General features: G+C 44.0%; 39 protein-coding genes (2 of these 39 only partly in view). 14 read left to right on the forward strand and 25 right to left on the reverse strand.

Annotated elements, in window-relative coordinates; all coding sequences use genetic code 11:
- Both putA and J5X94_RS06270 read right to left on the reverse strand, forming a co-directional pair.
- Nucleotides 1-1,931, reverse strand: partial view of a bifunctional proline dehydrogenase/L-glutamate gamma-semialdehyde dehydrogenase PutA gene (gene putA / locus J5X94_RS06265; RefSeq protein ID WP_210540825.1) — the 5' portion only. It extends 1,345 nt beyond the left edge of the window; only the first 1,931 of its 3,276 coding nucleotides appear in the window; it begins with the start codon at nt 1,929-1,931; the stop codon falls past the left edge of the window.
- Nucleotides 1,932-2,673: 742 nt separating this feature from the next.
- Nucleotides 2,674-3,969, reverse strand: a complete 1,296-nt coding sequence (locus tag J5X94_RS06270; RefSeq protein ID WP_010201193.1) for an NCS2 family permease — start codon at nt 3,967-3,969, stop codon at nt 2,674-2,676.
- A 610-nt stretch (nt 3,970-4,579) separates the two neighbouring features.
- On the opposite strand from J5X94_RS06270, the gene tolQ reads away from it, so the two are divergent.
- From tolQ to J5X94_RS06290, 4 genes are all read left to right on the forward strand, one after another.
- A complete protein-coding gene (gene tolQ / locus J5X94_RS06275; protein WP_189584860.1) occupies nt 4,580-5,308 on the forward strand; it encodes a protein TolQ in 729 nt (242 codons plus the stop codon).
- The gene (tolR, locus tag J5X94_RS06280; protein WP_210540644.1) at nt 5,305-5,763 is read left to right on the forward strand and encodes a protein TolR; all 459 of its coding nucleotides are present in this window, start codon (nt 5,305-5,307) and stop codon (nt 5,761-5,763) included. Before tolQ ends, tolR begins: the two co-directional genes overlap by 4 nt.
- Before the next feature lie 75 nt (nt 5,764-5,838).
- On the forward strand, nt 5,839-6,867 hold the full coding sequence (locus J5X94_RS06285; RefSeq protein WP_228293181.1) for a cell envelope integrity protein TolA: 1,029 nt from the start codon (nt 5,839-5,841) through the stop codon (nt 6,865-6,867).
- Nucleotides 6,868-7,004: 137 nt separating this feature from the next.
- Entirely contained in the window at nt 7,005-8,297 is a 1,293-nt protein-coding gene (locus J5X94_RS06290; protein WP_210540645.1) for a PD40 domain-containing protein, read from the forward strand.
- A 162-nt stretch (nt 8,298-8,459) separates the two neighbouring features.
- Here the strand turns inward: J5X94_RS06290 and J5X94_RS06295 are convergent, their stop codons facing one another.
- The 6 genes from J5X94_RS06295 to J5X94_RS06320 form a co-directional block, all read right to left on the reverse strand.
- On the reverse strand, nt 8,460-9,092 hold the full coding sequence (locus J5X94_RS06295; protein WP_210540827.1) for a c-type cytochrome: 633 nt from the start codon (nt 9,090-9,092) through the stop codon (nt 8,460-8,462).
- 89 nt (nt 9,093-9,181) lie between these two features.
- Nucleotides 9,182-10,783 carry a flavin monoamine oxidase family protein gene (locus J5X94_RS06300; protein WP_210540646.1) on the reverse strand — a complete coding sequence of 534 codons (1,602 nt, stop codon included), beginning with the start codon at nt 10,781-10,783 and terminating at the stop codon, nt 9,182-9,184.
- A 206-nt stretch (nt 10,784-10,989) separates the two neighbouring features.
- Entirely contained in the window at nt 10,990-12,459 is a 1,470-nt protein-coding gene (locus tag J5X94_RS06305) for a cytochrome c (protein ID WP_210540647.1), read from the reverse strand.
- A gap of 985 nt (nt 12,460-13,444) precedes the next feature.
- The gene (locus tag J5X94_RS06310; RefSeq protein ID WP_194619890.1) at nt 13,445-14,062 is read right to left on the reverse strand and encodes a flavodoxin family protein; all 618 of its coding nucleotides are present in this window, start codon (nt 14,060-14,062) and stop codon (nt 13,445-13,447) included.
- 83 nt (nt 14,063-14,145) lie between these two features.
- Nucleotides 14,146-15,138, reverse strand: a complete 993-nt coding sequence (locus J5X94_RS06315) for a polyphenol oxidase family protein (RefSeq protein WP_210540648.1) — start codon at nt 15,136-15,138, stop codon at nt 14,146-14,148.
- A 102-nt stretch (nt 15,139-15,240) separates the two neighbouring features.
- Nucleotides 15,241-16,320: an RluA family pseudouridine synthase gene (locus J5X94_RS06320; RefSeq protein WP_416346172.1), complete on the reverse strand. Its 1,080-nt coding sequence runs from the start codon at nt 16,318-16,320 to the stop codon at nt 15,241-15,243.
- 1,048 nt (nt 16,321-17,368) lie between these two features.
- Between J5X94_RS06320 and J5X94_RS06325 the strand changes: the two genes are divergently transcribed.
- Nucleotides 17,369-18,583 (forward strand): outer membrane protein assembly factor BamD, encoded by a 1,215-nt coding sequence (locus J5X94_RS06325; protein WP_210540650.1) that lies wholly within the window; start codon nt 17,369-17,371, stop codon nt 18,581-18,583.
- A 507-nt stretch (nt 18,584-19,090) separates the two neighbouring features.
- On the opposite strand, the gene J5X94_RS06330 is transcribed toward J5X94_RS06325, so the two are convergent.
- A complete protein-coding gene (locus tag J5X94_RS06330) occupies nt 19,091-20,719 on the reverse strand; it encodes an alkaline phosphatase (protein WP_210540651.1) in 1,629 nt (542 codons plus the stop codon).
- Between the two features lie 423 nt (nt 20,720-21,142).
- Between J5X94_RS06330 and J5X94_RS06335 the strand changes: the two genes are divergently transcribed.
- Both J5X94_RS06335 and rpoD read left to right on the forward strand, forming a co-directional pair.
- Nucleotides 21,143-23,332 (forward strand): DNA primase, encoded by a 2,190-nt coding sequence (locus J5X94_RS06335; protein WP_210540652.1) that lies wholly within the window; start codon nt 21,143-21,145, stop codon nt 23,330-23,332.
- A 475-nt stretch (nt 23,333-23,807) separates the two neighbouring features.
- The gene (rpoD, locus tag J5X94_RS06340; protein ID WP_189584832.1) at nt 23,808-25,727 is read left to right on the forward strand and encodes an RNA polymerase sigma factor RpoD; all 1,920 of its coding nucleotides are present in this window, start codon (nt 23,808-23,810) and stop codon (nt 25,725-25,727) included.
- 358 nt (nt 25,728-26,085) lie between these two features.
- On the opposite strand, the gene J5X94_RS06345 is transcribed toward rpoD, so the two are convergent.
- Nucleotides 26,086-27,360 (reverse strand): saccharopine dehydrogenase family protein, encoded by a 1,275-nt coding sequence (locus J5X94_RS06345; RefSeq protein WP_210540653.1) that lies wholly within the window; start codon nt 27,358-27,360, stop codon nt 26,086-26,088.
- Nucleotides 27,361-27,595: 235 nt separating this feature from the next.
- Complete coding sequence (locus J5X94_RS06350; protein ID WP_210540654.1) at nt 27,596-28,834, reverse strand: carboxynorspermidine decarboxylase; 1,239 nt, start codon at nt 28,832-28,834, stop codon at nt 27,596-27,598.
- 159 nt (nt 28,835-28,993) lie between these two features.
- On the opposite strand from J5X94_RS06350, the gene J5X94_RS06355 reads away from it, so the two are divergent.
- Nucleotides 28,994-29,659 carry a DUF924 family protein gene (locus tag J5X94_RS06355; RefSeq protein ID WP_228293182.1) on the forward strand — a complete coding sequence of 222 codons (666 nt, stop codon included), beginning with the start codon at nt 28,994-28,996 and terminating at the stop codon, nt 29,657-29,659.
- 118 nt (nt 29,660-29,777) lie between these two features.
- Here J5X94_RS06355 and J5X94_RS06360 read toward each other — a convergent pair whose 3' ends face one another.
- The 3 genes from J5X94_RS06360 to lpxB form a co-directional block, all read right to left on the reverse strand.
- On the reverse strand, nt 29,778-31,019 hold the full coding sequence (locus J5X94_RS06360) for a CAP domain-containing protein (protein WP_210540655.1): 1,242 nt from the start codon (nt 31,017-31,019) through the stop codon (nt 29,778-29,780).
- 250 nt (nt 31,020-31,269) lie between these two features.
- Nucleotides 31,270-32,118, reverse strand: a complete 849-nt coding sequence (locus tag J5X94_RS06365) for a ribonuclease HII (protein WP_210540656.1) — start codon at nt 32,116-32,118, stop codon at nt 31,270-31,272.
- Nucleotides 32,119-32,331: 213 nt separating this feature from the next.
- Nucleotides 32,332-33,651, reverse strand: coding sequence for a lipid-A-disaccharide synthase (lpxB, locus tag J5X94_RS06370; RefSeq protein WP_210540657.1), 1,320 nt, complete (start codon nt 33,649-33,651; stop codon nt 32,332-32,334).
- A 687-nt stretch (nt 33,652-34,338) separates the two neighbouring features.
- Between lpxB and J5X94_RS06375 the strand changes: the two genes are divergently transcribed.
- Nucleotides 34,339-35,421: a 3-deoxy-7-phosphoheptulonate synthase gene (locus tag J5X94_RS06375; protein WP_010201135.1), complete on the forward strand. Its 1,083-nt coding sequence runs from the start codon at nt 34,339-34,341 to the stop codon at nt 35,419-35,421.
- Between the two features lie 174 nt (nt 35,422-35,595).
- Here J5X94_RS06375 and pepN read toward each other — a convergent pair whose 3' ends face one another.
- On the reverse strand, nt 35,596-38,196 hold the full coding sequence (pepN, locus tag J5X94_RS06380; protein WP_210540829.1) for an aminopeptidase N: 2,601 nt from the start codon (nt 38,194-38,196) through the stop codon (nt 35,596-35,598).
- A 480-nt stretch (nt 38,197-38,676) separates the two neighbouring features.
- On the opposite strand from pepN, the gene J5X94_RS06385 reads away from it, so the two are divergent.
- The 3 genes from J5X94_RS06385 (at nt 38,677) to J5X94_RS06395 (ending at nt 40,977) form a co-directional block, all read left to right on the forward strand.
- Nucleotides 38,677-39,321 carry a DUF6231 family protein gene (locus J5X94_RS06385; RefSeq protein WP_210540658.1) on the forward strand — a complete coding sequence of 215 codons (645 nt, stop codon included), beginning with the start codon at nt 38,677-38,679 and terminating at the stop codon, nt 39,319-39,321.
- A 170-nt stretch (nt 39,322-39,491) separates the two neighbouring features.
- Nucleotides 39,492-40,010 carry a peptidoglycan-associated lipoprotein Pal gene (gene pal, locus J5X94_RS06390; protein ID WP_194619911.1) on the forward strand — a complete coding sequence of 173 codons (519 nt, stop codon included), beginning with the start codon at nt 39,492-39,494 and terminating at the stop codon, nt 40,008-40,010.
- A 172-nt stretch (nt 40,011-40,182) separates the two neighbouring features.
- The gene (locus J5X94_RS06395; protein WP_210540659.1) at nt 40,183-40,977 is read left to right on the forward strand and encodes a 4'-phosphopantetheinyl transferase family protein; all 795 of its coding nucleotides are present in this window, start codon (nt 40,183-40,185) and stop codon (nt 40,975-40,977) included.
- A 120-nt stretch (nt 40,978-41,097) separates the two neighbouring features.
- Here the strand turns inward: J5X94_RS06395 and J5X94_RS06400 are convergent, their stop codons facing one another.
- Nucleotides 41,098-41,970, reverse strand: coding sequence for a hypothetical protein (locus J5X94_RS06400; protein ID WP_194619913.1), 873 nt, complete (start codon nt 41,968-41,970; stop codon nt 41,098-41,100).
- A 590-nt stretch (nt 41,971-42,560) separates the two neighbouring features.
- Here J5X94_RS06400 and J5X94_RS06405 point away from each other — a divergent pair.
- Nucleotides 42,561-43,319, forward strand: a complete 759-nt coding sequence (locus J5X94_RS06405) for an IclR family transcriptional regulator (RefSeq protein ID WP_194619914.1) — start codon at nt 42,561-42,563, stop codon at nt 43,317-43,319.
- Nucleotides 43,320-43,409: 90 nt separating this feature from the next.
- Here J5X94_RS06405 and mmsB read toward each other — a convergent pair whose 3' ends face one another.
- From mmsB to J5X94_RS06450, 9 genes are all read right to left on the reverse strand, one after another.
- Nucleotides 43,410-44,345 carry a 3-hydroxyisobutyrate dehydrogenase gene (gene mmsB, locus J5X94_RS06410; protein ID WP_210540660.1) on the reverse strand — a complete coding sequence of 312 codons (936 nt, stop codon included), beginning with the start codon at nt 44,343-44,345 and terminating at the stop codon, nt 43,410-43,412.
- 140 nt (nt 44,346-44,485) lie between these two features.
- Nucleotides 44,486-45,718 carry an enoyl-CoA hydratase/isomerase family protein gene (locus J5X94_RS06415; protein ID WP_210540661.1) on the reverse strand — a complete coding sequence of 411 codons (1,233 nt, stop codon included), beginning with the start codon at nt 45,716-45,718 and terminating at the stop codon, nt 44,486-44,488.
- A gap of 57 nt (nt 45,719-45,775) precedes the next feature.
- A complete protein-coding gene (locus tag J5X94_RS06420; protein WP_210540662.1) occupies nt 45,776-46,558 on the reverse strand; it encodes an enoyl-CoA hydratase in 783 nt (260 codons plus the stop codon).
- Nucleotides 46,559-46,663: 105 nt separating this feature from the next.
- Entirely contained in the window at nt 46,664-47,824 is a 1,161-nt protein-coding gene (locus tag J5X94_RS06425; protein ID WP_210540663.1) for an acyl-CoA dehydrogenase family protein, read from the reverse strand.
- A 176-nt stretch (nt 47,825-48,000) separates the two neighbouring features.
- The gene (locus J5X94_RS06430) at nt 48,001-49,485 is read right to left on the reverse strand and encodes a CoA-acylating methylmalonate-semialdehyde dehydrogenase (protein WP_210540664.1); all 1,485 of its coding nucleotides are present in this window, start codon (nt 49,483-49,485) and stop codon (nt 48,001-48,003) included.
- A gap of 639 nt (nt 49,486-50,124) precedes the next feature.
- Complete coding sequence (locus tag J5X94_RS06435; protein ID WP_210540665.1) at nt 50,125-51,513, reverse strand: GntP family permease; 1,389 nt, start codon at nt 51,511-51,513, stop codon at nt 50,125-50,127.
- A 161-nt stretch (nt 51,514-51,674) separates the two neighbouring features.
- Nucleotides 51,675-53,720, reverse strand: a complete 2,046-nt coding sequence (locus J5X94_RS06440) for a propionate--CoA ligase (RefSeq protein ID WP_210540666.1) — start codon at nt 53,718-53,720, stop codon at nt 51,675-51,677.
- 245 nt (nt 53,721-53,965) lie between these two features.
- A complete protein-coding gene (locus J5X94_RS06445; RefSeq protein WP_210540667.1) occupies nt 53,966-55,636 on the reverse strand; it encodes a fatty acid--CoA ligase in 1,671 nt (556 codons plus the stop codon).
- A 209-nt stretch (nt 55,637-55,845) separates the two neighbouring features.
- Nucleotides 55,846-56,979 (reverse strand): MFS transporter, encoded by a 1,134-nt coding sequence (locus J5X94_RS06450; protein WP_210540830.1) that lies wholly within the window; start codon nt 56,977-56,979, stop codon nt 55,846-55,848.
- A gap of 601 nt (nt 56,980-57,580) precedes the next feature.
- Between J5X94_RS06450 and J5X94_RS06455 the strand changes: the two genes are divergently transcribed.
- A protein-coding gene (locus J5X94_RS06455; protein WP_210540668.1) for a dienelactone hydrolase family protein crosses the window boundary here: on the forward strand, nt 57,581-57,671 show its start. The gene runs 851 nt beyond the window's last position; only the first 91 of its 942 coding nucleotides appear in the window; it begins with the start codon at nt 57,581-57,583; the stop codon falls past the right edge of the window.

Consider the following 57,671-nt stretch of genomic DNA (forward strand, 5'->3'; position numbering starts at 1 on the left):
AATATTTCCGCACGTTTCGCCGCTGGCACTGTCTGCCACGCGCTTTGTCCGGCTACTGCGGCATCAATGGCTTGACGCGCCAAGTCTGCATTGGCGTATTGTACGTCGCCTGCGATAACTTCATGATTCCACGGCGCACGCACTGTATGACTATCAAGCTTTTGAGCTTTACCATCCACTGAAGAGTCATGAATTGCTTGCCCATTGATGATAGGCGACGCTGACCATGTCTTTGTTAAATGACTGTCAATCGCGGCTTTGAATAATAGCCACTGCGACTCTACAAATATATTGGGACCAAAGCTGGCACGGCGATCGCCATAAATCTCTAAAGGCAACGGAATCTCTGGATTGTTTAACGTATCATTCGCTACTAGCTTGTCATACGGATGCACCGTCAGCTTATCAATCGGATAAGACTTATCTAACAACTGATGCACAAATGAGCTATTCGCACCATTTTCGAGTAAACGACGTACTAGATATGGCAGTAAGTCTTTGTGCGCACCAACTGGGGCATAAATACGAACAGGGATCTTGTATGTTTGTAAGATATGGTCATAAAGCGCATCACCCATGCCATGCAAACGCTGAAATTCAAAATCTCTATGCGCACTCATGGTCATCACTGATGCCAAAGTATGAGCATTATGGGTCGCAAATTGTGGCCAAATAAGTCCGCGCAGATGCTCAGACAACAAAAAGCGCGCACAGGCTAAATAAGCGGTGTCCGTGCCTTCTTTACGCGTCCAAACGGGATATCCTGACAAGCCTTTTTGTTGAGCAAGTTTAATCTCTGTATCCCAATAAGCGCCCTTAACCAAGCGTAACGGGATACGATCGCCAACTTCTTTTGCCAAGCGTGCAAGCCAAGCAAAAATAGCAATGGCGCGCTTAGAGTAACCTTGCACCACTATGCCCAATCCATCCCAACCAGCGGTTAGCGAATCACGATAGAGCGACTCAAACAGCTTTAGAGATATCTCAAGGCGATCGGCTTCTTCGGCATCGATGCTCAAATCCACATCCACTTCGCGTGCTGCTTCGATCAGCAATAAGCAACGCTGACGCAATAATCCCAACACCTGAGCTTCTTGCGTGGCTTCATAGCGTGGATGCAGTGCAGACAGCTTGATAGAAACAGACGGCTTTGGCATACCCTCTTGAACTTTGACATTGGCAGTCGCTTTGATCGCATGCAAATAGTCATTAAAGTATTTTTCAGCGTCTCTATGGGTAATCGCCGCTTCACCCAGCATATCGAACGAATAGGTATAGCCTTTATTACGATACGGCTGACTGTTTTTGTTGGCGTCTTCAATCGTCTCACCAAGGACAAACTGATGCCCCATAATACGCATGGCTTTTTGCATCGCCGCCCGAATCATTGGCTCGCCCATTCTTTTGGTCATTCGATCCAAAAACCCTGAGGCAGTCGTGCCGTTGTCGATACTGACGACACGGCCGGTCATCATCATGCCCCACGTCGAGGCATTGACCATAAAACCATTATCATCTTTTAAATGCTTTTTCCAATCTGCCACACTCATTTTGTCACGAATTAGCGCATCAGCTGTATAGTTGTCTGGCACCCGAATCAAGGCTTCAGCCAGACTCATCAGCAAAATGCCTTCTTGCGTATCAAGGCTGTATTCAAGTAATAATGAATCGACCATTTTGATCGCTTTGCCATCATTACGCACATACTCAACCAGCTGGCGCGTCTGGTCACTCGCAGCTTCACGCTCTTCGTCACTCGGTTTGGCAAGTGGCAATAAGTCAGACAACCAGCGCTGCTCATCAACACTATATAACGGTGAGATGCGTGCATACAGCTCATCTGCAGACAGGTCAATATAGTCTGGCGATAGCATATCGACAGGATTAAATAAAATCGGCTCTTTCGGGGTAAACTGCTCTACTGGGTTCATACCAACTCCATCACTATCGTCTAAAAACCATGATAAATGGTCCATGAGGAAAACTGAGCGCTCTGGTTCACTGTCTATAACCCTACCATATTTAATAGGAATTATTGACTGTAACTCACAGCAATAATCAAAAGACCAAACGGCGCCATCGTAAAACGAGCAAATCCAGCATAAGCTGGAAACGTTTAAGTAGGTCGTTCGAGTGTTAAACGGGCTACGTTAACAATATAAAGGCAACAACGAACAGTTAAGCGGCATTAGTGCCTTCTTCTTGTTAGTAGTGAAAGGAGTTCGATTAATGGTTCAAGGCTGAATATCATTAGGACAATAATCTATCGATTATCATGCTAATAAGCCAAAATTTACCATCTTATATGACGCTAATTCACTGTAAGAAAAACCTCTACGGCGTTGATTGAGGTGATGCGCTTAACCTGGCTATGGTATCATGAAAAAAAATTTCAAACTAACGATATTTAGGATTTAAGACAATAAATATCTACTTTAAAAACAATTAGTTATAACCATCATAACGGCAATGACGCTTTAGTTATAATTTTTTGTTTACTATTGGTCATTAATTGTTTTGTAGAGCATAGAATTTCGGTTAGTTATCGCAAGGCACTTTATTTGAAACACAAAAAAAACCCTCCTTATTAATCCATAATAAAGAGGGTCAGAATATACGTAATGCTAGTATAGTTAGCTACATGATATAAACTATCCACATCACGTTAGCGACTTATAAAAGTACCAGCTTTGCCAATAAAATGGCTGTCAAAATCCACACTGGAATCGTAATTTCAGAGAACTTGCCTGTCATCAACTTCACCGCTGTAAAGGTAATAAATCCAAGCGCAATACCATCAGCGATAGAATACGTGAGCGGTGTTAGTAATAATACCACTGCTACTGGTGCTGCTTCCGTCAAGTCTTCCCAATTAATGTCTTTGAGGGTGAACAGCATCAATACCGACACATAGAATATCGCCCCTGCGGTCGCATAAGCGGGAATCATACCCGCTAATGGCGCAAAGAAAATACTGAGCAAGAATAGCACACCAACCGTCACAGCCATCAGACCAGTTCGACCACCTGACGCAACTCCTGACGCACTTTCAATATAACTGGTCGTTGACGAAGTACCTAGCATGGCACCGGCAACCGTAGCCGTTGAATCAGCCAATAGCGCTTTGTCCATATTAGGGATATTGCCATCTTTATCAATCAGGCCTGCTTTATTGGCAATACCAACCAAGCTGCCTGCTGTATCAAACAGATCAACGAATAAGAAAGCAAAAATAACACTAATCATGCCAATATCAAACGCGCCTGCGATATCAAGCTGCATGAGTGTTGGCGCAATCGATGGCGGTGCCGACATAATGCCCGTAAACTGCGTGTTACCAGTAACCAAACTGATCAAGGTAATCAGCAAAATACCAATGGTTACCGCACCTGGGACTTTTTTATACACCAAGCCGATGATAATAAAGAAACCGAGAGCAGCCATCATAGGGGCAAATGCAGTCATATCACCAAGCATGACCAAGGTCGCATCACGACCTACGATGATGCCAGAGCTTTGCAGGGCAATAAATGCCAAAAACGCACCGATACCAGCAACGATACCTTGCTTAAGGCTCGTTGGAATGGCATTAATAATCCATTCGCGAATCTTGAATAAGCTTAAAAGGATAAACAAACAACCAGATAGAAATACTGCTCCTAACGCTGTCTGCCATGCATAGCCCATACCCAGCACCACACCGTAGGTAAAGAAGGCGTTTAAGCCCATACCTGGCGCTAATGCCACTGGCAATCTGGCATAAATACCCATAATAAAGCAGCCTATTGCCGCTGCCAAACAAGTAGCAACGAACACCGCTCCTTTGTCCATACCCGCTTCTGCTAATACATTGGGGTTCACAAAGATGATGTAAGCCATCGTCAAAAAGGTAGTAATACCGGCAAGAATTTCCGTTTTGACCGTGGTGTTTTCACCGTTGATCCCAAAATAGCGTTCAATTGCATTCATAAGTGTCGCGCCCAGCTTGCTAGTGAAAGAACAAATTTATTGGTGCCTAAAATAAAGATGACGTCAACAAGCAGGTTGCGACGTCATAATCAAAAGGCAGCGGTAACAAAGAGCAACATTTTAGAGAAAATGAGATACAAATTCAATCATTACCCGTGCCTTGCTGGTTTAAAACGGAAATAAGGCTGTCTTGGCGTTTAAATACTGGATAATAGTTGTATTACTGCCCAACCCTGCCTTTAAACCCACCTTATATCGACGAAAATTACACCTCTATCAATAAAATGCAGTTTTTTTCGCTTTAACCTTTTAAAAAAATGACCTTTTCTTCATTTAGCAGTACACTAGTCGGTTGATATAAGTGTGCATAATGCATTGACGCTTCATAGTATGATCGTTTTATCGATTCTGCACGCTGTACTATATGAAAAATATTATTCGTGCATAATATAAGTGCATTTTGTTGAATACCTTCTATTATTACCAGCTTGTGTTACTAGCTATTACCAGCTTAGTTTCGATGCCCTATATTCTATAGTTGTTAGAGGTCTTATCCGGTCTACGTATGGCGCGTATACCAGTTATTGTTAATTACCCGTGAGTCCAATACATGCCTGAATCATTAAATATTATCGACCTTATCACCCAAGCCAGTCTATTGGTACAGATTGTGATGGCGCTCTTATTGCTAGCGTCTTTGCTCAGCTGGGTCATTATTTTTCGTATGAGTGCACGGCTTGGTACGGCTAAGAACTTTGATCAACAGTTCGAGACTTGGTTTTGGTCGGGTGAAGATTTGGCAAAGTTGTACCAAGGCGTGCAAGGCTCCCCTGAGCGCCAAGGACTTGAGCAGATATTTTATGTGGGCTTTTCTGAATATCTCAGGATGCACAAAAAACGTCAGCCGAAAGATGACATTATCGATGGGGTTGAGCGTAAGCTTCGGGTCGGCTTAGGACGTCAGCAGCAGTTATTAGAATCTGGGCTCACTACCTTAGCCAGCATCGGCTCAGTTGCACCTTATGTCGGCTTATTTGGCACCGTATGGGGCATTATGAATGCCTTTTTGGGACTATCCCAAACTGAGCAGGCGACCCTAGCCTCTGTCGCGCCAGGCATCGCTGAAGCACTAATCGCCACGGCCATGGGTTTGTTTGCGGCTATTCCTGCTGTGCTCGCGTACAACCACTTTACGGCCAAATCAAGCCGTTTGTATGATTCACGTGCACTATTCTGCGATGAGATGACAGGTATGCTCCAACGTGAGACAAGCGTCCAAAGCGTGGTAGATAGAGACAGCGCACTTAATGGTCATGCAGGTCAGGTGACAGGGCTATGAAACCAAACCCCTATCGCCGAGAGAAAAAAGCGCTGAATGCGGAGATGAACGTCGTTCCTTATATCGACGTGATGCTGGTGCTACTGGTGATATTTATGGTAACTGCGCCGATGCTGATCACCGGCGTCGATGTCGAGCTACCAAAAGAGCAAACCAATACCATGAGTCAAAGCCAGTTACCCGTGATTGTCTCCTTAACCGATAGTGGCGAGATTTTTATCAGTTATGAAGACAATGTTGACCTGCCGATTAGTGAGTCAGAGCTGATTAATACCTTGTCTAATCTGCAGGCGCAAAGCAGCGATGCGGGCGCGCAGCCTTTACAGGTCATGATCAATGCCGATCAAAACAATCAATATGGCGCTATCATGACCTTGATGGCAAGCTTGCAGCAAGCAGGTATCCAAAAGGTGGGATTATTAACGGGCGCACCCTTGCCTACACCCTCATCATAATGAATCCTATTGTTAGCACCGCTTGTTATAATAAAGTAGATAATCTGATGAACCTCATCCTTCAATATCATGTCCATGAGTATCACTGCCATGAATAATGCGCCTGCTGTTTATGTGCCGACCCAACCTGAAGGCAATGGGCTGACACTGCCTACGCTCCTCAGCTTGCTTGCACATGGTCTGGTGATTGGCATACTTATTTATACCTATCAAAATACAGAAGTTGAAACGGTAGGTAGCTTAGAGACCGTCATGGTCTCCCCTGAACAGCTGGCTGAGATGCAAGGGCAAATCCTTGCCAATCGTGCCGCTGCTGCCAGTGCTATGCAAGCTGATAGTGGTACGAGCAGCTCATTCAGTGATATGCCAGAGAACACGGCTGACGGTAGCGCTAGCATTCAAAACCCTAACCAACCAAACTCGCAGCGCGTGCCTGTCTTTACGCGCTCTGACGATCCTGCCAGTCAACCAATGCTGATGAGTGAAGAGCAGCATCAACGCTTACTTGAGCAAAACCAAGAATATGAACGCAATATGGCTGAATGGGCAGCACAGCTAGATGAGTCGGTAGTAGAAGAACACAATCAAGTTGAACAAGATAAAAGACAACAGCTCATCGAAGAACAAAAACAGCTTAGGGATTACCGTAATAAACAAAACAACCCGCCTAGAATTACACGCCCTACTGCTACTGATAAAAATTTAAAAATTGACACTGGCAGCTCTGGCAGTGCCAATAAAAACTTTAGCTTATCAGAAGATGGTGAGTCGACTGTATCTGGCGATTCTTCTACCTCTAGTATGGCAAAAGGCAGCAGTCGCTCTGCCTCAAGCGGCAGTCGCGGTGCCAGCAATGGTGAAATCATCAATTTAATCAAACGCAATTATAGCCCGCCAACCGCTGCCAAAGGCTCGACTCAGCGCGCCACCTTAACCATCACTGTCAATGCGAGCGGCAATGTGGTCAACGTCTCCGCTTCAGGACCTGATAGCGCGGTCAATGAAGCAGCCAAACAAGCAGTTTTGAATACTGGCAGCTTACCGATTGATGCTGATGATCCTAAGTACCCTACTTTTACCATACAGTTTAAAGGTAGCAATTAATCAGTTACCCAGTCCCTATATTATTGATAACGTTACCTTAAACTGCTTGCACTGTGTGTAATATTGCCATACCGTAACGGTAAACTTAGCCCCTATAAAAAATAACGATTAGACTATTTCAGGAGTTCAATTCGGTCATGCGTACTCATCAGAAGTTATGCCTTTCTTTACTTGCCAGCACCTCAACCTTGCTTATTTCTTCCAACTTGTTGGCGGCGCCTGTCGTCTTAGAATTGGATTATGATATTCCAGTCCAACAAAACCAAGTGGCTTTTGTGCCGTTTGCAGGTGATTCTGTGCTATCGCCGATTATTCTCAATGATTTGAGCAAAACTGAATTAAAGGTGACCAGTAAAGATTTGCCACAACAGCCGCGCAGTATTAGCGAGCTGTCAGGCACATTACCGGTTTGGCAAAGTATGGGAATTCCTTACCTAGTGGTCGGTAGTACTCGCAGCAACCGCGGTAAAGTAGTCACCGATTACGAAGTAATTGATATCAAATCTGGCCGAGTGATTGAAGGCAAGCAAAGCTTAACGGCTGACAATAATAAAGAAAGCATGCGCTATGCTGGTCACGTCATCGCTGACAAAGTTTATGAGCTGATTACTGGTATTCCAGGTGATTTCTCCGGACGTATTGCTTACATCGAAGAAGTTGGTACTGGTAAAGAAAAAGTATCGCGCTTAAAAGTCATGGATGCTGATGGCGAAAACGCTAAGACCATTACTGAAGTTGCTGGTTCTATATTCTCCCCATCGTGGTCACCAGATGGTAATCGCATCGCCTATTCTGTGCAGCGCGATAAATCATATCCTGTTATTTATGTACAAAACGTGAGCGGCGGTAGTGCAAGTGCTTTGACGCCATTTTCTGGTAGCAATTTAAGCCCATCATTCTCACCAGATGGCAGCAAGATACTGTTTTCTAGCAGCTTTGAAGGCAGTGCTGATATTTATGAGATAAGTGCCAGCGGCGGTAAACCTAGACGAATCACCAATTGGCCAAGCAGCGAGGTACAGCCAAGCTATGCACCAGATGGCAAATCTTTTGTATTCGTCAGTGACCGATCAGGATTTAATAAACCACAGATTTACCGTTATGAGTTTGGATCAGGAAATACGACCAAAGTATCAAATAGCGGTTATGCCACTAGCCCGCAGTTTAGTAGCGATGGCTCACAAATTGCCTTTTTAAGTGGTCGCTCAGCGGCGATCATGAATAGCGGCGGTGCTATCACTACGAATTTGGGCAATACGGGTATCGATGAAGCACCGAGCTTTTCACCTAACGGTAAGCGTGTGGTCTATGCTTCTACTCAAGGCGGCAAAGGCATATTAACCATCAAATCACTGAACGGTGGCGAGTCATTCGGTAAGTCTGGTCAAGGCACTATTCGCTCACCAGTCTGGTCATCCAGCCCTAAATAAACCCTCTCTCTCATTATCTTTCTTAATCCATAAAGCCTTGCCTATAAAAAAGCGCCTAATAAATAATTAGGCGCTTTTTTATGTTGTGGAGAATGGTTAAGACACTTTTGTACGAACCATTTTCGCTTAAAAAACTATTAGCTAAGAATTTAAATAATAGTGTTACTCATCACTCGGATCACCCGCTGATGGATTGGGATGCCGCAGTTTTGCCACATCTTCAGCGGTAACGGTATCGGTAAAACCATTTAGGTCACTGAGCACATATTGAGTAACCGCAGCCATCTGCGCATCGTTCATCATCCCATGGAATGACGGCATACCACGAAAGCCATTAATCAAGATATCAATGATGTAATACTTTGATTGCATCTTACTGTTATTCGCCAGTGGTGGATAATAGCCTGCGCCATCAGCACCCTCGCCTTTGTGCATATGACACGCCGCGCAAGAGTCGTGATACAGCTTTTTGCCATCTGTCGTCACAAACCCATTTGTACCTTCAAACTTTGCGTTCCACTTAGTAATATTTGGGTCATCTTCCATATTGGGCAATGAGCTGTCGTCGACAATATTGATAGGAGGTGCATTAAGCTCCTCACGGCTCATATAAACACCGCCCCACGCACCCGTATTTCGGCTTTCTTGATATTCATTGGTTGTTAGGGAATCCTGATCTTGCACACTGGAAACCGTTACTTCATCATCTGACTGTTGACTACAGCCCAACAGTGCTGCACTGCTTATCCCACTCAGCAGCATCACCGTCAGCAGTTTGAGTGTCATGTCTTTCATGACTTTTTTCTTCAAGATTGCCTTTTTCACGATTGCATTGTCCATAATAGCCTCTGAATTTTGTAGTTATTCATATTAACCAAGCGTTATTAAACAAGCATTTTTGCTTTTTTATGTAGGCGCTTCGCGGCATCCATACCAGATAAAATAGCACCTTCTTGCCATGCCGGAATATGTGAGCAATGCTCGCCCGCCAGCACAATACGATTATCAATACTGCACAAGGTGTCGTAATGCTGACGACGGGTCGACTCATTCCAAATCCCATAACAGCCAAGCGTCCATGGGATACGGTGCCAGACAACTGATGTCCCTGTGCGGAATTCTTTTGGATACTGAGGATGGATATATTTACCATAAGCAAGCGCGACATTAATACGTTCTTGTGGCGTTAAGGTATTAAACTTATAAGACGTAGGACCATAACCATACGCGCCGAGTAACACGCCCGTACCGTCTTTGAACATATTTTGTGAAGGATAGGCAATTTGCGCAATGGGCATATCGGTATAAGTCAGACCACCAAATATCCACTCATCTTCTTCCCAAAAGCGACGGTTGAACTCTAAGCCAACTTTATAAGAGGTCTCATAAGGCACAGCGGCCATTGCCTGTTTCATTGGTTTTGAGACATTGATATCAATCTGCGTCAGCACCGTTAGCGGAATATTGCAAACGCACCAATCTGCACGAATGGTCTTGGTAGCACCATCTGGACTGTTGCTGTCGACATAATCGACGGTGACGCCACTGTCATCTTGATGAATTTTAGTGACCTTTGCATTAAACTCAATCATATCGCGGCATTCACGGGTGAACGCATCACCAATTTTCCCCATGCCGCCTACTGGCTGAAACATGGTTGGTTGATGAGCATAAGTCATATGATTGCCATAAATATCTGCCCACATCCCCGAATCCAATATCTCACTGATCGGCAAAGGTTTTGATGGTGTCGCATCGGGCATTAAGCCACCGCCGGGAAAGACACTAAAGCCACGATGTTTACTGGTCTCATTACTGGCGCGATAACGATAATCTTTATCGAGCACACCCCAACCTTTTAAACCTTCTAATAGCTTTTCTTTGTCCTCAGTATTGACCGAGCGATCAAGACCACCGACGTTGACTGACTTTGATAGCAGCTCCGCGACATGACCTTGAATATCGTTTTTCACATCACCCAAACGCTGCGGTACACCATTGAAATGATCAGTACGATGCAAATAAGCGCGATCATTGGTTTGGATAAAGGGCTGCATTTCAACGCCGAACTGTTTGCAATAATGGAAGACGGCATAGTGATGGCTTGGTAGACGCCACGGCCCACCATTAAAATAATTGCCCTCTTCAAAATCACAGGTGACTTCTTCACCACCAAGCTCGGTATATTTATCACCGCTGTTCAATGTCCAACTACGACCGCCGCCACGATTTTGATATTCGAGTACTTTGACATCGTAGCCCGCTTTGCGTAACTCATAAGCCGCGGTCAGTCCGCCAAGACCGGCACCAAGAATGACGATACTAGCGCCCGGAGGTGCACCTTTAAGATCCATGGTCTCTTTAAAACTCGACTCTGAAGCAAATCCTAATGTCGTCATTGCCTGATACATCGCTGTCGCGCCTGCGGTTTTACCAATCATCGAGAGCAGTTGGCGCCGCGTTGGTGATTGAAGCATATCTTTCATAATAATGTCCTTAAAGTAGACGTCGTGTATAACGGTAGGCAATCGTCTTTGGCATTTTGCTTTTATTATCGGCTCAGTTTATATCGAACGTTTATCTTACCAAGCCTTAATGCATTACCGTTTTAACCTTAATTCTCGTACTGTAATCAGCGTCTAAAACGCCTTTATAAGTTCTTTGTTCGACCATTTATCTAAATAGAGTCAAACTAAGCGCGGCGTCTAGAGCGTAAGATGGCGCGGATGATAAACACAATAATAGCAATCGCGACGATAATACCGATTATCGCCAGTAAGCCTGCGTACTTAATCAGAAAAGGCTTATCAACGCCAGTATTTGCGATACGATCGACATCGCTGGCATTCACGTCACTGCTGGTAAGACCACCAAAATTCACCCGTACGTAATTGGTAATACCAGCGATTTGCTCGCTATTTAATTCGTCTGAAAATCCTGGCATGATGGGCGACGTATTGGTTGCCCCTTCTACCCCATGAAGGATCATATTGACCAGCGCATCAGGTCTTTCGCGGCGGATACTACTCAGGCCGACGATAGGAGCATAACGTGCATCAGGCTGACCATAACCGTCAACCCCATGACAACTACCACAGGTGGCTAAATATAATGATTCGGGGGAATTACTGCCATTACCTACTTCAGCTTTTGCCTGTTTCAAATATTCTTTTTGCGCCAGTAGATCATGAGTGATAGATTCGTTGATTGGCGTTGGTAGGCGCGACACATCTACCGCAGACACTTGATCGTCGGTCTGGACAGCAGGTACTGCCTTCAGATAAGAAGCAATGGCACTCAAGTCTTCGTTTTTTAAGTAGCGGGTACTGTGCGCGACTGCTTCACCCATGGGACCACCAGCGTAAGCACGATGGTCAAGTTCACCCGTACGCAGATAAGTGACGATATCCTGCTCACTCCAGCTACCGATACCACTCGACTCATCAGGCGTGATATTTGGTGCATGCCAATGACCGAGCTGGGCACCAGATAAGTACATACTCTTATCAAAACCCATCGTACTATTACGTGGGGTATGGCAAGTGCCACAATGCTCTAGATTATTGACCAGATATTCACCGCGTTTTTGGGTCTCGTTCAGTCCGTCGCGCTTTTCAGTAGACGGTACGTTGAGCAAATTCCAGCCAATCATTAAACTGCGAATATTAAAAGGAAATGGCAAGTCTGTTTTTTCTTTAGGAGCTTCGTCAACCGCTGGTACTGTCTGTAAATAAGCAAACAACGCACTGATATCTTCTTCTTTCATACCACTATAAGAAGGGTATGGCATGGCAGGATAAAGCATATGATTAGGCGCACGACCTTTTTGCAGCGCATTCTTTAAATCCGCTTCGGTATAGTCGCCGATACCGTAACGTTTGGATGGCGTGATATTGGTGGAGTAAATCTCTCCCATTGGGGTCTCGATTGGTGTCCCACCGGTATAGTCCTCACCATGACATGCCATGCAATCGGCCGCACGGGCAATGTAGGCACCGCGATTGACAAGCTCGCTATTGGCAGGGCTAATATTAGGTAAACTAGTATTAGGTAAACTGGCATTGGCTAGGCTTGTATTAACGCTGCTTGCACCTTCAGCCATCGCAGCGTTGGAGGTCATACCAATGACGAGCATCGATAACATCATAGAAAGTGGCTTCATAATATCCTCATATAGCTGGCACCTAGGGTGTTTTAAGTATTTTTAATTCGTGACAGTTATCATTCAACCGTATCTACATTCAAAAAATCCAAGTCTTCCACTATTCATCTATACTTTCGCTGTGTGTTCTTCGTACTAAATATTAAGAGTCGATAACGAATTTTTCTTTATTATTTATAAGGCAATTATCAAGCTTAGTTACCGTAGAATGTCTGTCCTCCTTACTAAGGTAAAACTATTTTGCTAAAATTGTTCGATTAGTAACTTAATCCTCCTATTTTTTTACAAAAATAAAAGTTCCTATAATCAGCACTGAGTTTTTAATTAATTAATATATTTTTTTATATTATTATTACTGATGTTTTAAAATACTGATGAAAAACAACTACTCATCATTATGAATCGCTCAATTCATTTTTTTCTAGTGACGAACCAGTTAAAAAAAACTTAATGAACGCATAATTTAGCTGTTATTTTTAATTTCCACTGTACATAATACATACACAGTACAGAATCAGCATACTGTCCCTGCTTTCCCTAGTATTTACTATATGTATGGCATTAGCCGTTGTATAACACGGTAATTTGTTTATGATGAACGCTGTTTTAACAATGCCAACTGTGTCCTGAGATATCCCTATGAAACCCCTCATTATGACTTATATACTTTCGGCGACGATGCTATTAACCGCATGCCAATCTTTTCAATTTTTCGACAGTCCTATTCCTGTTACGGCGTTGTCAACCAAGGTCATTGATAAATAGCTTTACTCATGACAATAAAAAAAGCAGATATCAAATTGATATCTGCTTTTTTGGTTTACTTAATAAACGCTAAGGTCTAATGATATTATCAGCAGGCTCTATAGTCGGTTCAATATAATTTGGATACAAGGAAGGCGAGTGAAAGTACTACAAATAGTAGACTAAGCGAGCCTGACACCGTATCTAATTTATATGAGATTGACTATATCATAATCGTACTTTAGCAAGTTGATGTGGCTGGTTGATGCTTTATGATAGTCTTAGCCAAATGATCACCGAACCAAATAGCTGTATCGATATCGCCTTTCCCTGGGGTCTCTTCAGGTGGACCATCAAGGGATTGCGTCATTAATCCTAAAAAACTAGATAGACGGTTCAAGTCGTGAGCCTCATGACCTGTCGGCATTAATGGCAAACCGATCCAATTCATACCATGCTGCATGGCATATAGAGAAATCTGCTGTAGCACAGCAAGTTTATCACCACTCAGTCCACCCGAGTTGGCAAAAGCGGCTGCCCACTTGCCTTCCCATTTTCTGTGATACCAGCGCTTTGAGGTCTCATCCATAAAAGTCTTAAATTCAGCAGTCACGCTGCCCATATAGACGGCACTACCAAAAACCAGCAGATCTGCCTGATCTAAAAAATCCCAGTCGACATCGTGAACATCGACGGCTTTTGCCTGCGCTTCTGGAAGTTGCTGGTGCGCCCCCATGACGATTGCTTCAGCCACACGCTTGGTATGACCGTAGTTGCTATGATAGATGACGGCAATCGATACACTTTGCGTGTTGTCAGTCAGTGTAGATGTCAAAGATGCTGTGGCAGATGTATTCATACAAACTCTAATAATAACTATAAATAATTGAATAGAAATAAAACGGATTCAGGATGCTTAGTATCTACCAGCGTCCGGTAGATTTATTCTGACTGGGTAGCAGAACGGCGTACAATCACTAGTGCCATCCGTCCCGTTGCAGGCTGCTGTAAATGCGTCTGACGTCGATAAGAGTAATAACGAGCATCGGCATAGCTACAGTCTATAGGTGACTCGTTGCACAGTATTACACCAGCAGTGCTTAACTGATCAGCAGCAAGTCTTGGTAAGTTAAGCTTAATTTTACCCGCGTTTACTTTAGCGTAATTTGATAGTTTATCAACTGACTTATGTAAGTATCGAGGATCAATATTCGACTCTTTACTCATATCAGTACGACTGTCATCAGCGATCTGATTCTTAGAAGCCATCACGTAGCGCTCATCAAATTTTTCAATACTGGCTGACGTCAATGACTGACTGTCTATACAACCTGCCAGTAGCTTATCGCGAACTTGACTGCCCACTTCATAATTTTGTTGGCTGATACAGACACCAATCCATGCCATGATTTGCCCTGAATCAGTAAAACACTCAGTCGTTGCTTTGATGACGCCACATGCCAACCCTTGCCAACCCGCGTGAATAGCGGCAATTTTGCCACTGGCTGGTTGGTATAGAACGATAGGCACACAATCAGCAGTCATTATCGCTAGACCCACCCCTGCTTGCTGGCTCAACATAGCATCAGCTGCCACCGGTCGCATACTTAGCGCTGTGGCGTCAGTATCATGAATGCAATTGCCATGAACTTGATTGACCCAATGCAGTCTTTTAATAGGGGTATATCGCGCGCTGATTGATGGCAAGCTAGTAAACTGCTCATTCATCGCCGTCAGAAGCCGCATGCGATTGTCTAAGACCTTGGCAGCGCTATCATTGACGTGCAAGCCTAAATTGAGCGTGCCATAGTTCGCTTGTCTCAGCTGGCTGGTTATATCAGCCTCGCATTCATCCTTACTGGTGAATGCGGCTGTCTGAAAAACCGCCACATCCTCTAGCTGCGCTAGTAATGTCATAGGAAGCTTATGAGTCATGGCTGATTTACCGTCTTAATGAGTCGTCTTTACGTCACTGATAGCTATTTACTGCTGTTATCTGTCTATTATAAGCGTATTGACGCTGCTTACACAGTACGGTTACTCTTCATCGTAGCCATCACTTAACACTCTCATTAGCTGCTGCATATCTTCAGGGATTGGCGTTGTGACTTCGACATCCTCACCTGTCGTCGGATGAACAAAACCCAACGTATAGGCATGCAGTGCTTGGCGCGGGAAGTTGCTGATCGCCTGACGCTGTGCTTCTGTCAGACCTGCCCGCAGTTGACGGCGACCACCATAGACGCGATCGCCTACAATCGGATAGGTGATATGACTTAAATGCACACGAATCTGGTGCGTACGACCCGTCTCAAGACCCACGTCTAACAGACAGTAATTACCATTGAGCGCGGTCACATTTAATAAATGCGTGACTGCTTCACGACCTGCCGTCATGACCGTCATTTTGGTACGCTGACTACGGTGACGACCGATCGGTGCATCGATACGGCGATGACGCAATAAACTTGCCGCATCCCCTGCCACCACACACTGATAATGACGATAGACTGACTTGTCTTTTAGCTGATCCATCAATGCCATTTGTGCAGGTTTAGTCTTGCCAATAAGCAACAATCCAGAAGTGTCTTTGTCAATGCGATGCACCAGACCGGCACGCGGCAAATGATGCTGCTGTGGATAGTGATACAGCAACGCATTAACCAAGGTGCCCGTCTGATTGCCAGCGCCAGGATGAACAACCATGCCAACTGGCTTATTAATCACCAATACATCATCGTCTTCATACACCACATCGATATCAATGTCTTCTGGCTGATCTTCACTATGCTGCTGCAGCGTCGTTGATAGATGTATGACATCACCTACTTTGACTCGAATTTTTGGTTTTTGTACGCTATCGTTATACAGCAAGCTACCATCGCTGATCCAGCCTTGCAACTGCGCACGCGAAAAGTCGGTAAACACCAGTGATGCTAGCTTATCGATACGTAGACCAGCTTCTTCTTCGGTGACCGTGTAAGTGGCATCGATAATGACTGGCACCGCTTGTCCTATAGTTGGCGCTTCATAATCAGCGTCATCGTCGTCACTGTCATCAATCCCTTCATCAGCCTCATCGGCTTCATAATCCTCAATCATCTCGTCATCGAGCATATCACTATCTTTTGAGGCAGCATCTTTTGAGACAGCACCTTCTGAAACAATACTTTCAGAAGCTTGTGACATAGCATCGTCTGAGAGGGCTTCATTGGACACAGTTTTTGCGTTGATGCGGTCTTCAGTTTCTAGCTGCTTAGCATCAGATGATTCATTACTTTTTAAAACTTTATTTGGCATGGAAGGCTCTTGCGCTGATAAATGTGGCGCTGATAAATCAGTATCTAGCGATTGATTCGGTGATAAATGGGTGGTCATAGTATTATTATTCATAACAGATTTATATTTATATATAGCAAAGTCCCTGACAGGTTTTTGTAAGGCACTTTATAAGAGAATATAATAGGAAAACATAATGAGAAAATATAGTGCTGTATAAGAAAAACAGTGCCGTGCCTTGATGATTAAAACCTATCATGGTCAAAAAAGCAGAGGCAATACTGCCATAGTGTAGCATGCCAAGCGCTCAAGCCCTATAGAAGCTGACTGTTATCTGTCACTTTATGCATATCATTTGATACCTAAATCATTGACGATTAACTCTCTAAAATATGACATTGCTGTAATTTACTGTATATTTGTCGATGTCAGTGACATTCGATATCGCTCGTTGCGGCGGCTCATGCTAAACTGCAAAGCTGACACGTGATAGATGAAAAATAATAGACAAAGACGTTTAGGACATATCCGCGGGTCAGACTGTCATACACTAAGATAAATATTGCAGGCTTGCTAAAATTCAAAGCAGCCTAGATAAATGAACTGCAAAATAGATGATGAAAAAATAGACGAAACGGTGGTTATTCTATAAAGTAAGCGTTATTTTACTGTATGCTATGGCACGGTATTTTCAAAAACGTCCCTCTTAATAGGTCATAGCAAAAACTGCCTTTGATAAAAATCATGTCAATTACGAGTCGTCTTAACCACTAGCACGCTCAATAATAGACAGTTAACTGGTGCGATAAGCATCGTTTTTATTATTAACCTTATATATAGTATGATAGCGTCGCTGCTATTATGCGCCTTGTGTCGGAGAAGAAGTATGCACGCTGTTGGCAATACGTTTATCAAACTGTCCTCAATCACCCTGCTTGCAATAAGTGTCAACTTGGTGGGTTGTCAAACTTTTAAGAACCTGACCAACAAAGACGTCGATGCAGTCGAAACTGCGGAAAAGTCAGAGCAAGGCTACTATAACGATGCCATCGCTCAGATTGATAAATCTCGTTATATTCAAGCGATTGAAGACTTGACCAATCTGCGTACCTTTTATCCTACCGGACAATATGCTGAGCAAGCCCTGCTCGATATGATGTATGCCCAGTATGAAAGCGGTAAGTTCGAATTGGCAGCGGCTAGTGCCGATCAGTTTATCGGTCTCTACCCTTCTAACCCTCAAGTCAGTTACGCCTATTACGTGCGCGGTGTCGCCAATATGCAAGGCTCGTCTGAAGGCCTTAAACTGTTCAAACTGAACCAAGCTGAACGTGATACTGCCTATCTGCGTATCGCTTTTGCCAACTTCCAAGAGCTCATTAATAAATACCCAAATAGTCCTTATACGCCAGATGCTGCGCAGCGTATGACCTTTATTTACAACCAGTTTGCCGAAAGTGAGCTGAGTGCCGCCAGTTGGTATATTGAACGTGAGGCTTATGTCGCCGCTGTCAACCGTGCCAAATGGGTGTTTCAATACTATCCACTGAGTGAATCTGTACCCGAAGCCATCGCCATTTTGGCCTATAGCCATGAAAAACTGGGGCTAACGGACTTGGCAAAAGAATACAAAACCCTATTACAGATCAACTATCCGAATTGGCTGACCAGTGATGGACGCGTCAAGCTCAACACCAAACGTGACCGTACTTGGTTTAACAAGCTAACCTTTGGCAAGCTTGGCCGTTCAGGTATTAAAGACAGCTCGGTCTCTGAAGGTAATTATACTGGCGCGACCAAAACTCAAGTTATTCGTAATGCCAGTCAATTGAGACTGCCTAGCGAAAACACTACGTCTGCCAACGCACCGATAGCCAATACTTCTCCTACACGTGGTAATGGCATCAATGTAGGCTTGGGTCTGCCTGAGGCGTCCACTGAGCGCGTGACTAGCCAATCGAGCACTGGCTCTACCGCTAGAGAAGCGAATGTAGATCCACAAAATATCAACCCTACACGCCGTACAACGCTATCTGACCAAGGTGTTGGTATTACGCCATCAAATTCAGATGTCGATAGTACCGATATGGATGATGAATAAATGCTCTAGAGTTAAGATGGCTTATCTAAGTTAATTAAGATAGCATTTTTTCTTTTTAGCATATCAAAAAACAGTATGAAAAAATAAGGCCAACGCTCATGTTGGCCTTATTTAGTTCATACTAGGGCGTGTCCTCAATCTGAACGAAAGCACCTAAATGGACTAAAAATATTGATCACAGCATTTCCACTCGCATGATGATCGCATCTCATTGCACCGATAATGACACTTACAAGCTCAGCCTAGAAACTCTCCACGTGTCCCCTCATTTTATGCCCAACGTTTCCAACCCTCATCATGTAATCGCGTGACTTTTTTATTTCTTAAAGTCAATCATACTGTAGTGGCATAATATTATAGAAATCGAGGACATGGGCAACATGAACCGCAGCGAGTCTATATCCTTAGTTCGCAGAAGATAATAAAGATATTAAAAGTAGACCGGCCCCCGATAAGTATCGAGGGCCGGTAAGATATTTAAAAGGTCTTCAGGCGGTTATTAGTACATTAGTCTTCTAATGCTTCAATAGCGTGTTGACCTACTTCTGTGTGATGCAGCACCTTACCAAAGGGTGCGGTAGTGTCTCCCGGGCCTTGGGTGAATACTAGTACCGGTGTATTGGTGTGGGTGCCGGTAGCCCAGACTACATTTTGCTGTTCTGCCACTTCGCGAGCCAGCAGATTCTGGCGATTGTCGTCAGTTTGGTAAGCAAAAAAGGCGCCGTTAGCGTTCATTTTCGGGACAGTTTTGGTGCTCAGATAAGGATGGCCTTCGGTGTAAAAAGGATTGTCTTCGGTTGCGAGCACTCGCTTGGCCTGAGCTTCGGTGATATCGAAGCCAGTTTCAGCGTTTACAATACGGGCTAAGCTAGCAGGTGTTTGCTGGTCTACTTCTAACGCATCGAACTGGCTATAGAAGATATCGCCGTAGGAGGACTTCTGCTCGTACAGTTTATCGAGGGTCGCTACGTCACCGAAGTTGAAGAGTGGTTGAAACTGTTGCTCTTTGAACACATTGCCCGGTAGGTCACGTCCATGGGGTAGATCGTTAGCAGAATAGCTGAAGCCAAAGCCACCTGTTTCGTGATCAGCAGTCACCACAACAAGAGTATCGTCACGGCCTTCCGCCCAATCCAATACGTGATTAAGTGTTTCGTTCAACCGCAGCATTTCGTGCAGCATAGTGCCAGTGTCATTGTAATGCCCTGCCCAATCGATTTGCCCAGCTTCGATCATCAGGAAAAAGCCTTTGTCGTTTTTGGACAACGAATTAATCGCTTTTTCTGACATTTCTTTCAGCGTTGGTATAGTGCGTGCGGTGTCATTCTTAGTTTGGTGCTCGGTAATACCGTTTGGCAACGCTGAGTAAGCAAACAAGCCGAGTATCTTGCCGTCGGCCTTTTCCATCTGTGAGCGATTGAATGCTAGGTCATAGTTCTTCTGCTGTGCTTCGGCGATCAAGTTTCGGTTGTCTTTACGCTTAGATTTAATAACGACGCTACCTTCTGATAGCACTTCCAATTCTTTGCGGACAGCTGATTGCTCGTCATTAGCGGATTCAGGAATCCAGTAACGCAGACCGCCGGACAACATGACATCTACGTTATTGTTCAGCAGATCAACCGCAATTTCATTTTCCAGACTGCGATGGCTCTGATGTGCGGCAAAGCCTGCTGGGGTTGCATGAGTAATACGGGTATCGGACACCAGCCCAGTAGATTTTCCTAGTTTTTTGGCCTTTTCTAGTATGCTTTCTGCGCTATTACCGTCTTTATCTGTGCCAACCATCTCAGCGCCAGCTAGCTGACCGGTTGCCAGTTGTGTGGCGGAAGCGGCAGAATCGACCACTAGGTTGTTGTTGGCGTGGGTCATGGAAATACCCATACGGCCGTTGGCGGCGATTCGGTCAAAGGCTGTCGTGCCGTCGGTGATTACCGAATTTGGCGCTTGCTTGGCATACGCCAATAGTAGACCAACTTGTTGTGGCCCCATACCGTCACCAATGATCATAATGACATTTTTGGCTTTTTCCGGCGTGGATTGTACTGCTTGCGGCGCGGACTGCATTGTTGTACACGCTGTCAGCATGAGGTAGGTTGTGACCAACCCTGCTGCTGTGGCTTTACGGACGTTCATAATCAAATCCCATTGCGGTTTGTGTTTTTATGGCTATTTGGGTGCGGCTACTGCTGCCTTAGCTGTCGTCCAGATGTTTATCTATCATGGGGTAGATCTCGGTCACCAACGGCGCCGATTATTTCACTGTTTTTTACCTACAGCAGAATTAGCAGACAGGGTTTTTTACGCAAATCTTCATGAAGTACGCGCACTCCATGGCTTATTGAACTCATACCGCTCTCTTAATAACTTCCCTATAAAATGGATGCTCATTGCAGTGAGAGAGCGTTTAAACGAACACACTAACACAATTCTGTTACAATCTTGCACCGAATTTCATGACAAATTAAGCGGTTTCTCACCTAGTCTGAAACTATTTTAGGTATCGGTAGTCCCCATTTATGAATTGTATGTAGACCTTGTGGTAAAATATGCGTCCTTATGAGCATTCCAAACCACATTCTCGAACAATTAAATAGCCAAGCTGACTTAATCAGTATTATTGGGCGTCACACGACGCTTAAACGTGCTGGAAGTGAGTTTAAGGGCTGCTGCCCTTTTCATGGTGAAAAATCGCCTTCTTTTTATGTCAATCCACAAAAAAACATTTACCACTGCTTTGGCTGTAGTGTCGGCGGCAATGCCATCAGTTTTTTACGTGATTATGAGAACCTAACCTTTATTGAAGCGGTCAATGAACTGTCAAAACAAACCGGTATTGAAGTCCCAAAAGAAGAGCAGCAAAACGTCAGTTATCAGCGCACCAAAAAACAACCTGCTATAAAACCTACCACGCGTGCGCCGGCTGAAACCGTTAAATTTCAGCCAGCTGCCGATGAGCAATTACCATCAAGCATAGCGCCTGATTATCAGCAGAAAAATTATGCAGACCAGCCTACTTATAATGACAGCAGTATCCATGACACCAGTTATGACAATAACTATGAAAACAGCTACGACGGCTATCCACCGTTAGACGCTTACGATTCAGCGCCTTACCCGACGGATTCTTATCCCACCGATTATCAAGATACAGCTAATGATAGCGCTCCACCTGCATGGTTGACCGATACCAATGTTGGTGCAGGCTTACCTAGTGATAATAGTGTCTCTGATAAAGACGGCAACCTATACGATCTGTTAGAGCAAATTCAGCAGTTTTATCAGCACAGTCTGACGACCCACCCGCATGCCAAACATTACTTTTTATCGCGTGGTATCACGGAAGACATCTTTGAGACTTTTGGTTTAGGTTATGCGCCGTTTGGTTGGCAGCATCTTGAGCATCAGTTTCCGCAGGATATTGAGGGACTGAAAGCTCTAGGTCTGGTTCGCCAATCAGAATCCGGACGCGATTATGATCTATTGCGTGATCGAGTTATTTTTCCGATTCGAGACAATCAAGGCCGCACCATTGGCTTTGGTGGTCGAGCATTAGATGATGAAGTAAAGCCTAAATATATTAACTCCTCCGACTCGCCCGTTTTTCATAAGCAGCACGTACTGTATGGCTATTATGAATCTCGCCAGCAGCGCGCAGACAGCTGGTTAGTGGTCGAAGGTTATATGGATGTGATTGCCCTTTACCAAGCCGGTATCTATGGCGCAATTGCTTCTATGGGTACAGCGATTAATGAGAGCCAAATATCACGGCTATTAACCCTCAACCCAACCCTCACACTGAGTTTTGATGGTGATAGTGCTGGACAAAAAGCCGCTTGGCGCACGCTAGAAGTTGCTTTGCCTGTACTGGCTGATGATAAAGAGCTGCGGTTTTTGACCTTACCAAATAATCATGACCCTGACACCTTTATCAAGAGTCAGGGCGGTGACGCCATGCGGGAGCAAATCAAAAATGCCATGCCGCTGTCACAGTATATTTTTGCCTACTTAAGCGAACGCTACGATTTGACCTTGGTAGAAGGCAAAGCCAAGCTGATGTCACAGGTACGCTCATTAACCATGGCGCTTCCCAAAGGCAGTAGCTTTCGTTACCTGCTGAATAATGACATTTATCAAAAGCTTGGTGGCAAACGCAGTCAAAACATCGAAGCGAAAGACGCCCTGCTAGATTTTGATGGTGACATGACCATCAGCCAGCAGTTGCAGCTGTGCTTTTTATTCCAACCGCGCGCCTTACTCGAAGACCCTATTGAATCGATTTGGCAACAAGCAGGTATCAGTGACTTACAGCTGCCTGCGCATATCAAACAGAAAGCTGCGAGCGATACCCTGCGTCCACTTGCTTGGGAAGACCTGCAAGATACCGACCTGTTGGATATTGTTAGTACGATCAAGCGTTGCCTAAAGCATCTACCAACAGATGCTAACGCAGCAGCGCACTTTATATTGTCTAACGTACAGCCGATGACTCAAGAGACACTCAGCCGTAGTTGGGGTGGGTTTTATAAAACGTTAACGGCAAGAAATATTTTAAGCCTTGATGAATTGGTCGAAAATTTAGTCATGCAATTGCTTAAGCTACATTTGCAAAAAAAGATGCAAGATTTGATTAAAAACCCTGACCACATTAAGCTGGCAATAGTTCGTAAGCAGTCACAGTTATTAAATGATTGGCTACGTGCACAGCAAGCCGAACAATCAGCGCAGATGGTCACGGTTCAGTCTTAATGTTTGGTGTTATTTACGTTTTATAAAATGCCAGCCCTTTAAAAGTATGATGATTGACCCCACTAATAATGATTATGGCCAGTCGCTCATACCGTTTCTTTATCGTTGAGCAGATAGTAAAAAATGGTAGCGAGCATTCACTACCTCGTGCTTGATTACACTGGTCTGTGTTAAACTGTGTTGCTAACTATATTATGGCATGGCTTACGAAATGATGATAAGCATGCATCGTTAAGCACGAATTTTAAGTATTATTTTTAGGTATTACTATTTTTGATATATTTTTAACAGTTTTTTAGTGGTTTTTTAGCCCTGTTATTGTAGTGTTTTGAGCCTTTATTCATATCCACTCATTTTTGATATTATTGACAACCTCTACGCCACATTTTGATCAATCGATTGATAAGATCAACGCACCCAGCCAGCGATAGCGCGTCACAATATAAAAATGTCCGATGCAAGTAAGCGAGTATTTATGAACGATAAGTCAGTTTCTAAGTCCACATCTCAACTGGCCACCTTAATCCAAATGGGTAAAGAGCAAGGGTATTTAACCTATGCTGAGGTGAATGACCAACTGCCCGACTCTATTACCGAAAGCGATCAGATCGAAGATATTGTGCAAATGCTGACCGACGTTGGTATTAAAATCTTTGAATCTGCACCTGATGCCGATGACATCTTGATGAACGATGATTCGAGTGATGATGAGTCGGCAGCAGACGAAGCAGCCGCCGTATTAGCCGCAGTTGAAACCGATCCAGGTCGTACCACCGACCCTGTGCGTATGTATATGCGTGAAATGGGCACGGTCGATTTGCTAACCCGTGAGGGCGAGATTGTTATTGCCAAGCGTATCGAAGAAGGTATTCGTGACGTGCAGCATGCCATGTCTTATTGGCCTGGTACAGTACAATTCGTCCTTGATGAATATCAAAAAGTACAAGATGGTGACAAAAAGCTCTCTGATGTTATTACTGGCTTTTTGGATCCTGAAACCGAAGAAGACAAAATAGCCGCACAAGAAGCCAAAGAGGCGGCAAAAGAAGAAAGAGAACGCATCAAAGAAGAAAAAGAAAACCCACCACCAGTCAAGCCAAAAGCCAATGCTAAAGACGATCTCGATGACGATGACTCTGATGATATTGATGACACTGAGGAAGAGGAAGAAGAAACTGGCGGCATCGATCCAGAAGAAGTACGCCTACGTTTAGAAGAGATTGAAAATCTATTTATCAAAGCCAAGCAAGCCTTGCTCGATTATGGCCGTGGCAGCGTACAGGCTGACACAGCGTATGCTCTACTTGCTGAGCGCTTTATGATGCTCAAGCTAAACAACCGCTTGTCAGACCAAGTTATGGCTATTATGCATGACGTGTATGACGACGTGCGTAAACAAGAACGTCAAATCATGCGTTTGGTCATTCGCCGTGGTCGTATGCCGCGTGACGAGTTCCGCAAGACCTTCCCTAGTAATGAAACCAACGTTGATTGGCTCATTGAGCGTATCAAAGGTAAGCCTGCATTTGCTGGCACCCTAGAGAAAGTCACCGATGACGTGATTTTATTACAGCGTAAAATTCGGGATTACGAGCAGCAGCTCGACATGAAAATCCACGACATGAAAGATGTGGCACGCCGTATGGCTGTTGGTGAAGCAAAAGCTCGCCGCGCTAAGAAAGAAATGGTCGAAGCCAACCTACGTCTGGTTATTTCTATTGCCAAAAAATATACCAACCGTGGTCTACAGTTCTTGGATCTTATCCAAGAAGGTAATATTGGTCTGATGAAAGCGGTCGATAAATTTGAATACCGTCGTGGTTATAAGTTCTCGACCTACGCCACTTGGTGGATTCGTCAGGCGATTACCCGCTCTATCGCAGATCAGGCGCGTACCATCCGTATCCCTGTGCATATGATTGAGACCATTAACAAAATCAACCGTGTCTCACGTCAGCTACTACAAGAAATGGGACGCGAGCCGACGCCTGAGGAATTAGGCGAACGCTTAGAGATGGACGAAGTCAAAGTCCGTAAAGTATTAAAGATCGCTAAAGAGCCTATCTCTATGGAGACGCCAATCGGTGACGATGAAGACTCGCATCTAGGTGATTTCATCGAAGATGGTACTATCTCAAGTCCTGTCGATGATGCAACGTCTGCTGGTCTACGTGAAGCTACCCGTGACGTATTGGGTAACTTGACTGAACGTGAAGCGCGTGTGCTAAAAATGCGTTTTGGTATCGATATGCCAACGGATCATACGCTGGAAGAAGTTGGTAAGCAGTTTGATGTGACGCGTGAGCGTATTCGTCAGATCGAGGCAAAAGCACTACGTAAATTGCGTCATCCTTCACGCTCTGAGCACTTGCGCTCTTTCCTTGAAAATGACTAAATTTTTAAGAAGCTACTGAGCCTAGCTCATAGTTTTTAAATATCTATCAAGAAAGCATTAAAAAAGCTGAGCATGTCTCAGCTTTTTTGTGCCTGTTAGATACTCCATGATAATGATTATTAAGCGTGGCTACCAATTAACACATCAAATAGGCAAATCACCATACAAATAATGATAATCTTCCCAATCATGAGATGTTCATTAAATATAGTCAGTCAAAAGTCATATCAATACACCACGCATTGCTGATATCAATTTTAGACACCTCTCTATTTAAATGACACAGACCACACAAAAAAGCCCGTCTAACTCTCTGACTGAGAAGTTAAACAGGCTTTTTTTGAATGCAGATAACGTATTAAATGTCGAACGCTAGTGCTCTATCGCCTTCGCTATCTTTGATACGTGTTGGCAAACCAATCTTATTGAGTAGGTTGATAAACGGCTTAGCATCTAGCTCTTCGATATTAACCATCTTGCCAGCGTCCCATTCGCCAGTCGCGACCAGCATAGCGGCAGCAACGGGTGGCACACCTGCGGTATAAGAAATACCTTGGCTACCGACTTCATTATAAGCGTCTTCATGATCTGAGATATTATAAATAAATACCTCAGTATCGATGCCGTTAATGGTGCCTTTGACTTTGTCACCGATGCAAGTCTTGCCCGTATAATTTGGCGCAAGCGAGCTTGGATCTGGTAGCACTGCTTTGACCACTTTCAACGGAATGACTTCTTGTCCTTCAGCGGTCATTACTGGCTGCTCAGAGAGTAGACCTAAACTTTGTAATACCGTAAACACATTAATATAGTGCTCACCAAAGCCCATCCAAAAGCGGATGTTGGGCACATCCAAGTTAGCAGACAACGAGTGCACTTCATCATGACCACTTAAATAGCTATTTTGCACACCAACGACGGGCAGATCATCAGTACGCTTTACTTCAAACATTTTATTAGATTGCCACTTGCTGTCCTGCCAAGAATAGACCGTGCCGGTAAATTCGCGGAAATTAATCTCAGGGTCGAAATTGGTGGCGAAATACTTACCATGGCTACCAGCATTGATATCGATAATGTCAATATCAGTCACCGAGCCTTTATCCATCATGTCATAGCCAAGACGCGCGTAAGCGTTGACCATGCCGGGATCAAATCCTGCACCCAAAATCGCCGTGACATTGTTGTCCGCACAGCGCTGTTTACGCTGCCATTCATAGTTGTTATACCATGGCGGTGTCTCGCAAATCTTGCGTGGGTCTTCATGAATAGCGGTATCAATATAAGCAACACCAGTCTCAATACAGGCTTCTAGCACTGTCATATTGATAAATGACGAGCCGACATTGATAACGATTTGCACACCAGTATTTTGTATCAACTGTATAAGTGCTGGGCTGTCCATGGCATCAACTTGATGCGTGTGCAAAATAGCTGCTTGTTTAAAACTACCTTTGTCTTTGACACTTTGCGCAATAGCATCACACTTATCTTGAGTACGAGAGGCGATATGAATCTCGCCGAGCACATCATTATGCATCGCACATTTATGCGCGACTACTTGAGCGACACCGCCTGCTCCGATGATGAGTACATCTTTTTTGTTGGGCTTAGCTTGTTGGTTGGTATTCAATGCAACAATCCTCCTTTGTGTCCCTGTCATCGCCTAAGAAATGGCCAGTCAAAACAGAAACGAGTGAATGATATGCGTGAATTAAAAAGGAAGACCGAGGAAAACCCACGCACCCGTCGGGCAAAAATAGCTGGTTTTGCCCGTGGCGATTATAACAATTTTTGCAGGCTTTTCGGCAATAATTAATGGTTAAGATACAATCTGGTTGTGCTCAAGCATCATCGAACGGCGAATACTAAGACAAACTCGCCTTATAATCTTGATAATCAAACTCACGCTGCACATCAATACTGCCATCCAAACGACGAATAACAATCGCTGGCATATTGACGCCATTGAACCAGTTTTTCTTCACCATGGTATAGCCCGCCGCATTACCAAAGGCAATCTTATCGCCTACCTGTAAATGGTTAGGTAAGGCATACTCGCCAAAGATATCACCTGCCAAGCAAGAACGACCATAAATAATAGTGTTGTCTGAAATGTCCACTGTTTTAGCCATATCGGCAGGCACAATATCAATCAACGCTTCGTTAATAGCCGCAATGGGTGCTGACTCACGGTAAATCAACAAATCCAGCATATGCGCTTCGATAGAAGCGTCAACAACGGCTAGGTTTTTTCCGTTGTGCATCGTATCTAAGACCGTCGTGACCAATGATCCAGCACCATGAATGCTCGCCTCACCTGGTTCTAGATAGACTTGCACATCGTATTTTTCACTGAAATCTTTCAATCGCATGGCGAGTTTTTCTAGTGGATAATCAGGCGCGATAAAGTGAATGCCACCGCCCAAACTGACCCACTCAAGCTGTGCTAAAACGTCACCAAACCTGTCTTCGATATCCGTCAAACTGTCACTAAAGGCCTCAAAACTGTCATTTTCACAATTGTTATGAATCATGACTCCAGTGATGTCAGCAAGCACTGCTGCAATCTTATCTTTATCATGCTCACCAAGACGGCTAAAAGGACGCGCAGGGTCAGCGATGATAAACGATGAGTTGCTAGTCTTTGGGTTTAAACGTAGCCCAACTGGAATATTTTTTGCGCCAGCTTGGTCTTTGAACGCATTAAGCTGCGAGATAGAGTTAAAGATAATCTTATCGGCATAGCTCAATACTTCATCGATTTCATCAGCGCTATAGGCAACGCTATAAGCATGCGTTTCTTTTTTATCTTTACCATTCCCTTCATCATTCTTATCAGCGCTATTATTGCCAAAGGTCTCATAGCCCAAGCGCACTTCATTGAGTGACGACGAAGTAGTGCCATGTAAATAGGGTTGCATGACATCAAACACGCCCCACGTAGCAAAGCATTTGAGCGCCAATAAGGCTTTTGCACCAGACAACTCACAAAGTCGCGCAATTATCTGCATATTGGCAACGATTGCTGCTTCATCGAGCAGATAATAAGGCGTTGGTATCGAAGTTGGCATCGAAACTGGTTTGGTATTTTTTGTTGAGTTCATAAGAGACAACCTAATGGCTTGTATATGCGGTAGTAAAGCTTGTGATAACAATGCTTGTTTGTAGTATGAGCGCTTTTTAGTACTGTGCTTTCTTAGCATTGTGACATCGCTAATTAAGTGCGCTATAGTAGACTAAATCCATCATAATTAGAATATCTTATGTCACTATCAACCGATTATTCCAGCGCTGCCAGCCAAACCAACTTATCCAAACTTGAATCCAAAAATATTGATTTGACCCATCTCGACCCTAATGCACGTGCAGTGTTGGATTTTTGGTTTGATAAAAATAATGAGCAGTATTGGTTTGCAAAAAATGATGATTTTGATCAGCGTATTCACGATAAGTTTGGCAAAATCTGGCAGGCAGCAAAACAAGGTGAATGTGCGCCTTGGCGATGGTCTGAAAATCAAAATGATGTGAATAGCTCAATGACTAATTTGGCAGGGCGTCTGGCAGAAATTATCGTCTTAGATCAGTTTTCACGCAATCTATGCCGCGGGCAAGCGTGCGCTTTTGCCCAAGACAGTATGGCAGTGGTATTAGCACAAGAAGCCATTCAACAGCCGCATTTTGACACGTTACCGATGGAGTGGCGTCGATTTACTATTATACCGTTTATGCATTCTGAATCAGCCGTTATCCATGAGCGCTATTTGACGTTGTTTGAGCAACTAAATGACGCGACTACTTTAGACTTTGAACATCGTCATAAAGACGTTATCGATCAGTTTGGTCGTTATCCGCATCGTAATAAAACGCTAGGTAGAGAAACAACTAGTGACGAAAAAGTATTTTTAAAACAGCCGAACTCATCATTCTAAGAGAGATTATTTTTAGGTTTTTGTACCTTTTAATAGTCTTACAGGTTTTTTATATGACAAGGGTTGAAGCAGTTACCTGATTCAGCCCTTGTTTTACAATATCAGTCAATCAGATTAACTAGTAATTCACTTCACCCGTAGTAAAAGTAAATGACTTATTTTGTAAGGTTTTATTATCGACTAGAATATCAAAGCTCACTTGATACTTAGTATTGCCATAAAGACCACATTGCTGGCTTTGATTTGCCGCGCGCTTGGTTTCACAGCTTTTTAGTGCATCGGTCAGCGGTAAGATAAAAGCTTCGTTCGCTGGTAGCGCGTAATTGGTGTTGGCATACGGATCGTTATCAAAATCAATTAACTGAATCGGCATATCTGCGTTGCGCTGCGTATCTCTAAAATTGATGTTACTAACCTTAATATTTTTAGCTGACGGCATACTAATATAAACGGGTTGTCCGATAGGATCAGTGCGCAAATTGCGCCCAGTACCTTTAACAGGGTTTGGTGTCTCGTTGTATAGTGCGGTCACTGTTCCAGTCATACCCTGACATGGATAGGTAAAAATACCTGAAACTGATTTGTCTTTGGTCGTTTGTGTCGCTGAAGCATGGCTGACCAAGACATAACCTTGGTTATTAGCTGTACTTTTACCATTAGGTTTATAAGTAACCATTCCCGTGCCTATCAAACTTGAAGTTGGAAGCATCAAAGAACGCAGATGGTAAGGTGCTGCTAACAATGACTTGGCCATGGAGGTAGCTACCGTATCTACACTCAAAAAATCACCTGCTGAGCTGTAATAGGCAGACTGAGCAATATTTTCAGTAGCACCATATTGTGCATTACGATAGTTTGCATTCAATAATCGATCAGTAAAGCTTAGCCCACCAAAAAACGGATTATTGCTACCTGTCACACTAGCAATATCACTTATTTTATTTTCAACATGTGCATTAAAACTGGTTGGTGAGCTATTGGCAAATACATATTTAATATAGTTTGCATGCTGAATAGCAATGTCATCAAGCGCAGTATCCATAGACAAACCGCCTAGACCACAGCTGGTTCTTGCAAGACTAAATTGGTTATTAGCACTTAATGCTGCTTGCGCGTTATTTTCAGTAGGCTCGTCGCTTGTATTGACAGAGACATTATTGGTTGGTTCATTGTCCTGATCATCAGGCGTCGCCGTTACTGGTGCCGAAGTTATTGGTTCTGAAATGACTTCTTGTGATTGGCTTGGTGAATCATTGGACGTAGCACTGCTGTCAGAGTCGCTACCACCGCCACAGGCCGTTAAAAACACTGCCAAGAAAAGCACTGCAGCAAGGTTTTTTTGAGGAGTATTAGCCGTCATCTCTTATCCTATAAAATAGTAATATTTATATAACTTACTAGCAAAAATAAAACCCAGAATTAAATATTAGTTATTGATTTAAAAGGATTTTATATTAACGAAAATATATTGTATTACAATTTATAAACTTTCGCTCGTTATTTTATCAAAAACCCGTCTACTTACCAGCACAGTAAGTAGTTTCTATTTTTAGATTCCATTAGTCTTTTACACTTAGACTATTTTAATAACTTGCTATTCTTGATTAATATCAATTGTCTAGCGCTTTTCGCACTGGTGCAAAGCTACGTCTATGCGCTGGCAACACACCATATTTTTCAATTGCTTCCATATGCGCTTTGGTCGGATAGCCTTTATGCTTGGCAATACCATATTCTGGGTACTCAGTATCAAGCATATACATGGCGGTATCACGGCTAACTTTTGCTAGTATACTGGCTGCAGCAATGCTGGTATGACGTGCGTCTCCTTTTACCCATGCTTGACAGTCAATTGCAGAGATTTCTATACCTAACTTGGCCAGCATCACATAGTCTATATCAGGGCAGCGATTACCATCAAACAAAACCTCAAATTGCATCATAGAGATAGCCATATGTTTGGCAATAGTCTCCAACAACACTTCCGTGCATAAGCGCATACCGAGCATCGTTGCTTGTAAAATATTGACCTGATCGATGACTGCTGCTGGAATGTCAGCGATGATAAAACCTATGGCATGCTGTTGCACCAACGGATAAAGAATATCGCGTTTTTTTTCGCTCAACTGCTTAGAATCCGTCAATATAGATAAAGGCGTGTGTTTTAATGGTTGCGCCTCAATCAGTCCTGCCCAAGTCATAGGCAGTATTGCCGCCGCGACATTGACACTACCCAACAATGGGCCACGCCCTGCTTCATCAACACCAATTTGCAACATTGATTGCTCTATGGGCTGTTGGGTATTTATTGCATATTTGGTCAGCAGATTAGCAATATTGACTTGGCCAGATAAGTGGATGGGCGCGGCTAAATCAATGTACTGAGATTTTATATCAATCTGTTGAATTTTTCTGTCAATCGGGATAATAAAATCTTTAACTTCGTTCTGAATACTCATGATTTTTTGCTGTCTTATTTATTAAGCCGTGTCTTCATGTTAAAAATGGTGATAAAAATGAGATAAATTGCCGTCAAACAAGAAAAATAGCGCAGATAATATCGGGATATTAACCAGCTATTTGACGATGTTTGTGCAAGATTTAGCCCATTTAGATGCCTATCGAGTGAATTGAAGACACGCCTTAGAGTGGTGAAGATAGATGATGAGCAATTATCCCTTATAATTTATGCTGGTCTTTTCTCGCACAAACCATTGCTCAATCACGCTATCAGCAGGGTAATGATTGCTTTGCTGCTGTAATAGCTGTTTGGTTGCGACAAGCGCTTTCAATTGCTCTGCGTAAGCACGCGGTTGCAAGAGACGCATGACGGTACGACAGATATTATCGCCACTCGCCTGCTCTTGTATCAGCTCAGGTACGATGGCGGTGGCGGCTAGGATATTGGGTAGCGCCACATAAGGAACTTTGACCAGACGCTTGGCGATCTGATAGGTCAGCTGATTTAATTGATACACCACCACCATTGGACGCTCAAGCAGCATCGCCTCTAACGTTGCCGTACCTGACGCCAGCATCACGATATCCGATGCAGCCATGGCCTGCTGACTGAATGCTGGTTGACTGTCATCATAGACCACAACGATCGCGGCACGCAGCTGCTCTGAGCGCTGGTCAATGACGTCTTGGACAATATATTGATGATTTTGATCGACCGTCGGAATGATAAAGCACAGCTTTGGATCTAACAATATGAGCTTTTGAATACCATCCAGCATGAGAGGCAAAATAGCCGTTATCTCGCCGCGCCGAGAGCCTGGCATCACACAAATAAGCTGGCTGACATCATCAAACCGCTCGATAAAAAACTGCTGCAAACCATCGTTGTGCCAGACCAACTCACTGCGCCTCTGATTGATGGGCGTCTCTATCAATGCCTGATCAATAGTACGTAGTAAAGGATGACCCACACATATCGCTGGATGATCATGGCGCTCATATACTGGCAGCTCAAACGGAAATAAGCAGAGCACAAGGTCGGTCGCTGCTTTGATATTATGAATACGTGACTCGCGCCACGCCCAAATAGAAGGGCTCACATACTGTACACAGAAGACGCCTTTTGGTTTTAGCTTTTTAGAGACTCGTAGATTAAAATCAGGCGCATCAATGCCGATAAACCAGTCAATATTGGCCGTCTTAAATGCGCTCAATAGCTCGCGACGCGCTTTCAGTAAGTCTGGCAGCTGTGCCATGACTTCCACCAAGCCCATCACTGCTAGACGTTCTAATGGAAAAATACTTTGCAATCCTTGCGCTTGCATTTTTGTACCACCTACACCTACCCAGACGATATCATCACGCAGGTTGTTCATCTGCTGCATAAAATCTGCACCCAAACTGTCACCAGATACCTCACCTGCAACGATGGCTATCACCAGCGGTGCAGCATTTATATTAGGTACCTGAGAATCCGTCTCTGTTTGATGAATAAGGTCAGTCTGGTGATGAGACGTAGCAGAATCTGTCATGACAAGCTCTCAATATTAGAAATATACAAATAAAATAAATGAACCGTTATTATAAAATATAACGTAGCAAATCAGCGATAGTGCCTTTTGACCGATACACATTATTATCCTGCATGGCTTTAACCTTCTATCGTTGATGTTGCTATCATACGTGACGATGATACAAATAGCTAAATTCACGCATAAAAGCTGAACGTTAGGCCTCCAAAAATCTAACCGAACGTTATTAGGGTCTATTGAACATTCAAATATTAGGACTGCTGATCGCTAAAATTGCACCAAACTAGGCGTAAACCGACGATAATGTCGAGACCTTAGCTAGGTTTACAACAACGTTTGCGGTGATTTTAGCATCAGCCTTTCAGGGCAGTACTATTTTTTGCCAATACATGGCGAAATTGTCTACCCTAGAATGACTAGGCGTCAAAAATTTCACTGCGTATTGTCTAAAAAATAGCCGCTGCCAGTTCCACATTTGAATGTTCAATAGACCCTAATAGACGGAAAAACGAAAGGCTAAACGTGCATTTGAAAATTCAAATATAGCGCTAAGTGTATACAAGTATAACTAAGTTTTGGTTTGGACATTCCAGTTATCAGTCAATTAACTGCACGACTGCCCTTGTCAACCAGCACTTTTGTCCTCATAATGATTATTCCTATAAATCAGCTAGACGATATATAATCATGACAACTACAGCTACCCATAATGCAGATATTGACGACGTGAATATTGAAAAATTTATTCCCTTGATCACTCCCGATGAGCTAAAAACTGAGCTGCCTTTATCAGAAGAAGCTTACAAAACCGTTTTAAAAGGTCGTAACACTATCCAAGATATTTTGGACGGTAAAGACAAGCGTCTGTTTGTGGTCATTGGCCCCTGCTCTATCCACGATATCAAAGCCGCCCACGAATATGCCGATCGCTTAGCTATATTGGCAAAAGAGATCGAAGACAGCATATTTGTTGTGATGCGCGTGTATTTTGAAAAACCACGTACCACGGTCGGCTGGAAGGGTATGATCAACGACCCTGACATGAATGACAGCTTTGATATCGAAAAGGGTCTGCGTACCGCTCGTAAGTTACTGCTTGATTTGAATGAAAAAGGCTTACCTTGCGCGACTGAAGCATTGGATCCAAATACCCCGCAGTACATGCAAGATTTGATCAGCTGGTCAGCAATTGGCGCTCGTACCACTGAAAGCCAAACGCATCGTGAAATGAGCTCTGGCTTATCATGCCCAGTTGGCTTCAAAAACGGTACAGACGGCGGTATGACAGTCGCAGTTAACGCCATGCAAGCAGTTAAAGAAGGCCATAGCTTCTTAGGGTTATCATCAGATGGTAAAGTCTCCATCATCAAATCTAAAGGCAACCCTTACGCCCACGTGGTACTTCGCGGTGGTAATGGCAAGCCCAACTATGATGAGACAGCCGTTGCGCAAGTGGAAAACGAGCTGGCAAAAGGCAAGACCAATAGCAAGATTATGATTGACTCAAGCCATGCCAACTCAGGTAAAGATCCGTACTTGCAGCCGATGGTTATTAACAATGTCGCTGAGCAAATTCAAAATGGTAACAAATCCATTATCGGCATGATGATTGAGAGTCACCTAAAAGGCGGCAGTCAAAAGCTTACTGCTGATTTGAGCCAGCTTGAGTATGGTAAATCTATCACCGATGGTTGCTTAGATTGGGATAGCACAGTCACTGCGCTATACAGTCTACGTGATATGGTAAAAGATGTATTGCCTAACCGTTAATAGCGATTGGCCATAATGAATCATTATTAGGCCACTCAGCAAAAAGCCCGTTTGACATAATTAGTGTCAAACGGGCTTTTTTTATGCTTTAACTTATAAAGTCATGTGCTTTTTTAGGGCGTGTCCTCACTTTGAAAATGAGATAAATTGAGAACATGCCCTAAGCTAGCCGCCCTACTTATTCGCGGCACCTAGTACGCTCGTTAAGCTTTCAAGCACATGTTTAGAAGACACGGCTTGCTGTAAATCTAACAGCTTATCATGCGCCATCTGACGACGTGGCTCAGCCAAGGTATTCCAGCGTGCTAGCACTTGCAACAAACGCGATGCTAAGACAGGGTTGGCATCATCCAACTTTTTAATCACAGCGATATAGATATCTAACCCTTCTGCCGTCCATAAGACGGTCGGCTGCGAGGTAAAAGCACTGATGACTGAGCGCACACGATTGGGCGTATTCCAATCAAAATCAGTATGAGTGAGCAACGATTGGATAGCTTCAGTAGTGACCGTATCAGCTGATGCTTGCACGCTAAACCATAAATCAATGACCAAGTCATTAGCTTGAAAACGTTGATAAAAATCTGCCAAATAAGCATCGGCATCTGCCAGTTGATGATTGACCATCACCTTTAACGCGCCGAAACGCTCTGTCATACAGCTGGCATTATCATACTGCTGCTGTGCCCATTCATTGGCACCATCAACGTTAGCCGTCAATGCCATGTCTAATACCACATTGCGCAAGGCACGCATACCGCGAGCTTCGGCGCTATCTTCATAAGACTGCATTGGCAGCTGTTTATAAAGTGTTGCCCATTGATTTTTTAAAGCATCTGCTAGCTGTTGATATAAGCCTTCGCGCTGTTGTTTAACCAATTCTGGGTCGTAATCTGTATGAATAGCAGATGCCAGCTCTTGCGCTGATGGGATATCGAGCAAACGCGCTGCCAACATAGCATCGTCAGTAGCCAATGCAGGTAATGTCTTGGCGACTGCTTGCAGATAGACGTCAGGACTGCTTTTCGAGCCTCGTCCCTGTAGTAAAATGCGATTTACCAGCATTTGTGTCACTTGCCAGCGGTTAAAACCATTGGTTTCATGCTTAAGCAAAAATGCCAAATCTTCATCTTGATAATCATAATTAAGCTGGACTGGCGCACTAAAATCACGTAGCAGCGATACGACCGGCTCACCAGCCACATTTTCAAAGACAAAGGTTTGCGTTGCTTGATCGAGCAGCAGCATACGCTCGGTAACGATGCCACCAGAATCTTTGTCAAATAATGCGGTCGCTACGGGAATTGGTAAAGGTTTAGGCGCATCAAAACCACTAACATGACGGGTTTGCTGACTTAAAGTAATGGTTAACGTTTGCGTGGCGCTATCGTAATCTTGATGACCAGACACCACTGGCGTACCGGGCTGACGATACCAATCAATAAAGTCTTCAATTTTATCATCAGTAATACTAAGCGCAGACAAGAAGTCCTCAACGGTAACCGCTTGCCCATCGTAACGACGGAAATACTCATCCGTGCCTTTACGGAAGTTATCAGCCCCCAAGGTATTGGCAATCATACGGACAATTTCAGCGCCTTTTTCATAGACGGTCGTCGTATAAAAGTTATTAATCTCGACGAAACTTTCAGGGCGTACAGGATGCGCAAGCGGCCCTGCGTCTTCGGCAAACTGATGGGCACGCAAAGTCGCGACATCATCGATACGCTGTACGGCACTTGACTGTTGATCAGCTGAAAAGGATTGATCACGGTAGACGGTAAAGCCCTCCTTCAAGCACAGCTGGAACCAATCGCGGCACGTGATGCGATTGCCCGTCCAGTTATGAAAGTACTCATGCGCGATGATGGCTTTCACACTAAAGCTACGCGAGTCCGTCGTGGTCTCAGGGCTAGACAATACACAAGCAGTGTTAAAAATATTGAGACCCTTGTTTTCCATTGCACCCATATTAAATTGACTAACGGCGACAATCATATAGCGGTCTAAATCATAAGCGCGGCCATAATTGACCTCATCCCATTTCATTGAATCTTTTAGGGCTTGCATACCGACATCACACTTATCGATATCGGCAGACTTGGCGTATATTTCTAGTAAAACGTCTCGACCTTCGCTGGTAGTATAAGAATCTGTCAATACATCCAAATCAGCGACGACACAGGCAAACAGGTAGCTTGGCTTGTTGGTTGGATCGTGCCAGATCGCATAATGACGGTCTGGCGCATCTGCGACCTCGCCTGCTTCAACCAAATTACCATTGGCTAGTAGTGTCGGATAGCGCTTATCCGCCTCAAGACGGGTGGTGAATATCGCGAGCACATCAGGGCGATCTGGATAAAAAGTAATCTTGCGAAAGCCTTCTGGCTCACATTGAGTCACAAACATGGTGTCGTCGCCGCTACCCGCCATATAAAGTCCTTCTAGGGCGGTATTGGTCTGCGGGCAGATGCGTACTTGAATCTCTAAAACAAGCTCATCAGGTACATTCGCAATCGTCAACGTGCCTGCTTGCTGTTGATAATCCTCAACCGTCAATGGCTTACCATTCATCGTAACGGCGATTAGATCCAACTCCTCACCGAATAATACGAGATCTCCTGCTGTTTGACGTACCATCTTCAGGGTGCTGTCTACCTGTGCATGATCTTCGAACAGCTTAATATCTAAATCAACCGTTTCCACATCAAAGCTTGGTTTTTTATAATCTTTTAAGTTGATTTTACTTGGTGCATGCGGCGGCACATCTGGCATGTCAGGATTGATAATTTGAGCATCGGTTTCAGCAGTGGACATAGGGATTCCTATTATTATTTATGGTAAAAAGCATGATAAATTACGTTGTAACGGGTAATCAATTAGCACAATTTTTATGATTGTTAGAATGATAGCGACATTTAGGGCCTATCATCAATTAGCACATTGATACATTTAGCGGTCTTAAAATGGCTAAATTTTGCCAAACATCGTCAGCAATCTTGTCAACATGTTCATATTTACGTCCATTCCTTTCTTGTTTGACTGCAATTTTCCTCAGTTTAAGCCTCACAATCTAAATGATGACACGCCCTAGCTACATTGACCTAAACAACCAAATTTCAAGAGCCATCCTTCAGGTTATTACGCCTATCATCCAAAACAAAGATCCAAAACGTCAATCATCAATTGGATAGTATCAATGAAAATGATTTAATAGAGGCACTGATCACTAATACTTAATAAACGGCCTATTTTATGACAACGCAACCTACTAGTCGCGCAACCATTACCTTACCACTTTTGATGGATTACATTGATGTACTATTGCCATCGTTAGCAATAAAGGTAGCCACACCAGAAACACCTGAGCAAACTACTGCTATTAGACAAACTAGTGCTAGCTCTGATGGTAGCTCCAATGACAGCTCCGAGCTGCTATGGGTTGTGCAAGATAAAACTGAACGTTTGGCACTACAGACATCCCTAAAAAATCTCGATAATAAAAAAGGGAAAACACATTTATCAACGTTGTCAGAACTCACCCAGCAGCAACTCCCTGAACGTTATGAGCTCGCTTGCTTTTGGCTACCCACCTTATCAGCAGAGCTGCTACCCCAATATATCCCATTACTCATGCGCTATCGTGATCTTTATGCCGCGCACCTACTGATTGCACTCGATAGCACCCTAGACTTAAAAGCTTATGGCTTTACGCCATTTGATATTTTAAGCGAACCTTCTTTGAAAGACGCTGGTAGCCGTGCTATTCATGCCTCTTCGTCAACTGACTCATTGCCAACACTGTGGCAGTTTAATTTGTACGATTATAAGCAATTACCCAACTGGTTGAACGCTGACTACTGGGCCAATCCTGAAAACTGGGGCAAGCATCGCTGGTAGAAGTCGAAAGGTTATTTGAATACTGTAGAGCCGATTATGTAATTTATAGATTGTTTACAGTAATACTACTTACATAAAGTAACATTTAGTATATGATAGATGATAATTGCCTAATTTTTATCATTAGCAGTTCAGAACAACAAATTTTATTAAAATTTCAGGAGCTCATCATGTCAATCAGTTTTTCTAAGATCGCTGTCCTCGCTGTACTCTCAAGCGCCGTTGCAATAACCACTGGTTGTGCGACTAAACGTACTACCTCTGAAGTCGTGGTTGCGCCATTAGGCATCCCAGGTGGTCAAGTCGGCTACAACGGTGCCGTGATTGTAGATAATTCAAGCGCAGTTATTACTGGTGCTGAGAATCTGCAAGCGGTTGTTTACTTTGGCTTTGACAGCAGTGAAATCACCTCACAAGCGGCAAGCGTCTTGAACCAACACGCAGGCTTGTTGAGCTCAAACCCAGCCGCTGGTGTTGTTATCGCTGGTCATACCGATGAGCGCGGTAGCCGTGAATACAATATCGCTCTTGGCGAACGTCGTGCCCAAGCAGCACGTAACTACCTTGCTGCTCAAGGTGTTGCTGTTAACAATATCCGTGTCATCAGTTATGGTGAAGAGCGTCCTGCTGCTGCCGGCAATACTGAAGACGCCTATGCACAGAATCGCCGTGCTGAATTGTCTTACTAAAACCGGTACAACTGATAACAATCAATAAAGCGTCATTTGCTTTATAAAAGCCCAGTAATATTAATATTGCTGGGCTTTTGAGTTTTTATTGCGCTAAGATAATGGAATCACTCATTTCCAAGCTTTTTATGCTAAAAATAGCTAACCCATTAATGATTATTAAATATAAACAATGCCAACCTTACCGTTAACTCATATTCAGTACACCCAGCTCGATCCGATGACATGGTGCGCAACCGCACAGGTGAGCGAACCGCTGTATGTAAACACTAAAGCTATATGGGGTAAATCGACACGCTTATCAGTTTCCCATACCTTAGATACGGATTTTCATAAGATACCTCGTATTAACTGGTATTACTATCCCTTGCAAAGCCAGTTATCCGTAAAAGAAGTTGCTCACAACCAACGTCAACGGCAGCGTAAAGGCGTTCGGTTACTGCTAAAAGCCTTACTCAATAAGTTAGAAATCACTGATATCTTAAATGAATCAAGCTTCCCCTATCGACTGGTTGAGAGTCAACATTATGTATGTTTCAGTCATACAGATATGGGTCATCGAAGTGATAGCGGTAAAGATTCTGAGCATAACAATAATATAACCCCAAGCAATTATATCGCAGTAGTCATCAGTCATCATCATGCCGTGGGGATCGATATAGAAACCAATGAGGTTGCATGGCATGTGGCGCAGCGTTTTTATCATCCTCATGAAACTGCTGCATTACAAGCATTACCCAAAAGTGAGCGTAATGCTCTCACTAAACTGCTATGGCAAATAAAAGAAAGTTTTATCAAGGTTTATCAGTATAAGTTGGCACAAGGCTTAGGAATAGATTATTCCTACTTAATACCTAGCCTGATCAACATCATCAATGAAAATACTGCTTTATCTGTCATCAGCGATAATAAGGCTAACTATCATATTGTCGTTTTGCCCTCTCAGCAAACTGTTATTGTTTTTTAAATAATATTTGCAACAATCTCCGCAGATAATACTTCCTCTTTATTTTAAACGAAAAAAAGCGACCCGAAGGTCGCCTTTTTTTACGCTTAATCTAAATACAGTGCTTAGACTGTGATTAGATTAGAAACGGTAAGTTGCACCAAGTTTAACAATTGGGAACCACTCTAACCAATCTTTATCTTCAAGTTCTTGCTCAGCGATATTAGCAACTTCGCTGCCTTTGATGGTTTGAGTAACGCCTTGCTCATCTGTGTAATTTACGTCTGCATCTGGGTTAGTTGAACGAACCTTAGCATCTGTTTTACCCATATATGCTGCACCGATTTCGCCGAATACACCCCAATTGTTGCCGATGTTAGGACGGAAGCCGATAGTACCATAAGGTGCTAGCTTGTTACGATGCTCTAAGCTACCTTCTAAGTTACCAGTTTGAGCAGCATTGTATTGAATACCGTCAAGCTCGAAGAAATCACCATCAGCATTAGCAGTTACGTCGATATCGTTGTCAGGAACGATGATACCAGCACCCATAGTGAACCAGTTAGCTACAGGACGGTATTGAACACCTAGGTACGGGTTGCTGAAATCTGCATCAACTTCATAGTTTACGTCGTCAGCGTCAAAATCACCGCCGAAAAGGTCAGCTACATCACCACCTGCCCAACCGGCTTGTAGTTCAGTTTTGTCATTCATTGCCCAAGCAACGTTAGCACCATAACCTAGTGTACCAACTTCAGCACTAACAGCGGCTGGATTAACAGCTGTTTGGAAGAAAGTTTTAGTACCACCAACAACTGCACCAGTCGTGTTACGTACTATGCCAGCATCAGCATTGTATGCATAAGCAGGCTCAGCTTGGTAAGCAACAGCTACAGGCTCAGCTTCGTATACGACGGCATCAGCACTATCAACAACGATAACAGGTTCAGCAGCTAGAGCCGCAGTTGATGCTAAGATAGCAGCAGAGATTGCAGATAATTTAATAAGTTTCATAATTACTCTCCTAAAGTGTGAAATAACTCGCCCGTAAAAAATGATAATTTAGCTTTTTTTAAACCACCATTTTGTTGAGCAGATTAAAACAATTTTGACTCAAAAAGTCACCCCTATTGACGCGCTTTTTATTTGCCATTATGTAAAGATTGCATAGAAATTGTAATAATTACTACACTAACCCGCAAAACTTCATGTTCCTGTTACACAACGCTCTCAAAGTAACTCAAGAGCACAGACATGAATATCAGCTGGCTTAATATTCATGTGATGGTATTACAAAATATGTCATTATGATGAATGAGCCGCTGAACCAACTCAATAGTAGTTAGTTAGCTTATTACTACCATTTGTTGTGATTTGTGAGTTGACGTATCTTTTATTACTTATATAAAAATTCACGCTAACAAATAAAACGATATAAATGATCTCATATAACGAGACTAACGCTTGCCTCAACCGAATATTATGCTAAATTAGTTGTTATGATAGATTTGTTATAGAACGTCAGTAATGTCACTATTTATCTTATTTATGAAAATCTTGTGATGCTGTCTGCTTTATTTCTTTACTCCTACTGAGCCATACATATGCCTAAAGTATCGTCGATTACCCGTGTACTAGAAATCATAGAAGCGGTGTCCTATGCTTCAAAACCGCTTTCTCCACTTGAGCTCTCACAGGAACTAGACATTCCTAAACCGACCATCCATAGATTAATTCAAAACTTAGTTGATGATGGTTTTTTGACCGTTGATATTGGTGGCGGTATTATTCCTGGTAAGCGGGTACGTAATCTGAGTGTTGAGCTCTGGCAACAACGACTGTTCTTTAATGAAAGGCAGATGATCCTGCAAAAGCTGGTTAACGAAATTAAAGAAAGTTGCGGGATTGGTATTCCCTATCATATGGATATGATTTATACCAACCGTGCACAAACGACCTTACCATTGCAGATTTATCTCCCTGTAGGGGCAAAATCACCCATGTGGTGTACAGCGACAGGTAAGCTATATTTGAGCCAGTTGTCTCATACTAGCCGTCATAAAATATTGCAAGGTTTGCCACTAGATAAGTTCACCAAAAACACTATCACCGATATTGATGCATTGAATGCTGAGCTTGATCGTATCGCTGATACTGGTATCGGCATCGACAATGAGGAGTTTATCTCTGAGATGGTGGCAGTCGCTGTGCCTATATTGGACAAGAAGTCACGCTATCTGGCTTCATTATATCTGCACGCACCAACCATACGCGTGTCGCTAGACGAGCTGTTGACCCATGTACCACGACTGCGAAAAGCCGCGCAGGATGTGCAGACGCTAGTATATGACCTACAAAGTTAACAACATTGACAATCAAAACCAAACTCAAAAAAAAGGTCTGCGCTATAATACTAGCGCAGACCTTTTTTTTATCTATAAGTCTTGGTATTTCTAAGACAGCAACGATGCGTCATGACGACCCATGATGCTAGAAAAGTCCCTATCACCATTCTCTACTGTGTGAGCTTCATACAGCTCTGTCGCCTTGGCACCCATTGGTGTCTCAACATTGGTGTCCTGAGCGGTTTGCATCGCAAGATTCAGATCTTTTTGCATCAGCTTACTCATAAAGCCGCCTTTATAACCATTACTGGATGGCACATTTTCCATCACTTGCGGATAAGGGTTATAGACTTCTAGTGTCCAGTTACGACCTGAGCTTTGTAGCATAATATCTGACAGCACCTTAGGGTCTAAGCCGTTTTTGACACCCAAATTGATCGCCTCTGCCGTCCCTGCCATGAGAATACCTAACAGCATGTTATTACAGATTTTTGCGACTTGTCCGGCACCGTGGTCACCTGCATGAAAGATGTTTTTGCCCATAACGGCTAGTATTGGCTCTGCTTTGGCAAACGCATCAGCACTGCCGCCTACGATGAAAGTCAAACTGCCTGCAATAGCGCCGCCCGTACCGCCTGAGACTGGCGCATCTAGGAAGTCGATGCCAAGCTCACTTGCCGCCTCTGCTACCGTCCTTGCATCAGCTGCGGCTATCGTACTGCTATCGATGACCAAGGTGCCTTTTGGTAAATTCGCCAGCAGACCACTATCTCCAAGATAGACAGAATGGACGTGCTTGCCAGCTGGTAACATACTAATGACGACTTGGGCATTGTTTGCAGCATCTTTCGGGCTATCCGCCACGCTAGCACCCGCTTGCTGTAAGCGCTGAGTCGCGTCCTCAGACAAATCATAGACAGATAACGCATAACCTGCTTTTAACAAGTTTTCTGCCATCGGTGCGCCCATATTACCAAGCCCAATAAAGGCGATATTTGGCTTAGTAGTATCGCTACTGGTGGCATTTACATCCTTTGTATTCATCTCATCATTCCTTGATGGTTAAGTATTGATCATACGTGCAGGCATTGCTTGCTACATATAATGCTACATATATAGTTGTATGCTGTTTATTTGAGTTTAATTTATATTTAATATTTATATTGAATTGACACATGCAGTCTTTAACGCACCAGCTGATTGCCTGCTGCCTCATCACCCAACCAATCGCCCAAGGGATGCTCGCCTTTAGAATAAGGGTTCACAAAGTGCTGATGAATGTAATTCTGACCTTCGGTACTGAGACAGTCGGCTAATGAACGCGACCATTGCGGATTGCGATCTTTATCAATCAATAGCGCACGTACGCCTTCTCTAAAGTCAGGATTGGCCGCACAATGTACCGCCACATTGGTTTCTAAATATAGAACCTGCTCTATCGATAAATCTGTGACTTTATGATAAAGCGCATAGGTCAAAGCAACGGTCACTGGGCAACCTTGGCGATAAGTGGTCACTGCTCGCTGCGTCCAGCTATCATCAGCAAAGTTTGCATCTAGATTTGCCAATGCCTCGTCGCTTTGTAGGAGCGCATCAATATCGCCTAGACCACCGCTATTCATCAACTGCTGGATAGGCTGCCAGTATGTTGCTAGCTTACTAGCAGGCAACTCGGCAACAGGCTGTGCTGCCAGTGCGCGGCTAACGATACTGTAGGCACTATTGTTATCACATTTATCCGTACTACTAGCTGCAACCTGCCAATCGCTCTGTTTTAAACTTTGTATGACGGCATCATAATCACTACTGGCGACAGCATACTCTGCAAGGTTAGCCAACATTGCATCGTTACCATTACACATCGCACCCGTTAGCCCCAAGAACAAACCTGCTTTGGCTGGCATACGCTGTAAAAACCAACTGCCAGAAGCATCGGGGAACAGTCCAATAGTCACTTCTGGCATCGCAAAGCGGGTGCGCTCGGTGACCAGACGATGGCTGCAACCTGACATCAATCCCATACCACCGCCCATAATAATGCCGTCACCCCATAGTATTAATGGCTTAGTATAAAAGTGCATTTGGCGGTATAGACGATATTCATGGCTGAAGAACTCAGTGGCATAAGGGTTTGGCATTGGCGCAGTTTCCGACATACTGTCATAAAGCTTGCGAATATCTCCGCCAGCACAAAACGCCTTATCGCCTGCTCCTTTTAATAGTATCGCCACTACGTGCTCATCATTTTGCCATTGCTCAAGATGATGCGATAACAATTGACACATCTCAACACTTAAGGCATTGAGTGATTTTGGGGTATTTAACGTCATGATACCAATGAGATGGCCACACTCTGTCGGTTCAGTATTAAACAATACAGGCGCTGCTTGTTTTGTGTTTTCTGTTGCTGCTGTCATAAAAGAGACCTACCAAAATTAAAATGAGTAAAGTAAATATCAGGACATGCCTACAGACTATTTATTTTGCCAAGTAGGTTTGCGCTTCTCTAAGAATGCTTGTACCCCTTCGCGCTGATCGTTGGTGTCAAACAATTTCACGAAAGCTTCGCGCTCATGGATAAGGTTTTGCGCAGGCGGAGTATTTCTAGCGGCTTGGATAAGTGTTTTAGAATAACTGACGGCAACGGGTGATTGCTTAGCGACTTTTTGCGCCAATGCTTGTGCTGCTTGTAGCCCTTCCCCTTTAGCAGCGAGTTCTTCAACCAAGCCGATACGTAATGCGGTATCTGCATCAACGCGCTCGCCGCACAATATCATGCGCTTTGCCCAACCTTCACCCACTAAAGCTGTTAGATTTTGGGTGCCACCCGCGCATGGCAATAAACCAACACCAGCTTCTGGTAAGGCCATCTGCGCATGTGCTTCTGCGATACGAATGTCACATGCCAACGCACACTCAAGTCCGCCGCCCATGGCATAGCCGTTGATAACCGCAATACTGACACCGCGATAAGCCGACAATGCTTCAAACGCGTCGCCAAAAGCGATGGCCATGCTTATTGCTCGACCCTTGTCACCATCTGAGAAATTATTTAAATCCGCACCCGCTGAAAAGAACTTCTCACCATCGCCATGAATGATTAAGGCATAAACATCATCATTGGCGTTAAGATCAGTCACCAGCTGCTTTAGCGCTGGCAGACTATCCATTGTCCATGTATGGGCTGGCGGGTTATTCAATGTCACAGTAGCAGTATGACCGTCAATCGATAACTTGAGATTGGTATAATCCGTCATAAATAATCCTTTATTTTATCTGAATTTGGTATGGTTTATTGGTTAGGCGCTAGGTACAAAAGCTGCAGCTCATCATAGCTAAGCCAGATCAGCTGACTAATGCAGTTAACGTAATTGATCCAACGCATCGTCCTGTAATAGCTGACGCGAGACAATCACTCGCATGATCTCATTAGTGCCTTCCAAAATCTGATGTACACGCAAATCTCGCACATGGCGCTCAAGTGGATATTCATTTAAATAGCCATAGCCACCGTGTAGCTGTAGCGCTTCATTGGCGACATCAAAACAAAGGTCAGTCGAGAGACGCTTTGCCATGGCGCAGTAGGTAGACGCTTGTCCATCATTGTTATCGACTTTACTAGCCGCCAAATACAGCATTTGCCGTGCAGTAATGGTTTGCGTCAGCATGTCAGCAAGCTTGAACTGTACTGATTGCAAGCTTGCAATCTGGCTACCAAATTGACTACGCTCCTGCACATAATTGGTTGCGGTCTCTAGCGCTGACTGTGCCGTACCAACTGCACAGATACCGATATTGATACGTCCACCATCTAAGCCTTTCATAGCGATACGAAAGCCTTGACCTTCCTCGCCTATTAAGTTTTCTGCTGGCACTTTGACGTCTTTAAAGCTAATGGTTCGCGTTGGCTGCGCTTTCCAGCCCATCTTATGCTCATTTTTGCCATATTCAATACCAGCGCTATGCGCATCGATAACGAATGCTGAGATGCCCTTTGGTCCTGCGCCACCTGTCCGTGCCATTACTACCAAGACATCAGTCTCACCAGCACCGGAGATAAAGGCTTTTTCTCCATTAAGCACATAATGGTCGTCTTGCTTATCAGCCTTGGTACGCAATGAGGCCGCATCAGAACCAGCATTAGCTTCCGTTAAGCAGTAGCTGCCCAGCCATTCACCGCTGACCATCTTCGGCAAATATTTTTTGCATAGGACATCGCTACCATATTCACCGATCATCCAGCCTGCCATATTATGAATGCTCATATAAGCCGCCACAGACGTATCACCCCATGCCAACTCTTCAAAAACCATAGCAGAATCTAAGCGCGGTAATCCTAAACCGTCATAGTCTGGATTGGTATACAGCCCCAAAAACCCAAGCTCACCTGATTTTTTGATAACATCGACTGGGAAATGTGAGGTGCGATCCCACTCAGCGGCATTTGGCTTTAGCTCTTTTTGCGCAAACTGTCTGGCAGTTTGGCGAAAGGCAATTTGGTCGTCTGTCAATGAGAAATCCATAAGATCATCCTTGTGCTTGCAAAGCAAATATGGTGACTCAGGTTTGATGAGTCATTCGTTTAATATCGTTTATACAGTATAGCAGTGGCATAACGACCATCATAAAATTATGCTTTGATATTAAAAAACATATTAAACATGAGTGGCGCTATACCACACGTATAGCGGATTAACGATTAAATTGAAATAGTGGTATTGACGCCGCGGCTCGCCTCATCATCAAACCAGCGCGCAGTTACCGTCTTGGTCTGAGTATAAAACTGAACGGCTTGCTTACCATAAGGACCGAGATCACCAAGTTTGCTGGCACGTGAGCCTGAGAATGAGAACATCGGTAGCGGCACAGGAATCGGCAAGTTGATACCGATTTGACCGACCTGAATGTCTTGCTGGAATTTATGTGCAGCAGCGCCTGACTGGGTAAAGATAGCCGTACCATTACCATGTGGATTGGCATTAAGCAGCTCAATCGCTTCATCAAGGCTGGCGGCACGCATAATACAAAGCACTGGACCAAAAATTTCTTCTTTATAAATCTGCATATCACTTGTGACATTATCAAAGATAGTTGGCCCGACGAAGTTGCCTTTTTCATAGCCTTCGACGGTGATACCGCGACCATCAAGCAACAGACTAGCGCCTTCTTCTACGCCCGTACCAATCAAATGCTCAACACGAGCCTTGGCGGCAGGAGAAATCAGCGGGCCTAAGTCTTTATCATGCTTACCAGCTGAGACGATTAAGCCTTCTGCTTTGGCTTTAATGTCATCAATCCACTCACCAGCCGCACCGACTAACACCACGACTGACAGCGCCATACAACGTTGACCAGCAGCACCAAAGGCGGCACCCGCTAGTTGATTAAGCGTTTGCTCTTTATTGGCATCAGGTAAGATAACACCATGGTTTTTGGCACCCATCATGCACTGGGCACGCTTGCCTGATTTGCTGGCACGCTCGTAGACGTGTTTGCCGACGTTGGTTGATCCAACAAAAGAAACCGCCTTGATATCGGGATGGTCACAAATAGCATCAACGGTCGCTTTGCCGCCATGTACCACGTTTAGCACGCCTTCGGGTACGCCCGCTTCGACTGCCAGCTCAACCAAACGCATGGTGACCATTGGATCTTGCTCAGAAGGCTTTAAAATAAAAGTATTGCCCGTAGCAATCGCCATCGGGAACATCCAAAGCGGAATCATCGCTGGGAAGTTAAAGGGTGTAATGCCTGCACAAACGCCAAGTGGCTGCCAAATACTGTAGGTATCCACATCTGAGGCCACGTTTTCAACGAAATCGCCAACCTGTAAATTTGCAATACCTGCGGCATGCTCGACCACTTCTAGGCCACGGAATACATCACCACGAGCGTCTGCAATCGTTTTGCCTTGTTCAGCGGTCAAGATTGCTGCCAGTTCATCCATATGCTCACGTATCAACGCTTGGTATCTTAAAAAGATACGAGCACGAGTGGTAATCGATGTTTTGCGCCAAGTCTGAAAAGCCGCTTGGGCAGCAGCAACGGCTTGATTGATTTCATCATCTGTGGTCTGTGGAACTTTGGCAATGACTTCTTGGGTGGCAGGATCGGTGATATCAATCCATTCGCTGGTATTAGAATCAACAAACTGGCCATTGATGAGCTGCTGAACGTGGTGCATAAGATATCCTTATCTTGTTTGCGAGACTACCGCGTAACGGTATCTTTATAGTTATGGGGAGGATTAAAAATTCATAGGTTGCTACAAATCACATTAATTATAAAATGATTTATTACGTATCGTTATTGACTATAACAATAAAACAATTTTAGGGTCAAGGGCTTTGTTGAAGTTTTAGTAAAGGAGTTCCTTCTAAAGAAAAATATCCTTGTTAGTATGGGCGCTGGTAAAAGCCTATTAGCCTTCCGAATGGTATTTTTGACGGTAAATATGGACGCTAGACCTGAATGTTAAAGCTGAACTTTAAACCTGAACGTTAAACATAGACATCATAAATTTATATCAGCCATTATCTATTGATATAGTCAGAGCACTTTTAAACCGCTACAGTGTTACCCGTCCTAGATGCGCTCAGTGTACTAGCTGCGCTCGGTCGCCTTGTAGCGATTCTAAAATTCCTTGACTATAGGCTGAGACACCAAGAGTAAAATTTAAGAACAAAAAAAGCCCATGAGAGTCCATGAGCTCAAAGGTGGAATATGAGTAAAGAACAACATAAGTAGCAATATAAACAAATTTTATATATAAATTAGAGCGTTTACCTTGTTTCTAGGTAACAAACTATCATTCTACAAAGTATTAAAACGACCCAAACATTGTTCCTAAGGTAATCACTGTGATTAGTGCTATCAATGGGACTAGGACAGCCGTCACAAAGATATCTCTATAGGACTCTCTATGGGTGAGCCCACAAATAGCGAGCATGGTTATGATAGCCCCGTTATGTGGTAATGAGTCCAGCCCACCTGCCGCTAAAGAAGCGATACGATGCATCAGTTCAGGGTCAATATTATACTGCTCTGCTAATTGCATATAACTTGCGCCCATAATCTCTAGGGCAATACCCAACCCACCAGACGCTGATCCTGTGATACCCGCTAAAACATTAATCATGATCGCTTCAGATATCAATGGATTGCCTGGCGCAAACCCCATAAGGTACTGTTTGATAATGGCAAAGCCTGCAAGCGTCGCAATAACAGACCCATAGCCTACCTCTGATGCCGTATTAAAAATTGGCAGTAAAGATCCCATAGCGCCTTTGTTTAAACTTTCTTTTACACTGTCCATTCTTCTAAAATTAAATGCCATAACAAAAATACAAGCCAAAACCAACGATAGAATTATGGACCAAATACCAATGACCGAGCTTAGTTCTACCCCTCCAAATTTTTCATCAGCTAAGTAGCTGTTGCTCCACAAAGGTATTATGATCTTTGAAAAGACATAATTGCCTGATATGACGATGACAATGGGCAATAGTGCTAGCCAGAAATTGGGTATATCGTTGTTCGAAGGGCTGTCTTGTTCATTTAAAGTATGATTGCCATACCCTTCATTATTCACACGGGCAATACGAAGTTGGCGACTCATCCATAACATACCGCCACCCAGCATAATTATTGCGGCAATAATGCCTAATCCAGGCGCTGCAAACGCATCTGTCTCAAAGTAAGGCATGGGAATAGCGTTATGAATTGAAGGGGTACCCGGTAATGCGGTCATGGTCAGTGTTAAGGCACCAATACAAATCGCACCCGGTATCAGCCTTTTGGGAATATTGACGTGTCTGAACAAAGCAGCGGCAATCGGGTATATGGCAAAAGTAACCACAAAAGCGGATACCCCGCCATAAGTAAGAATAGCGCAAGCCAATACCACCGATAGCATGGCATGCTTGTCTCCTAATCTTGTCACTAAAGTTTTGGCAATGGCATAAGCATAGCCTGAGTCTTGCATCAGCTTGCCAAAAATAGCCCCGAGTAAAAATAAGGGAAAATACTTAACCGCAAAGCTGCCCATCCCCTCCATAAATATCTGGGTATACATTCCCATGCTTTGACTGCCAACGCCGCTTAGAACAACAGCTAGAATGGCAAGAACAGGGGCTAGTATTAAAACACTCACTCCTCGATAAGCAAAATACATTAACAATACCAAAGACAATACAATGGCAAAAATATCCATAACAGCAACTTCCTTTAGCGCAAACGAATAGGTCGTAGAAATGCACTGGGTAAAATTGGCTATTCTATTAAAGTGTGCCAAATATTCGACCATAGCTCCGAAAGAGACTACCTTTGAATATCAAACACACCATAACCAATAAAACCTAGGCTGATTATTTTCTAATAATCTTTCATAGACTGCTTAATCGCATCAATCGCTGCTGGATTGTCGAGTGTTGACATATCTCCTGTGGGCTTGTTTTCGGCCAGCGCACGTATGGCGCGGCGTAGTATTTTACCAGAACGGGTCTTTGGTACTGATTGCGGAAAATAAACCGCTGCTGGACGCGCAATGCCGCCAAGCGACTTGACGACTGCGCCAATGATTTGTTGTTCAAGGCGAAAGCGGTTTTCGGTTGTGGCCACTTGGGTGTGGTCTCTTAGCACACAAAACGCGATGGGTAACTCGCCTTTCAGCTCATCATGAATGCCCACCACGGCACACTCAGCCATCTCAGGATGGGTGCTAATCGCCTCCTCAATCTCTTGAGTACCAATCCGATGACCAGCGACATTGATGACATCATCGGTACGGCCGAGGATATAAAAGCAACCATCCTCATCAGTTACTGCATAGTCTGATGTAGAGTACTCATTGCCATCAGCTAAACTAAAGTAGCTGCTAATAAAACGCTCATCGTTACGCCATACGGTAGTCAGGCAGCCAGGTGGTAGTGGCGCAGTAATTGCCAGCAAGCCTTTTTCGCCCGCAGCACAACGCTCGCCTGTTTTTTCATTGATCACATGCGCATCATAGCCATACATCGGATAACCAGGTGAGCCTTGTTTGTGCGGTTTATCATCAAATTTTGGGGTATTGCTTAGGATGGGCCAGCCGGACTCAGTCTGCCAGTAATGATCTAAAATAGGCACGCCCAGATGTTTCTTTAACCAATCCGCTGTAGACTGATCAAGTGGCTCACCAGCTAAAAAGAAAGATTTAAGACTAGAGACATCATAGCGTGTCATCCAAGTTTCATCTTGCTTTTTGAGCATACGCACACCCGTAGGCGCGGTGAAAAGAATATTAACCTTGTTGGCCTCAACGATACGCCACCAGATGCCCGGATTGGGACGGTGCGGTAGACCTTCGTACATAACGCTGGTCATACCTGCCAGCAATGGCGCATAAATAGTATAAGAGTGACCCACTGCCCAGCCAATATCGGATATCGCCCAAAAAGTCTCCCCGGCTTTACCATCATAAATATAGTCCATCGAGGTCGTTAACGCCACAGCATGACCGCCTGTGTCACGCTGTACACCCTTTGGCGTGCCAGTAGTACCTGAGGTATAAAGTAAATACGATGGGGTATTGGACTCTAACCATACTGGATCAACGATGGCATTGGCCTCGCAGCTGATGCGGCGCTCAGTCGCATAATCGATATCTATCGCTTGCGCTGCAAAAGGTAAAATACCACGATCAACGACCAAGACATGCTCAGGCTTGGCTGTCGCTTGCTCTACCCCTTGATTGACAAGGTTTTTGTAATTGATAACTTTACCACCGCGCAGACCAGCATCGACCGTGATGACCATTTTTGCCTCGGCATCATCCATACGAATGGCTAAATTATGCGCGGCAAACCCACCAAATACCACTGAATGAATGGCACCGATACGCGCACAAGCCAACATGGCATAAGCGGCTTCCAGAATCATTGGCATATAGATGATGACTCGATCGCCCTCTCCAACACCATGACGTTGCAGCACATCTGCGAAGTAGTTGACCTCTTTGTATAGATCATTATAGGTTAGGCGACGCTTGGTATAGTCTGTATAGAACTCAACGTTATTGCCTAGATTGCTAAAAGCATCAGCCACGGTGGGAAAGGTTTCTATTAGCTCTTGATTGATCTCTGAGGACAGCCAAATAAAAGCATCTTGCTCAGCACGATCAGGCAGATGGCGATCGACGCAGTTATAGCAGAGATTGGTCTCACCGCCGACGAACCATTTAGCAAACGGCAAATTACTGTCATCAAGGATTTGTTCCGGCTCTTTATGCCAGTAGATACGTTTCGCTTGCTCTGCCCAAAATTGCTCGCGATCGTTGATAGAGCTGTGGTAAATATCAGCAAAGCTCGGGGTCTGAGTGGCTTGAGTTTGGCCGTTTTCAGAAAGTTCGGGTGCTACTTGGTTGTTGATTGGGTCGCTCATAATAGCTGTCCTTAGCGTAAACAAGATATGATGCAATATAGTTTTAAATATAGTTGTGATAAACAATATCGTAATGAGGTACTGGTCATCCGTGCCAGAACTGAAAAACCGATACATAATGTATCGGTTTAAAATGTAGCAGAGCTAACAATAAAGGTCAACTGTTAAGCGTTTAATCTGTTCGATCATAATGAATATTTAAATGCTTTAACAGCTGACGACTTTAGATAATGAGACACGTAAAGTTATACTTCGGTCTGATCGGCATACATCTCACGCATGACTTTTTTGTCGTGCTTGCCTACAGAAGTTTTGGGCAATTCATCAACGAACTTGAACTGACTGGGCACACCATACTTAGGAATAATACCGCGCTCTACCGCTTTCTCAGCAATGGCTTTGATATCTTCGACTTTGGTCCCTTGAGCGTTAGGCTTGAGCACCACTAATGCCAATGGACGCTCGCCCCACTGCTTATCACGAACGCCAATGACCGACACATCAGCCACTGATGGATGCAGCGACAAAATCGTCTCAATCTCTAATGATGAAATCCACTCGCCACCTGATTTAATCACATCTTTTAGACGGTCCGTGATTCTAATATAGCCATCAGGGCGGACATAGGCAATATCCTGAGTATGCATATAGCCGTTTTCCCACAGCTCTTTGCCAGCGTCATCATTTTTTAGATAGCTTTGGGTCAACCACGGTGCGCGCAGTACCAGCTCGCCCGTATTTTCTTCACCCGTACCAACTGGCTCATTATTCGTACTCCATATCTGGGCGTCCACCATAACCACTGGCTTACCAGTCATACAACGGCGAGCGATGTCTTCTTCTTCGGTCATTTCTGGCTCGTTGAGGCTAAATTCTGTCAGGCTAATGAGCGGTGCTGTCTCCGACATACCGTAGCCAGTATAAACTTCGATATCTTGCGCCAATGCAGACTTTGCTAACCCTTCGGTCAATCTTGAACCACCAATGATCATTTTTAGACCATTAAAACTGGCACCTCGATCTTGCGCTTCTTTGAGTACCATTTGCAGAATCGTCGGCACACAATGGGTGATACTAACTTTTTCGTTGATAATCAAATCGAGCAAAGTATCAGGCGCATAACGTCCCGGATAGACTTGCTTGAGGCCGACCATAGTCGCGGTAAACGGGAAACCCCATGCATGCACATGGAACATCGGCGTCATCGGCATATAAACGTCGCCGTTACTCACGCCTTGTTTGTTCGGCAACATACCCAGTGTGGCGGCTTCTGCCATACTATGTAGTACCAACTGACGATGACTAAAAAACACGCCTTTTGGATCGCCTGTGGTGCCTGAGGTATAAAAAGTCGTTGCAATCGTGTTTTCATCAAAATCTGGAAACTGAAAAGTATCATCAGCGGCTTCTAGCAATGCCTCATACTCACCCGTTACGCGACTTTGGTTATCACCAAAAACGCCTTCTACCGTCATACCGTTATCATCTAGCCAAATAATATGCTCGATACTAGAGTTTTCAAACTGATAATCCTTCACCAGTGCGGCAAACTCAGAGTTCAGCATCAGCACTTTTGGTTTTGCATGATTGATGGTGTACAGCACCTTTTCTGGTGATAGACGGATATTGACGGTCTGCAAAATATACTGCGACATCGGCACCGCAAAGTAGGATTCTAAATAGCGATGGCTATCCCAATCCATGACGGCAACCACATCACCAGTATCAAGATTTAGGTCGGCTAAAACATTGGCCAAGCGATTGATACGATTAAACAGATCTTTATAAGTGAAGCGCTTTTTATCCGCATAAACGATTTCTTGATCTTGTGAGACAGTTTTGGCACGGTTTAACAATTGCTTAATCAGTAATGGGAACTCATAAGCAGCTGGCGCACTGTGATAGATATTTGACATAAATCTGACGTCCTTGTTAATTATTTACAGTAATTTTAATGGCTATTAAAGGGTTTGAGGCGAACTGAAATTATTATTTTAATAAAAAATATGCTCGACAAACCTTGTAATGATAGTAAGAAAAAACCTCAACCATGTAAAGGCTGCTTACGTAAGTATTAGGATAGTAGCTGTGATTTTTATGCCATATTTGACGAGCTATATATAGCTTAAGTGGTTCGGGGTTTGGTTTTTATCATGCCAAAACTGGCGACCGATAATGCCAATACTTGCACGAATAATAGCAACCATACGGTAAGTGACCATTGACCGCGCGCGTACGCTATCCCGCATAGCCATGCCCCTAGAGTGCCACCTGCATAATAGCCCATATAGTATAAGCCAGAAGCCAGTGAGCGACCTTTTTTGACATTGACCGCGATATAGCTAATCGTTGCCGCCTGAGTGACGAACACGCCAGAGGACATAATCGCGAGCCCTACAACAATACCCCAAAGTGGCGTCACCAGCGTCAATAACATCCCAAATATCGACACAATAACGGCCACCCGAACGGTTCGTGCTGAACCGAATCGACGTAGCAATGTAGAGGACAATGGCGTAATGACTACCCCAATTAAGTACACCGCAAAAATATTGGCCAGCGCACCCGTACCGAGCTCATATGGCGTGCCTGTTAGGTGCAAATTAATAAAGGTAAAACAGCCAACTAATGAGAATAATACACAAGCACCAAGCAAACAGGCTGTCACGACGTAACGATTGGTCAAATGCTCACCCAGCGTCTGTATCGCTGAGCGAAAGTTCGGATTGGCTTCAAAGTGACGCGATGAGGGTAGCATTTTACCGACCCAGAGCGCACCTATCAGCGTCATCGCTGCCATCACATAATAGCCGGCACGCCAGCCGATAAGCTCGTGTAAATGCCCGAGCAAAAACCGTCCCATAAAGCCGCCAAATACCGAACCTGAGACATAAAATGACATCAACTCAGTGACAGCTCGACCCTCAAACTCTTCTCCGATATAGGCAATGGTCACCACGGTAATACCGGGCACAGAGAGTCCTTGTATGAAGCGCCATATACCCATCCAACCAATGCTAGGGCTTTGCGCAATGAGCGCCGTCGGTATCGCTAAAAATAGCAAAGCACCAACGATAAATGACTTACGCCCGACCGCATCAGAGAGCATGCCCAAAAACGGTGACATGATGGCGATTGCCAACACGGTTGCCCCAACGATCATACCGGCTTGCACTTCAGTCGCCGCAAAATCTACCATCAGGACGGGTAGCACCGCTTGAATAGAATACACTTGTAAAAAAGCGAACATGCCAATCAAGCCAAAAGTGAGCTTTAAAACCCATGACGTTGAATGATTTGGTGAGACAGAAGGCTGTGGGACGGTATTTTGGGTCTGGTCGGTAGAATGATTCACAAGAAGGCTGACTTTATTGGTTATGCCACGACAGTGATACACACCTGTTATTGGCTTGGATGAGAGACGGGTGACAGAGCTATGTTCTAAACACGCTGCACAATAAATCTAGTTGCACGATAAATCCAGAAGGTAAGACAGTCTCTTTAAATGATACATTCATATCGTAAAGACAAGCGGTTTATGTTATCACATCAAGCCATATACTCAGTTCTAGATGTGTTATTGGCACTACATTAGCTCTGTTATTTAACCAATAGATACCGACGATTTTATGTCTATGATGCCCACGTCATCTATAGAAATTCACTTCTTTAAAGCAGCCTCGCTTTACCTTTTAAATTTGCACTGCCACCTAGTCGCATCCGATACCGTGCAGACAGCGTACAGCTTTGACAATGACAAGATTAATGTCTACTATTGTTTTGCCTTAAGTATAAGATAAAACAATATAACTAAGCCGCTCAGCACAAGTACACGACTTTCACTTAAAAGAATATTTATCATGATAAAAAATGCTTGGCTTAAAAAAGCCACTATCGCCATGGGCGCACTGATTTTTTCTGTGCCAATTTTGGCTGAAGTCAGCTTATCAG

Source organism: Psychrobacter sp. K31L (assembly GCF_017942195.1).
GTDB classification, from domain to species: domain Bacteria; phylum Pseudomonadota; class Gammaproteobacteria; order Pseudomonadales; family Moraxellaceae; genus Psychrobacter; species Psychrobacter glaciei.

What these genes read in the sequence shown, in the direction of transcription:
- J5X94_RS06270 (WP_010201193.1), bottom strand. Translation starts at nt 3,969, where the DNA reads ATGAATGCAATTGAACGCTATTTTGGGATCAACGGTGAAAACACCACG.
- tolQ (WP_189584860.1), top strand. Translation starts at nt 4,580, where the DNA reads ATGCCTGAATCATTAAATATTATCGACCTTATCACCCAAGCCAGTCTA.
- tolR (WP_210540644.1), top strand. Translation starts at nt 5,305, where the DNA reads ATGAAACCAAACCCCTATCGCCGAGAGAAAAAAGCGCTGAATGCGGAG.
- J5X94_RS06285 (WP_228293181.1), top strand. Translation starts at nt 5,839, where the DNA reads ATGAGTATCACTGCCATGAATAATGCGCCTGCTGTTTATGTGCCGACC.
- J5X94_RS06290 (WP_210540645.1), top strand. Translation starts at nt 7,005, where the DNA reads ATGCGTACTCATCAGAAGTTATGCCTTTCTTTACTTGCCAGCACCTCA.
- J5X94_RS06295 (WP_210540827.1), bottom strand. Translation starts at nt 9,092, where the DNA reads ATGAAAGACATGACACTCAAACTGCTGACGGTGATGCTGCTGAGTGGG.
- J5X94_RS06300 (WP_210540646.1), bottom strand. Translation starts at nt 10,783, where the DNA reads ATGAAAGATATGCTTCAATCACCAACGCGGCGCCAACTGCTCTCGATG.
- J5X94_RS06305 (WP_210540647.1), bottom strand. Translation starts at nt 12,459, where the DNA reads ATGAAGCCACTTTCTATGATGTTATCGATGCTCGTCATTGGTATGACC.
- J5X94_RS06310 (WP_194619890.1), bottom strand. Translation starts at nt 14,062, where the DNA reads ATGAATACATCTGCCACAGCATCTTTGACATCTACACTGACTGACAAC.
- J5X94_RS06315 (WP_210540648.1), bottom strand. Translation starts at nt 15,138, where the DNA reads ATGACTCATAAGCTTCCTATGACATTACTAGCGCAGCTAGAGGATGTG.
- J5X94_RS06320 (WP_416346172.1), bottom strand. Translation starts at nt 16,320, where the DNA reads ATGCTCGATGACGAGATGATTGAGGATTATGAAGCCGATGAGGCTGAT.
- J5X94_RS06325 (WP_210540650.1), top strand. Translation starts at nt 17,369, where the DNA reads ATGCACGCTGTTGGCAATACGTTTATCAAACTGTCCTCAATCACCCTG.
- J5X94_RS06330 (WP_210540651.1), bottom strand. Translation starts at nt 20,719, where the DNA reads ATGAACGTCCGTAAAGCCACAGCAGCAGGGTTGGTCACAACCTACCTC.
- J5X94_RS06335 (WP_210540652.1), top strand. Translation starts at nt 21,143, where the DNA reads ATGAGCATTCCAAACCACATTCTCGAACAATTAAATAGCCAAGCTGAC.
- rpoD (WP_189584832.1), top strand. Translation starts at nt 23,808, where the DNA reads ATGAACGATAAGTCAGTTTCTAAGTCCACATCTCAACTGGCCACCTTA.
- J5X94_RS06350 (WP_210540654.1), bottom strand. Translation starts at nt 28,834, where the DNA reads ATGAACTCAACAAAAAATACCAAACCAGTTTCGATGCCAACTTCGATA.
- J5X94_RS06355 (WP_228293182.1), top strand. Translation starts at nt 28,994, where the DNA reads ATGTCACTATCAACCGATTATTCCAGCGCTGCCAGCCAAACCAACTTA.
- J5X94_RS06360 (WP_210540655.1), bottom strand. Translation starts at nt 31,019, where the DNA reads ATGACGGCTAATACTCCTCAAAAAAACCTTGCTGCAGTGCTTTTCTTG.
- J5X94_RS06365 (WP_210540656.1), bottom strand. Translation starts at nt 32,118, where the DNA reads ATGAGTATTCAGAACGAAGTTAAAGATTTTATTATCCCGATTGACAGA.
- lpxB (WP_210540657.1), bottom strand. Translation starts at nt 33,651, where the DNA reads ATGACAGATTCTGCTACGTCTCATCACCAGACTGACCTTATTCATCAA.
- J5X94_RS06375 (WP_010201135.1), top strand. Translation starts at nt 34,339, where the DNA reads ATGACAACTACAGCTACCCATAATGCAGATATTGACGACGTGAATATT.
- pepN (WP_210540829.1), bottom strand. Translation starts at nt 38,196, where the DNA reads ATGCCAGATGTGCCGCCGCATGCACCAAGTAAAATCAACTTAAAAGAT.
- J5X94_RS06385 (WP_210540658.1), top strand. Translation starts at nt 38,677, where the DNA reads ATGACAACGCAACCTACTAGTCGCGCAACCATTACCTTACCACTTTTG.
- pal (WP_194619911.1), top strand. Translation starts at nt 39,492, where the DNA reads ATGTCAATCAGTTTTTCTAAGATCGCTGTCCTCGCTGTACTCTCAAGC.
- J5X94_RS06395 (WP_210540659.1), top strand. Translation starts at nt 40,183, where the DNA reads ATGCCAACCTTACCGTTAACTCATATTCAGTACACCCAGCTCGATCCG.
- J5X94_RS06400 (WP_194619913.1), bottom strand. Translation starts at nt 41,970, where the DNA reads ATGAAACTTATTAAATTATCTGCAATCTCTGCTGCTATCTTAGCATCA.
- J5X94_RS06405 (WP_194619914.1), top strand. Translation starts at nt 42,561, where the DNA reads ATGCCTAAAGTATCGTCGATTACCCGTGTACTAGAAATCATAGAAGCG.
- mmsB (WP_210540660.1), bottom strand. Translation starts at nt 44,345, where the DNA reads ATGAATACAAAGGATGTAAATGCCACCAGTAGCGATACTACTAAGCCA.
- J5X94_RS06415 (WP_210540661.1), bottom strand. Translation starts at nt 45,718, where the DNA reads ATGACAGCAGCAACAGAAAACACAAAACAAGCAGCGCCTGTATTGTTT.
- J5X94_RS06420 (WP_210540662.1), bottom strand. Translation starts at nt 46,558, where the DNA reads ATGACGGATTATACCAATCTCAAGTTATCGATTGACGGTCATACTGCT.
- J5X94_RS06425 (WP_210540663.1), bottom strand. Translation starts at nt 47,824, where the DNA reads ATGGATTTCTCATTGACAGACGACCAAATTGCCTTTCGCCAAACTGCC.
- J5X94_RS06430 (WP_210540664.1), bottom strand. Translation starts at nt 49,485, where the DNA reads ATGCACCACGTTCAGCAGCTCATCAATGGCCAGTTTGTTGATTCTAAT.
- J5X94_RS06435 (WP_210540665.1), bottom strand. Translation starts at nt 51,513, where the DNA reads ATGGATATTTTTGCCATTGTATTGTCTTTGGTATTGTTAATGTATTTT.
- J5X94_RS06440 (WP_210540666.1), bottom strand. Translation starts at nt 53,720, where the DNA reads ATGAGCGACCCAATCAACAACCAAGTAGCACCCGAACTTTCTGAAAAC.
- J5X94_RS06445 (WP_210540667.1), bottom strand. Translation starts at nt 55,636, where the DNA reads ATGTCAAATATCTATCACAGTGCGCCAGCTGCTTATGAGTTCCCATTA.